A 56,971-nucleotide genomic window follows, 5' to 3' on the forward strand; every position below is an offset into this window, starting at 1 on the left:
TCATTCACAGCCCGGACCTGGAGCAGAAGATTTACGTCGGTCACGGCGTCAGCACCTCGGTGCAGGACAAGTCGATTACTTACGCGATCCGCCCGGAAAAACTGCTGGTCAGCACGACTAAACCCGATACCCGCTACAACTGGTCCGAAGGCAAAGTGCATGACATCGCCTACCTCGGCGGTCACTCGGTGTTCTACGTGGAATTGCCTGGCGGCAAGGTCGTGCAGTCGCTCATGGCCAACGCCGAACGCCGTGGCGCCCGTCCGACCTGGGACGACAAGGTCTACGTGTGGTGGGAAGACGACAGCGGCGTGGTACTGCGCTCATGAAAACACTCAATCAGCAGTTTATGCGGCTGATGCCGAGTGGTCGAAAGCTCGTCATCGGGATTCCTTTCCTGTGGCTGTGCCTGTTTTTCCTGTTGCCGTTCTTCCTGGTGATGAAGATCAGCTTCTCGGAAGCGGCGCTGGCCATTCCTCCTTACTCAGAGATCTACACCTTCGCCGAGCAGAAATTTCAGCTATTGCTCAACATCGGCAACTACTCGCTGCTGACCCAGGATGAGCTGTATATCTCGGCCTACTTCGGCTCGTTGAAGGTCGCGTTTTTAAGCACGCTGATGTGCCTGGCGCTCGGTTTCCCGATGGCCTACGCGATCACCAAGGCCAACAAGGAAACGCAAAACGTTCTGCTGTTGCTGATCATGATGCCGACCTGGACCGCGATCCTGATCCGCGTGTATGCGTGGATGGGCATTCTCAGCAACAACGGTTTGCTCAACGGCTTCCTGATGTGGACCGGGCTGACCTCGCACCCGATCGAGATCCTCAACACCAACACGGCCGTCTACATTGGGGTGGTTTACGCCTACCTGCCGTTCATGGTGTTGCCGCTGTACGCCAACCTGGTCAAGCACGATCAAAGTCTGCTGGAAGCCGCGTCGGACCTGGGGTCGAGCAACTTCAACAACTTCTGGAAAATCACCGTGCCGCTGGCCAAGAACGGGATCATCGCTGGCTGCATGCTGGTGTTCATTCCGGTGGTCGGTGAGTTCGTGATCCCGGAACTGCTGGGTGGCCCGGAGACGCTGATGATCGGTCGTGTGCTGTGGCAAGAGTTCTTCAACAACCGCGACTGGCCGGTGGCATCTGCCCTGGCGGTGGTGATGCTGTTGATCCTGATTGTGCCGATTCTGCTGTTCAACCGTAGTCAGGCCAAAGAGATGGAGGGTCGGGGATGAAACGCTTCGGATTTTCAAAGTTCATGCTGATTTTCGGCCTGTCGTTTATCTACCTGCCGATGTTGATTCTGGTGATCTACTCGTTCAACGCCTCGAAACTGGTGACGGTGTGGGGCGGCTGGTCGGTGAAGTGGTACGTCGGCCTGCTCGACAACTCCCAACTGATGGGCTCGGTGGTGCGCTCGCTGGAAATCGCCTGCTACACCGCGATTGCCGCTGTAGCGCTGGGCACGTTGGCGGCGTTTGTGCTGACTCGCGTGACACGCTTCAAGGGCCGTACGTTGTTCGGTGGATTGGTGACGGCGCCGTTGGTGATGCCGGAAGTGATCACCGGTCTGTCGCTGTTGCTGCTGTTCGTGGCCATGGCGCAGTTGATCGGCTGGCCGATGGAACGTGGCATCGTCACCATCTGGATCGCCCACACCACGTTTTGTGCCGCCTATGTAGCGGTGGTGGTTTCGGCGCGTTTGCGTGAGCTGGACCTGTCCATCGAAGAAGCGGCGATGGATTTGGGCGCGAAGCCGTTCAAGGTGTTTTTCTTGATCACCATTCCGATGATCGCGCCGTCACTGGCGGCCGGCGGCATGATGTCGTTTGCCTTGTCGCTGGATGATTTGGTGTTGGCGAGCTTCGTGTCCGGTCCGGGTTCGACGACCCTGCCGATGGAAGTGTTCTCGGCGGTACGTCTGGGTGTGAAGCCTGAGATCAACGCCGTGGCCAGCCTGATTCTGTTGGCGGTATCGATCGTGACCTTGATGGTCTGGTATTTCAGCCGCCGCGCCGAAGCCACCCGCAAACGCGCGATCCAGGAAGCCATGGACCAGACCGCCAGCGAATCCTGGCAGCAACCGAAGAAGCAAAGGGTAGAAGCGACGGCCTAGGCCGTCGCGTTTTCACAGTTTTGCGTCAACGATAAAGAGAATTGGAGTTGTACCGATGAAAATGTTTGGCAGGACTCTGCTGACACTGTCCTTATTGGGCGCGATCGCCACTGGCGCCCAGGCCAATGACAAGGTACTGCGCGTCTACAACTGGTCGGATTACATCGCCCCGGACACCGTCAAGAAGTTCGAAGACGAGACCGGCATCCGCGTGACCTACGATGTGTTCGACAGTAATGAAACCCTTGAGGCACGGCTGCTCGCTGGCAAATCCGGCTACGACATCGTCGTGCCGTCCAACAGTTTCCTGGCCAAGCAGATCAAGGCTGGCGTCTATCAGGAACTGGACAAGTCGAAGCTGCCGAACTGGAAAAACCTCAGCCCGGTCCTGCTGAAAAACGCCGCCGCCAGCGACCCGGATAACGGTCATGCCTTCCCGTACATGTGGGGCTCGATCGGCATCGGTTTTAACCCGGACAAGGTCAAGGAAGTACTCGGCGCCAACGCACCGACCAATTCCTGGGACCTGCTGTTCAAACCGGAAAACGCTGAAAAACTGAAAGCCTGCGGCATCAGCTTCCTTGATTCGCCGACCGAGATGCTCCCGGCCGCCCTGCACTATCTGGGCTATCCGGTGAACTCTCAGGACAAAGCGCAGATCGCCGAAGCTGAAGCGCTGTTCATGAAAATCCGTCCTTCGGTGGCGTACTTCCATTCGTCGAAATACATCTCGGACCTGGCCAACGGCAACATCTGCGTGGCGGTCGGTTACTCCGGCGATGTGCTGCAAGCCAAGGCTCGGGCCAAGGAAGCCGGTGACACGGTAAAGATCGACTACAGCATTCCGAAAGAAGGTGCCGGCAGTTTTTATGACATGGTCGCCATCCCACGGGACGCGACGAACGTCGAGAACGCCTACCTGTTCATGAACTTCCTGATGCGCCCGGACATCATCGCCGAGATCACCAACAACATCGGCTACAGCAACGCCAACGCGGCCGCGACGCCACTGGTGGATGAAGCGATTCGGGATGATCCGGGTTTGTATCCGTCGCAGGCTGTGATGGCGACGTTGTATGCGATTCCGGACATGCCGATCGGCGTTCAGCGGGTGATGACTCGCGGATGGACGCGGGTGAAGCTCGGCAAGTAATTCACTCAGTACTGATCGTTCCCACGCTCCGCGTGGGAATGCAGCCCGGGACGCTCTGCGTCCCCTCCAGAGCCGAACGCAGAGCGTCCGAGGAGGCATTCCCACGCAGAGCGTGGGAACGATCGGTGTCAAAGATTTCCGTTCACGCAGCGCCTTACCACCGCTGCACTCCTATCTGCAGAACGGCCTCACCTGGCTTCCTCGGTTAAGGTGAATTTGGGCGCCCTCCTCGGGCGCCTTTTTTTATGATGGAACGAGCGGCCACTCGGCCAGCGCTCGGTAGCGGCCCTTATGGGATTCGAACAAGGTGAAGTGATCGGCCCGCAGGTAAAACTCGGGCGGCGTCGCGGACTCAGGCACCGGCACTCGGTAGTCGCGCATCAAGGTCAAATGCGGACGGAATTCCTTGGGTGAATCCTCAAAGCCAAACGGCAGCATTGCCTGCTCCAGGGCATACACCAGACGAAGCAACTCCGGTGATGCCTGCTCAGGCGCGAGCACCAACACCCCTGCCCTGCGCCAGACATCCAGCCGATCAAGCGCAACCCTCAAAGGCATGCCCGGCGTTCGAACATTCGCGGCGGCCGTGCAGATATCGGCAATCTGTGCCACGCCAACCGCGCCCAAAAACATCAACGTCAGGTGAAAGTTTTCCGCCGGCACCGGGCGTCCGCTCCTGAGCCCAAGTGCGCTGCGCCACCGGGCAATGGCCCGACGTTGCTCGGGTGCGCAGTTGAGGGCAAAAAACAGTCGTTTTAACGGCTCACGGGATTCGTCGCTCATACCTGGCACCTCCTGACATCCACGTTATAGTTCATGCAAACGATTCAACTGGAGGGGCCATGCGAGAGATCATCAGCAAGGAACCATGGTGGGCCGTGCCACCGAAACCCGGTCAGGATGAGTCCGAGCTGGAATGGGGTTGGCTGGTTCATTACAACGAAGGTGAGCCGCGCTTCGAGTTCGTCAAAGAGCGGCCGACAGACAGCGAGATTCGTCATCGCAAGAGTTGCAGGAACACCCCGACGCCGGAGTGATCCTGGCGTTAGCTCAGGCTTTGACGATCATTTCGAAACCGCCAAAGATCAACCGCTGGCCATCGAACGGCATCGGGTTGACGTCCTGCTGCATGCGCGGATCGGTCATGAGTTTTTCCATGCCTGCATCGCGGGTGGCTTTGTCCGGCCAGACGATCCAGGAAAACACGACGGTTTCGTCGTCCTTGAGTTTTACCGCCATCGGAAACGAGGTCACTTTGCCGTCAGGTACGTCGTCGCCCCAGCATTCAGCGAGGCTGAGGGCACCGCTTTCCTTGAAAATGGCAGCGGCTGTTTCGGCGTGTTTCTTGAATTTTTCGCGGTTGGCAGTGGGTACGGCTGCGATGAAGCCATCAACGTAGGACATGGTCATTCTCCTGCGGGGGGTAGAGGGTCGATCTGCTGGTTAGTCGATTCCGTCGGGCCCCAATCGACAGATCCGCTGGCCGAACTGACCGACGGTACTTCAGCGCTCCCCACCAGATTGCCCTCGATCTGCGCCGCCATGTACAACGTCCCGGCCATCACGCCGGTGGTCGGGTTCTGCACCAGCTTTAGCCAGGCCTTGTCGAACGTGTTGCCCAGACTGCTGCGAATCAGTGCCTCGCTGTCCGGCCGGTCGTTGGCCTGAATGATCGCGCGAATACCCGCCACACCCACGGAAATCAAGCCCCCGGCCAATTTGCCCGCGGCAGCGGCCACTGCACTGGCCGCACCTCGCGGGACCATTTCGGCTTCCATCCGCTGGCTCGCGCGCTTGGCCACCGGCGCCATGGCGGTGTCAGTCGAATCCACGCCTCGGTCGCCACCTGCCTTGTGGATCTTGTCGATCAGCGCCGCGTAGGCCGGCAGCGTGTTCAGCGGTTGCGTGTGCACGACCTGATACAGCGAGGCATTCCGGGCGGGCGGCGGGCCCAGGGCAATCGCCGGAATTTTCTGGATACGGCCGTTGAGCTGAGCCATCGGCACGCCGTGGCGCTGGGAGATTCGCTGCAGTTCTTCCTGAAGAATGTCCACATAGAACGCCGCTGCCAGGCCGAGAATCGCGTCGGGATCGATCTCCACCGCGACCGGCGCCAGCACGCGCTGTCGATATTGTTCCAGCAGATAGGCTGCCAGGCGCTTGGCCGAGGCATCCTGCTCGCCCTTGGCGCTGAGGGTGTACCAGCTGACCTTCATCGATAGCCATTCCTGGGTCCAGTAACTGCTGAACCATGGAATGAAGTTCTCTTCGGTCAGTTGATAGACTCGCGTGCGCCAGTAATCCATGGCACCGCGCGCGTAGATTTTGGTCTGCTCGGTGGCCGATTGCGATGCCGCGACAATCTCACGATCCACCCGCTGCCAGGTGCTTTGAGAAATCACCACCGGCGCCACTTCCACCGGGGCAGGCGCAGGCGTGACGCATCCCGCCAACACCACCAACACGGCGACGATCAGCGAACGCAGGTTCAAGATCGCGGTTTCCTACAGACTTGCCCGAACGGAATGTCCGGTACTCAAAGGCCTATTAATTTGAGTATAGGTGTCGGTGTTTGTTCGCTTGGGGTTGAGGGTGTTCTTTAAGAACACCCAAAAAACCGTCCATCACTTATGTCGCCTGACGGCCGTCACGCTGAGCGTATTTTCCTGGTACGTCCTGTCCGAGGAGCGCACGTCATGATGCTGGCGACTGAGCTCGCCTATTCTAACGCCCGCCGGAATCAATACTTCTGAGCAGTTGCCCCAGGCCCTCGGCAAAACAGGTCGGCGTGCTCGGGGAGAAGCACTGAAGCAGGCGGCTGTTGTCGGCGCGCGAATGCTTGATATCACCGGAACGCGGCGCGTCGTAGTTCAACGTCAGGGGCCGCCCGAGGAGTTCACTTAACGCTGCCGCCAGATCGTTAAGACTGGTAGATCGGTTAAACCCGATGTTGACCGGTCCGATGCTCGCTTTTGACGCTTTGACCGCTTGTACCAAGACCTTTACGAGGTCCTCTATGTAGACAAAATCCCTTGTTTGCTCCCCGTCACCGTAAACCGTGATGGGGAGATTTTTTTTGGCCCTTTCGCTGAAAATACTGATGACACCGGAATAAGGCGATGAAGGGTCCTGGCGCGGTCCGTAAATATTGAAAAAACGCAGAATGACCGGTTCGAGACTGTGCTGGCGTCGATAGAAATCGAGGAAATGTTCGCTGGCCAGTTTGTCGGCGGCATACGGAGTCAGCGGATTCTTGGGCGTGTCCTCGGTAATCGCCATGCCCTCGCCATTATTGCCATAGATCGCCGCACTGGACGCGTAAACCACCCGTCTGACGCCTGTCTGACGCATGGCTTCGCAGATATTCAGCGTACCGACGAAGTTGCTTTGGTGAGTAGCGACCGGGTCTTCGACCGACGCCTGCACCGAGGCCACCGCAGCCAGATGAACCACCGCACTGCAGTCTTTCATCGCCCGCTCCACCGTCGGCGCATCGGCGACATCCCCCACTACCAAGGTCAAATGGCAGCGATCAATCGGCAGATTCGACAATTTGCCAGTAGAAAGATCGTCCAGCACCCGGACGCTATAACCATTTTCAAGCAGTGCTTCGACAAGGTGCGAACCGATGAAACCGGCACCGCCCGTCACAAGAATTCGATCTGCAGTCATGATTTATTTACTCCCCGGTGCGGTGGTGGGTGTTCGATCCATCGCAATGAAGTCCCCTAATTGCTCGATGAGTTCACGGCTGTCACTGAGCATTTGTTGCCAGTCGGTCGGAAAGCGAACATTCAACGGCAGTTGATCAATTCTCCAGCGCGGCGACAGGGGGCGATCAAACCGGGCGGCGACCTGCAAGCCCATTTCGCTGGCAGCGAACGGCCCACGCAACACCGTCGGCGTGCGACCGGCGCTGTCGACGGCCTGGACAACATGGGCCGCCAACCACTCGCCATCGGGCATGCGAACGCGCAACGGCTGACCAATCGCGGCGTAGCTGATGTTCAGCGGTTCGAGATAGATCCACAGCAGGGGCTCTTCCAGCCGCTCAAGGCGCATCAACAACGTACCGGCACCGACATTTTCGCCGGGGGTGACCAATACCTCCGCAACCCGACCGCTCTGCGCAGCCTTGACCGACAACGCGGCGAGGCGCGTTTTCAACCACTGTTGCTCGGCGTTCTGTTGAATAATCTCGCGTTCAACGCTCAACGGCGACTGACGAGCCAGTTGCTCGCGGCGCTCGAACGCCAACAGGTCCGCTTTAAATGCGTCGAGTTCGGACTGGGCGGCCAGCACTTCTCCACGAGAGACGGCGCCTGAAACAACGAGGTCTTCAAGCACCTGCACGCGTTGCTCCGTCCTGCTCACTCGGGTCCTGAGTAACTGACGCTCCCGAGTGTCCAGTTTGGTGTTGGTGGCGGGCACCGTTTTGTTCGGCATCGCGGCGAGCTGCAATAGCCGCGCACGCCATTCGGGATTGTCGAGACTGACCAACGGCTGATCGATCTGGACCTGCTCCCCGGCCATGACGAACAGCTGATCGACCCGACCGGCATCCCGTGCGCGCACCTCAAGAATCGGCAGGCGCAATTGCGCCGGCGCGTCGATCATCAGCATGCCGTAGGTCAGTTTTCCTCCCAGCCAGATCAAGGGGCTCGCGACCAGGAACAAGATCAAATACCAACGCACGCGAAACGCCATGCGCTTGCCCGGAGCGTAGAGCACACTCAAACCCTGTTCCTGAGTGGGGTTCAGTTCTTTACGACTATCGAATCGAATCTTCATGACGGCTCACCGTTTTGGAAAGTCTCGCCAGGCTTGCCAGTCAATGCCGGCAATTCCTCGTGGTTGCAGCTGTTCGCGCCAGGCACGGGTCTGGTGCTGCAACTGCTCAGTCGACGCGCCGGCCCAGGATTCCGTGGCATCCAATTGCGGCTCGGTGCTTTGCGCCAGGCGAAACTGCAGATCGGGCCAGCGTTGAGCGATCTGCTCTGCCATTCGTGCGCTGTTTTTCGGGTTACGGGTGTAGATCATCAGGCTGACCTGACGCACGCCCGCGTCGGGCAGCGCGCACGGCAGACAGGTTTTTCCGGGTTTTGCCTCGGCGAACCAGCGATGATGGCTGGAAATCTCTACCGGCCAGGGGCTCGCTGCGGAGGCCGCGCGCAAGGTGTCGAGCAAGTCCTTCAAACGCTGATCCGGGACCGGTACGCCCAGCTGCTCGACTTCCAGGTCCAGGTGCAGGCTCGCGAATGAAACCCCCTTCAGCTTCGCCAATAAATCGGTGAGCTGATGGCGTTCCTGCGGCTCGATCCAGGCCGGATCGCCGAGCAACAGGCTGACCTGCACGCCCTCGCCGGCCGCATCCTGCAGCAATTGCTCCAGCCGTTGGCGCGTCGTGACAAGGTCTTTCAACTGGGCGGCCTTGAGACCAAGGTAGATCTTGTCCATCCCGGCTTTACGCAGTTGCTCAAGCTCCGCTTTACGCTGATCGGGATCGAGCAATGCTTCGCTGTCCCAGACATAACTGGCCTGGGACCATTGGCTCGACTGCACCCCCGGCGCCTGAAGCGGCAGTGGTTGTGCGGCCATTATTGTCGTTGGCAACGACAGCGTCAGGAGCAGAAGTATCGATCGCATATCAAAACCTCGTGGCTCGTTTAAGCACCCACCACGGCGCCATGGAGGTTTCTTCATGGCCCCGACGAAATATCTCGTTGAGCATGGCCACTGCGCTCCAGCACCGCAGAAATAGCATGAACAGCGGAAAGAAAGGCACCAACAACCCCAGGATCATGTCCTTTCGAGGTCGGTCGGACACCATCAACAACAGGGCGCCGAACAACAGTGTGGTGATCATCAGGTACAGCGCGTAGATCAGTGCAAACAGAAACAACAGCGTCTTGCCCGGCAGAATAAATAACGCCAGCAAGGTGTAGCTGAAGATGATGAACGGCAGCACCAGCTGAAAAAAGAAGCCGCTGAGCAGGATCATCAGAAAGGTCGGCCAGCCCAATAAGTTCGGGTTAATGTTGTGGTTGTGCTTTCTGACGTACAGAAAAAACAGGTCGCCATCCCAGCGCAATCGCTGCATCAGAAACTGACTAAGCGTCGACGGTGCATCGGTGTGACCAATCGCTTCCGGCTCGAAGGGAATCCTCAAGTCATGTCGCTTGAAGTAACTTTTGATGCGCAACGTCAGGTCCAGATCCTCTGCGGTGTGCGTGTTCCAGCCACCGATTTTCACCAGAAAGCTGCGGCGGAATGCCCCGAAAGCCCCCGAGACGTTGTTGACCAGGTTCCATTCGGCCAGACCGATTTTCGACATGTGGATGGATAACAGGTATTCCAGCGCCTGCATCGCGGTGACCCAGGAACCCCAGACATTGCGCACACGCAGGCTACCGGCGACCGCAGGCACCGACGGGTCCTCGAAATGGCGCACGATGGAGCTGACCATGTTGTTGTCGAAGGACGTGTCACCATCAAGCGCCATCACGATGTCACCGCTGGCAAGCGACAGCCCTGCGTTCAATGACGACACCCGCCCGCCCCGCTGCCATTTGGCGATCGGGCGCAAATGACGCCTGGGGTACAACTGCGGGTCCACCTTAAAACTGCGAACGGCGCTCAGCGTCGGCTGATTCACCGTGGCCCCGTCCACCACCGGAATCATCTCGATGTGGCCGGGGTACGTCTGCTCGCACAGGCTTAGCAGTGTGGTCTGAACATCCATCCCTTCGCTGTAGCAGGTAATGATGCAAGAGACCTTGGGGCGATAGACGCTGATCTTCGGTATACGAGTGCGTCGACGCGTAAACCAGCGCAATACACCCAGCAGCACCATGATCATGAGGGGCAATTCAAAGATCAGAAACAAGGGGAAAAGCATGAAAAACAATCGGCTCAATCCATCCGGCCCCATGAGCGCGCTGAGTGCGTTGAAGAGTTGCTCCATTAAGGGGCTCATGGCGTCTCACACCAACTCACTGGCCAGACGGGCCAGTAGTAATTCGCCATCTTCCTGATCGAGAAGATCGTGGGGCGCCGTGATGCTGACGACACGCAGTGAAATGTCACTGACCTCCGGTGCTGAAAACAACTCGGCGACCCGGCTCAAGCGTTGTTTGACGCTTTCCAGGCCCTTGCCATCGGTATGTGGAAGCATGATCCACAAGTACTCTTCCGTACTTCGAGAGCAGCGGTCGGTTTCCCTGACGGTTTCCTTCAAACGATCGGCCACACTGTCGATGAAGGCATGGCCGTGGTGTTCGCCCAGGCGAGACAACGTACTGGCCAGGTTGATGAAGCGCAGCCCGATCAGTGAGAAGGCAGGCAACGGATAGCGGCGCACGACTTGCATCTGCCAGGTCAGCAGATCATAAAAATCCTTGCCGCCTAACAGAGTGAGTCGACCGAAGTGATGAACCGATTGATCGCCGAACTCCTGGCGGCAGCGGAAACGTCCGGCCTCGGCCAGGCGGAAATCTCTGACCTCGCGTACTCGCAACTTGTCAGGCGTGTGTGACAGGCCGCAGTCCAGGCAGCGAGCCTGCACTTCGGCATCGACAAAAAACGCCTGGCATGACCGACAGCGATAATTCTCCATAGGGCGGTCGTAATCACTGCCGATATGGCGCAGCCGGTTCAAGCAGTTGGGGCACAACAACACCCCGTCTTTGAGAAAGGATTCCTGTGGCCCCACGTGCCCACAGGTAAAGCAGTGCAATGAAGGCTGCCGTGAAATGTCCAGCGCCTGACATTCGGCACACACATCAATGTAATTGAGCCGGCCCGAACCACAGTCCGAACAGAGGCGAACACGATCGACCAGAACCCCCTCTTCCAGCCAGTCCTGCTGCACCATCAAACTGAGCCAGACAAACGAATTGACTTGCTCGTTATCAGCCAGGGCGTCCAGCAAAGGATAGCGATAATGCTGAGGCACCTCCGGGTCTCGCAGGGCATAGACGTGGGAGTTGTCGCGCAACCACAACCAGGAAAGCACCCGACTTTCAAAACGCTCGGGGGCGGAGCCCTGATTGAACAGCCGGTAGCGTTCTTGCCATACCCCCCAGAGGGTTTTTATTTCGCTGGATTCGACAGGGCACTCACCGTCACCCAAGGCTTCACACCAGTCATTCTGATCACGGCAACAAAAAATGAGGGTGTAGCGATAAGGGGGAATCGAGCGCAACTTTCGAAGCACCCGCCCGGAATAAGCCGCTGGCAGGTCCAGCAGCAAGACATCAAATGCGGGTGCAGCCAACAAGCTGCCCAAGTCGGCGAAGTGTTCAAGCTCAGGAAGATTCAAGCTTGGAACTTTATTACCGATTATCGCAATCCGTGGAGTTGGAGTCGGCATGTCGCACGGCCTCTGCGGACAGACAAGCGCGGTTAAAAGGAGTTACAAACACTACCACCGCGTCAGAAAAGCGCCAACATTATTGTGAAGTTATTTTTTGATAGGCCGAACGCCACTATTTTGTCATTAACTTATTCGTATTCTGTCTTTAGACACTGCGCTTCAATAAGACCGGAATCCATGACTATAAAAAGTAATAATTGTTAATATTTCAAACACTTACACGCAATTATCAATTAAACCATTACCACTACGCTCACTACTTTTTAAGTACCAGTATGGACAGCGCTGGACGCAGCCAAGACCGCTATCAAATTAATAGGTTCACTGGGTTTTTATATCAAATTCGCCAATCCATATAACAATAACAAAACAACGAAACTGAACAGTTACACGAGTGAAACATGCAGTGTTTCATTAATGAACATTCGCTCAAATCTGACAACTTTTTAATCAGCACAAACATCCCGAAGGCAGCTGCGCAACCAGCGATGCACCGGATCAGCGTCCAGCCGCGGATGCCAAAGCATGGCGACGGTGAACGCCGGCAGAGACAGTGGCAGCGCAAAGCTGTGCATGCCGGTGCGCAGGTTGGCGGTGTGCCGTTCGGGAACGCTGGCGATCAGGTCGGTGGCCCGGGCGAGTGCCAGCGCAGTGGAGAAGCCTGCGACGATTGTTGCAATCTGCCGCTCCAGCTCCAGGGGCTCAAGGGCCTCATCAATGGGCCCCTTGTCGAGCCCGCGCCGAGAGACACTGATGTGGCTGCCCGCCGCATAACGCGCAGGGGTTATCTCGCCCTGGCTGAGTGGATGTCCCCTTCGCACAACGCCAATAAAACGGTCCCGAAACAAGCCCTGCGTGCGCAACTCCGGACCAGCGGCCATCCCCACCACACCCGTTTCCAGATCGACCGTCCCGTCGCGCAGTGACGTGCTGTCTTTGTCGGGTTTGTGCATGAAGCGCAGCCGCGCGCCTGGGGCTTGCTCGGCGACGCGCGCAATCAGGTCCGCGCCAAAATTCTCGACAAAGCCTTCACTGGTGCGCAGCGTAAACGTGCGGCTCAGCTGTTTGAGATCGGGTTGCTCGGCAGGCCGAAGGACCGCTTCGGCGTCCTGCACCAGTTGACTGACCCGCTCGCGCAGTTCCAGCGCTCGCGGGGTGGGAACCAGACCTCTTCCGGCCCTGACCAACAGCGGATCGCCGGTGGTTTCACGCAATCGCGCCAGTGCCCGACTCATCGCCGACGGGCTCAGCCGCAAGCGTTTGGCGGCGCGCGCCACGCTGCCTTCGGCGAGCAGCACATCAAGGGTGATCAGCAAGTTGAAATCGGGAGTGGACATGCATCGCCCCGCGGCAGAGTGATATGGCGTTGAACGCACGACTTAAGTGCAAATGGTGCGCCTTCCGCCATGTTAGGCCGAAGCGTAGATTTCTGATAGCTCCGCTTCGGGAGTGGCCAGAAATGAGGGACAGAATGAAATCAATCAGTGCAGTCGCAGAGCAAGCGCAACAGACACCGTCCGTTCGGTGGGTGTTGGCCAGTCTTTCGCTGTCGATGCTGCTGTCCTCGCTGGGCACCAGTATCGCCAATGTCGGTTTGCCGACCTTGGCCCAGGTGTTCAACGCCTCCTTTCAGGAAGTGCAGTGGATCGTCCTCGCGTACCTTCTCGCCATCACCACCCTGATCGTCAGCGTCGGTCGGCTCGGTGACATAACGGGCCGTCGAAGGCTGCTCTTGGCCGGCATCGGCGTGTTCACGCTGGCGTCGGCGTTGTGCGGCTTTGCGCTCTCGCTTTGGATGCTGATTGGTGCCCGGGCGCTGCAGGGACTCGGTGCGGCAATCATGATGGCCCTGACCATGGCCTTTGTCGGCGAGACGGTAGCGAAGGCAAAGACCGGCAGCGCCATGGGGTTGCTCGGGACGATGTCAGCGATAGGCACCGCGATGGGGCCGTCGCTCGGTGGCCTGCTGATCGGCGGGTTCGGCTGGCGGGCGATCTTCCTCATCACCGTACCGCTGGGCTTGCTGACGTGGGTGCTCGCACATCGCTATTTGCCCGCCGATCGCCAGAAACCCAAGACCGATCGTGCCGGCTTCGACCCGCTGGGCACACTGCTGCTGGCGTTGACACTCGCCGCTTATGCGCTGGCCATGACCCTTGGGCGAGGCAGTTTCGGCCTGATCAACATCGCTTTGCTGTTGGCGGCGGGCGTCGGCGTCGGCCTCTTTGTGTTCGCCGAGGCCCGCGTCACTTCGCCGTTGATTCGACTGGCGATATTCCGTGATCCGGTGCTCAGTGGCAGCCTCGCCATGAGCCTGCTCGTTGCGACAGTAATGATGGCGACGCTCGTGGTCGGGCCCTTCTATCTCGTGCAGGGACTCGGCCTCGATGCCGTTCTGGTGGGGCTGGTCTTGTCGGTCGGGCCGTTTGTCGCGGCACTGACGGGTGTGCCCGCAGGCCGTATTGCCGACCGCTTTGGCGCCCGACGCATGACCCTCGTCGGGCTCGCGGCCATGGCGACCGGCTGCTTCACGCTATCGGTGCTGCCGGAGACATTCGGCATCGGTGGCTACCTCTTACCCATGGTCGTGATCACTCTCGGCTATGCGCTGTTCCAGACAGCCAACAACACGGCGGTCATGGCGGATGTTCAGCCAGACCAACGGGGCGTCATTTCCGGCATGCTCAACCTGTCGCGCAATCTGGGGCTGATCACGGGTGCGTCCGCCTTGGGCGCGGTGTTCGCGCTCGCATCGGCCGCTGTCGACATTGCAACAGCGCAACCCGAAGCGGTTGCCAGCGGTATGCGAATCACCTTCGCCGTGGCGCTGGTGTTGGTCGCTGTCGCACTGGCCATCGCGCTGGGAAGCCGCGCGTTGGCAACGCGTCATAACCGCCGGTAACCCGACACGGCGATTATTTTTCCAGTACGACCAGTGGCGTGTCTTTCTTCACAATGTACGTCGCCAGCTCCGACGCTTTGTTCGCGCCGATATTCTTCGCGACGTGCGCAGTACCGGCGGGGATGTACAAGGAATCGCCAGCCTTGAGCGTTATCGGTGGCCGCCCCTCGAGCTGATATTCAAACGTGCCCTCAATGACGTAGGCCACTTCCACCCCCGGATGAGAATGCTTAGGGGATACCACACCCGGCTCGAAATCAACGCGAACCTGAATCACTTCACGCCCGGCGACGTCGAGATCCTGGCGCAGCAGATCGGTGCGGTGAAGACCCGCCTGCCAGCTTTTTACCGGAGGCGCCTCTTGAGCTTGAGCGAGGCCCGCGAAGGCAGTGAGTGCCGCGGCAACGGCGACGCCGAGCATGCCAGCGGAGATACGGTGATTGAGACGGGACATGGCATTTCTCCAATGAGTGCGCGGAAAGTTGCGCGCAGGTTGCCGCGGATGCGGTGGCTCTATTCAGAGGCCGCCGTGTATCGCGCATGTGTCGCCAATGCCCTGGATTTGTATGCGAAGTTAGCTGCAGCCGCGCTGGATACGTTCCGATACAAACGAATCCTGCGCACACGAAAAAGCCCGCACAAGGCGGGCTTGGAAATCGAGTAGGTGGCCGGTGCTGGTCTCCGGCTTACAAGGTTTATCAGGACTCCCACAGAACAGTTTTGTGCTGTCCTGCTTCACACGGCATAAGGGCTGGATCTCAGCGCGGAGATCTTTCTAACCGTGTACCCTTCGGAACGCGCCCCACGTTTCCTCGCCATCCGCTTGCGCATCAGTCTGCGTCTTCACCTACAACTTCAAGAGTAGTACAAAGTCCGAAGCGCAAGGTGGGCTTTTTTAGAACGATTTTGCCCTGAGGGAAGCGTGGCAGGATTGAAAGATGCTATCGCCAGTGACGCACCTCTGTGGGTCAAATGCCGAGCGCCAGCCGTTTACAGATCGGTGATTTCCTTATGGCGTGGCACCAGCGTCTTCATCACGCTCCACGCCACCAGATAGGCCACCGCACAGATGGCAAACATGATCATGTAGCCGGTATGAATATCGCCAATCAGTTTGTAATGGTCGATCACCCAACCGCCGGTCTTGGTCATCACTACGCCGCCCAAGCCGCCTGCCAAACCACCAATACCGACCACCGAAGCGATGGTTTTTTGCGGAAACATGTCGGACACGGTATTGAAGATATTGCACGACCACGCCTGGTGCGCGGATGCGCCCACGCCGATCAGCAGCACCGGTACCCAGAAACTGAGGTAACCCAATGGCTGCGCCAGTAACACCAGCAGCGGGAAGAAGGCGATCACCAGCATGGCTTTCATACGGCCGTCATACGGCGCGTCGCCGCGTGCCATGAAATAGCTGGGGAACCAGCCGCCGCCGATGCTGCCCACCATGGTCATGCTGTACAACACGGCCAGCGGCAACACGATGGCCTGGCCCTTCATGCCGTATTGCGCTGACAGATAGGTCGGCAGCCAGAACAGGAAGAACCACCACACGCCGTCGGTCATGAATTTGCCAAAGGCAAAGGCCCAGGTCTGGCGGTAGGTCAGCAACTTGAACCACGATACTTTTTTGGCAGCGGCACCCGAGTCTGTGCGGGTGAGCGCCTGCGCGCCCTGATCACTGCGGATGTAGGCCAGTTCCTGCGCCGACAGGCGTTTTTGCTCCTCCGGCTTTTCGTACAGCGCAATCCATACGCCCAGCCAAACGAAGCCCAACATACCGACCACGATGAAAGCCGCTTCCCAGCCCCACAGGCCGGCGATCAGCGGTACGCAGATCGGCGCCAGGATCGCGCCCACATTGGCACCGGAGTTGAAAATACCGGTGGCAAAGGAACGTTCCTTCTTCGGAAAATATTCGGCGGTGGCCTTGATTGCGATCGGAAAGTTACCCGCTTCGCCTATCGCCAGCACGGCGCGCGACAGCATGAAGCCTGCGATCGAGACCGGGATGACGGCAATGCCGAGCGCGCTGGATATGGCGCCGATCCCCTCACCCATCGGCACCGCAAAGGCGTGCATTATTGCGCCGGTCGACCAGATGCCGATGGCCAACACAAAGGCGGTCTTGGTGCCGATCCTGTCGACCACACGGCCGGCGAACAGCATGGAAATCGCGTACACAAACTGAAAAACAGAAGCGATGTTGGCGTAATCGGTATTGCTCCAGCCAAATTGCGTCGATAGATCCGGCGCCAACAAACTCAGTACCTGGCGGTCCAGGTAATTGACGGTGGTGGCAAAAAACAGCAACGCACAGATAGTCCAGCGGTACTTGCCGACGGCCTGGCCGATGCGTTGCGGGTTGATGGGCTCGTTCAGATTCATAGCATCACTTTATTATTGGATTAGGCTCGAAAATGGGCAATCAATGCTCAGCGACCGGAGTTGGACGTATAGCAAGTGCTATCAGGCGTTTGGCGAAACAGCCTTATGTAACGCGCAAGACTGCGGGGATGGGCAAGCAGTCAAGGTCGAGCCATAAGAAGGGGCATTCAGGGAGGCGTGCAGGCGAGTTGAATTCATGATGGGGCCGATACTCTTTTTTATTTTTAGGGTTTAATCGTCGACAATTGTCTGTCGTCGTACAACTGTACCTTTTATATCGAGTTAACTCCTAGGCTGTCAATCTGAAAAATAGCCGTTCGTCTCAACAATGACCGCCTGTTAAGGGCATTAAGCGCAGGGTATGGACGATTGGTGATTGGGCATTGTTATACGACAACGCCTTTCACAAGCTCATGACGAGAGACATCGATAGCGGTCATCTCGTCAGGGTTTCGCAGGGCCGCTTATTCAGCCGATTGGGTGCGAGAGGCCGCTCGTGTCGAGGTGTGGAGCGCGACGGCGGCGAGAATGAGCGCCTTCAAGGCTTTCTCATCAAGCGTGTCGCCCTCATGCAAATCAATGGCACGTCGGGTGTTGCCGTCGAGACTGGCGTTGAAGAGCCCTGAAGGGTCTTCCAGCGAGGCGCCCTTGGCAAACGTCAGCTTCACGACCTGCTTGTACGTCTCACCGGTGCAGATGATGCCGGCGTGCGACCACACTGGAACCCCCCGCCACTTCCATTCCTCGACCACGTCGGGGTCAGCCGGCTGGATGAGCGTTCGGACCCGAGCGAGCGTCTCGCCCCGCCAATCTCCCAGCGCCTTGATTCTCGCGTCTATCCGCTGAGAGGCCGAATCTCCCCCCTCTTCTTCCTTTGCACCGACCTGCTCTTTCTTCATGGTGGGTGTCGTCTTCTTCATGAGGGTGTCCAAAACCGGGCTCTACAGCGTTTTTTGACTGTTGCCGAGGGTCTTTGCCTTTTCGATCCCCCAGTCAAAGGCAGCCTCCATGTCCAGCAGATGCGGTTTTGGATCGTGATCCTCAAAAATAGCCGTGCCGTCCGGCCGGTACACACCGATGAACATTTCCAGCGAGCCGTCCCTCAATATCTCGGCTTTGACCTCTATCTTGCATCCGTTCGACAGCGTTTCCTTGTGGACCATATGACGTTCAGTCATTGCTGCATTCCTCTCGTTTAAGTCCGAGTAGCGCATTTACCTATGGGCCATGTTAGCTCAGTGCGGCCCACTAAAAGGCCTGCCAGGACAGCGGCGTAATGCCACCTATACTAGAAGCCACCGTCCCCACGGGGTCTGCACGCCTAACAATAAAAAGCAGAGGTGGAACATGGTCTGGCAGCAAATCTACGATCCGTTCGGCAACCCGATACTTTCAACCCTCATGGCAGCAGTGCCGGTCGTGGTAATGCTGGCAGCCCTTGCGTTTTTCCATATCAAGGCGCATCTGGCGGCATTGATGGCCCTGGCCTCGGCGCTGGTGATCGCGATTTTCGCTTTCGGCATGCCGGCGAACATGGCCGGCTCGGCCGCCCTTTACGGCGCCGCCAACGGCTTGCTGCCCATTGGCTGGATTGTGCTCAACATCATATTCCTGCATCGGCTGACGACCGAGAACGGCTCGTTCAAGGTGCTGCAGGATTCCCTGGCGCGCATCACCGACGATCGACGCCTGCAATTGTTGCTGATTGCTTTCTGCTTCGGTGCTTTCTTCGAAGGCGCCGCTGGTTTCGGCACGCCAGTGGCGGTGACCGGGGCGATTCTGATCGGGCTGGGCTTCTCGCCTCTGGCCGCGTCTGGCCTGGCATTGATCGCCAACACCGCGCCTGTGGCGTTCGGCGCGCTGGGTACGCCGATCATCACCTTGGCCAAGGTGACCGGGCTGGATGAAATGGAACTGTCGATGATGGTCGGCCGGCAATTGCCGTTCTTCTCGGTGATCGTGCCGTTCTGGTTGATCTGGGCCTTCGCCGGATGGCGCAAGATGCTGGAAATCTGGCCGGCGATTCTGGTGGCGGGGGTCAGTTTTGCCGTACCGCAATTCGTGGTGTCCAACTACCACGGGCCGATGCTGGTGGACGTGATCGCCGCGCTGATTTCCATGGCCTGCCTGACCGGTTTCCTCAGGGTCTGGAAGCCGGCCACCGTGCATACCTCCGCCGCGCTGTCCGGGCGCGTCGACAACTCCAAAATAGCCGAAGAGCATGACGAAAAACCCGTCGCCAGCGCGACCTTTGCCAGCGATGCCAAACCTGCGGTGATGCGCGCGTGGATGCCGTGGATCATCCTCACGGTGTTCGTTTTCGCCTGGGGCACCCAGGGCTTCAAAAACATGTTCGATACCCGCCCGGCGATTGATCCGGCCACTAACTCGGCCAAGCTTGATCCTCAAGGCAAACCGATGCGCGAAGCGAACCCGATCTTCGCCCCGGTGTTGACGTTCACGACTATTCACCAGCAGATCGAGAAGGTCCCGCCCGTGGTGCCCACACCAAAAACCGAGGAAGCGGTCTACAAGTTCACCTGGCTCACCAGCACCGGTAGCGGCATCCTGCTGGCGGCGATTCTCGGCGGGCTGCTGATGGGCTATTCCATCCCGCAACTTATCCACCAGTACCTGCGAACGATCTGGGTCGTGCGTTACTCGCTGATCACCATCGTCGCGATGCTCGCCCTGGGTTTCCTCACCCGCTATTCAGGCCTGGACGCCACCATGGGCCTGGCCTTCGCCGCAACGGGCATCTTCTACCCCATGTTCGGCACCCTGCTCGGCTGGCTCGGCGTGGCCTTGACCGGCTCGGATACGGCGTCAAACGTGCTGTTCGGCGGCTTGCAACGGGTGACCGCCGAGCAGTTGGGGATTAGCCCGGTGCTGATGGCCGCGGCCAACAGTTCTGGCGGGGTCATGGGCAAGATGGTCGATGCCCAGTCGATCGTGGTGGCGTCCACCGCCACGCGCTGGTACGGCCATGAAGGGGAAATCCTGCGCTATGTGTTTTTCCACTCGATCATCCTGGCCATTCTGGTCGGTGGCCTGGTGACGTTGCAGGCGTATGTGGCGCCGTTCAGCAGTATGGTTGTGGGCGGGCATTGATTGACGCAAACCTGTCAGCCATGCCCGGGTCATCGCCGGGGCATGGCGGCAATGTTTCACTGTGTGGTGAGGGAGGCCCCGCCCCGTCTTCGACGCCGCGCTGTCGCGCAGCAAACTGGTTCGACCCGCCAACAACACATAGACAGTAGAACGCCCCAAGCCAATGATGCAAGTCAGTGGTAACCGGACACAGACCTCCAATAAAAACAACTGAGGGTCGTCAACCGACTATGAACATTCTCTACGATGAACGCGTCGACGGCGTCCTGCCTGATGTCGACAGAGCTGCCTTGCTGCAGGCGCTGCACACGCAGTGGCCGGATCTGGAAGTCCTGCACCAACAGGAAGAGCTCAAACCGTACGAATGCGACGGACTTTCTGCTTACCGCACCACACCCATGCTGGTGGTACTGCCGCGCCACATCGATGAGGTACAAGGCGTGCTTCGGCTCTGCCATGAGCGGCATGTCGCGGTGGTCGCCCGCGGTGCCGGCACCGGTTTGTCCGGGGGCGCATTGCCGCTGGAAAAAGGCGTGCTGCTGGTGATGGCGCGCTTCAATAATATTCTGCACATCGACCCCGCAGCCCGCACGGCTCGGGTTCAGCCGGGGGTACGCAACCTGGCGATTTCCCAGGCAGCAGCGCCGTTTGGCTTGTACTACGCGCCGGACCCCTCCTCCCAGATCGCCTGCTCTATTGGCGGCAACGTGGCCGAAAATGCTGGTGGCGTGCATTGCCTGAAGTACGGGCTGACCGTGCACAACCTGCTCAAGGTTGACATCCTGACTGTCGACGGCGAACACCTGAGCCTGGGTTCGCAGGCGCTCGACTCTCCGGGCTTCGATCTGCTGGCATTGTTCACGGGTTCCGAAGGCATGCTCGGTGTCATCACCGAGGTCACGGTCAAACTGCTGCCCAAGCCCCAGACCGCCAAAGTGCTGCTGGCGGCGTTCGATTCCGTCGAGAAGGCCGGTCGCGCGGTGGGTGACATTATTGCCGCCGGCATCATCCCCGGCGGCCTGGAAATGATGGACAACCTGGCCATTCGCGCCGCCGAAGACTTCATCCACGCCGGCTATCCGGTCGACGCCGAAGCCATCCTACTGTGCGAACTCGATGGCGTTGAAGCCGACGTTCATGATGACTGCGATCGCGTGCGCCAAGTGCTGGAACAGGCCGGCGCCACCGAAGTGCGCCAGGCCCGCGATGAAGCCGAACGCGTGCGTTTCTGGGCCGGACGCAAGAATGCCTTTCCGGCGGTGGGCCGCCTCTCACCGGATTATTACTGCATGGACGGGACAATTCCGCGCCGCGAGCTGCCCGGAGTGCTGCAGGCGATTGCCGCGTTGTCCGCCGAATACGACCTGCGGGTGGCCAACGTTTTCCACGCCGGTGACGGCAACATGCACCCCCTGATTCTGTTCGATGCCAATCAACCGGGCGAACTTGATCGCGCCGAAGCTCTGGGCGGCAAGATCCTCGAATTGTGCGTGAAGGTCGGCGGCAGCATTACCGGTGAGCACGGCGTGGGCCGGGAGAAGATCAATCAGATGTGTGCGCAGTTCAATAGCGATGAGCTGACCCTGTTCCATGCCGTCAAAGCCGCCTTCGATCCAAGTGGTTTGCTCAACCCTGGCAAGAACATTCCGACGCTGCACCGCTGCGCCGAGTTTGGCGCCATGCACGTTCATTTGGGACAGATGCCCTTCCCTGAACTGGAGCGTTTCTGATGCGCAGTGAACACGATCTCGACGACAGCGGCGCGCTGCTCGAGCAGGTCAACCAGGCGCTGCAAAACGCCACGCCGTTGCGCATTCAAGGTTCCAACAGCAAGGCGTTTCTTGGGCGCATCGTGGCGGGCGAAGTCCTCGACACGCGTAGCCACCGAGGCATCGTCAGCTACGACCCGACCGAACTGGTGATCACCGCCCGCTGCGGCACGCCGTTGACAGAGCTTGCTGAGGTGTTGGATGCAGCGCAGCAGATGCTGCCTTGCGAACCGCCCTCCTTCGGCGACGGCGCCACGGTCGGCGGCATGATCGCCAGCGGGTTGTCGGGACCAAGGCGTCCCTGGTCGGGGTCCGTCAGGGACTTCGTCCTTGGGACACGCGTCATCACTGGTCATGGCAAGCATTTACGCTTCGGTGGCGAAGTCATGAAAAACGTTGCCGGCTACGACCTGTCGCGCTTGATGGCCGGCAGCTACGGCTCGCTTGGCGTGGTGACCGAAGTCTCGCTCAAGGTCCTGCCCAAGCCGCGTCAAGCCTTAAGCATCAGCCTGGAAATGGACAGTGATCGCGCCTTGCTTCGCCTCGCAGAATGGGGGCAACAACCGCTGCCGATCAGCGCCGCGTGCCACGATGGGCAGTGCCTGCACCTGCGACTTGAGGGTGGCGAAGGCTCGGTGGCTGCAGCTCATGAGCGACTGGGCGGCGAGTTGCTGAACTCCTCGTATTGGGTTGATCTCAACGAGCATCGATTGAGCTTCTTCGATGAGGACCAGGCACTTTGGCGCCTGTCCGTTCCTCACAACACGCCTCGACTTTCCCTGCCTGGCCGTCAGCTGATCGATTGGGGCGGTGCACAGCGCTGGCTCAAAACCGACGCAGACGCAACGTTCATTCGCTCGATCGTGGAAGAAGTCGGCGGGCATGTGACCTGCTACAGCCATGGCCTGATCGACAGCCCGTTTCAACCGTTGCCTGCCGCACTGATGCGCTACCACCGGAACTTGAAGCAACAACTCGATCCCCAGGGAATCTTCAACCCCGGACGCCTGTACGCGGAGCTTTGACCCATGCAGACCACCTTGAGCGAACGCGCACGCCAACTGCCCCGTGCCGAAGAAGCCGAAAGCATCCTGCGCACCTGTGTGCACTGCGGTTTCTGCAATGCCACCTGCCCGACCTATCAATTGCTGGGCGATGAGTTGGATGGACCGCGGGGCCGCATTTATCTGATCAAGCAGGTCCTGGAGGGCAACGAAGTCACGCAGAAGACCCAACAGCATCTGGATCGCTGCCTGTCTTGCCGTAATTGCGAAACCACCTGCCCTTCCGGTGTCGACTACCACAACTTGCTGGACATCGGCCGGGCCGTGGTCGATGCGGCGGTGCCGCGCCCACTCGGCCAGCGGTTGTTGCGCGAGGGATTGCGCAGCGTCGTACCCCATCCTGCGCTGTTCAAAGGACTGGTCAGCAGCGGCCAGGTGTTCCGGGCGTTGTTGCCCAACACCTTGAAAATAAAGTTACCCCGCCGTGTCTATCCAGCCAAGCCGCGCCCGACCACTCGCCACGCCCGGCAGGTGCTGATGCTCGAAGGCTGTGTGCAACCGAGTCTGTCGCCCAATACCAACGCGGCCGCCGCCCGAGTCCTGGATCGACTGGGGATCAGCGTCACCGCGACCCATGAAGCCGGATGCTGTGGTGCCGTGGATTATCACCTCGACGCTCAGGCGGCCGGCCTTGATCGCGCCCGCCGCAATATCGATGCGTGGTGGCCGAGCATTGAAAAAGGTGCCGAGGCCATCGTGCAAACCGCCAGCGGTTGCGGCGCTTTCATCAAAGACTACGGTCACCTGCTCAGCACCGATCCGGCCTATGCCGAAAAGGCTAGAACGGTCAGCGCGCTCGCCAAGGATCTGATTGAAGTGCTGCGCGACGAACCGCTGGAACAGCTCGGCATCCATAGCGACCAGCGCCTGGCGTTCCATTGCCCCTGCACGTTGCAGCACGCACAGAAACTGGGTGGCGCGGTTGAGGCGATTCTGACGAGTCTGGGCTTCAACCTCACGTCGGTCCCCGACGGGCACCTGTGCTGCGGCTCGGCGGGCACCTATTCGCTGACCCAACCCGAACTGTCCCGGCAACTGCGCGACAACAAGCTCAATGCGCTGGAAAGCGGACATCCCGAAGTCATTGTCACGGCCAATATTGGCTGTCAGTCCCACCTCGATGGTGCGGGCCGAACCCCTGTCAGGCACTGGATCGAACTGGTCGAAGCCGCCTTGCCATAACCGAGCACTGGAGAATTGCCATGAAAAGCAAAGCCGTACTGAGCCAGACCGAAGTCAGCCAAATCCTCGCGGCTGCACGCACCGAAGCGCAGAACAACCAATGGGCGGTAACCATCGTGATTGTCGATGACGGCGGCCACCCCCTGGCCCTCGAACGCCTCGACGGTTGCGCTCCGATTGGCGCCTACATCGCCACCGAAAAGGCCCGCACCTCGGCCCTCGGTCGGCGCGAATCCAAAGGCTATGAAGAGATGGTCAATGGCGGCCGCCACGCCTTTTTGTCGGCGCCATTACTGACCTCGCTGGAAGGTGGCGTGCCCATCATGGTCGACGGCCAGGTGATCGGCGCGGTCGGTGTATCCGGTGTCAAAGCCGAGCAGGACGCACAAGTTGCCAAAGCCGGCGCGCAATGCCTGAGCTGATCCGAGCTGAGCTGAGCTGAGCGCTGAAACAGTCGGGCCGTGTGATAAACGGCCCGACGTTCGTTCTCGATCACTGCCCTTCAGCAAGTTCCGTCTTCGGTGTCCGCAAAGCGCGCCAGGCAATTAAAATCGCCATGAGTGCCAAGCCGAACGTCACCCACGAAACCAAATTAATTCCACCCTCGAATGCACTCCCCGCCTGCGTCATCAGCGCACGTGCTTGATCTCCCGACAACTGCACCGCCACATAATTAGCACCGGATAGCGTCTCACTCGCCAGCATCGTCTGCACCTCGCTCAAAAAACCCGGAAGCTGCAATGCACCGCGATAGTAGGCAGTGACGAGACCACCGAGCACTGTCGTCCCCAAAACCACACCCACTTCATAGGCTGTCTCACTAATGGCCGACGCCGCGCCCGCCTTTTCGGGCGGTGCGGCGGACAAAATCACGTCGTTGGATACCGTCGCGATCGCGCCCACGCCAATGTTCAGCAAGGCAAAAGCCACCACCAGAACGAACAGGCTGCTGCCGATGCTGGCGACCAACAAAAACGCCGCCCCAACAAACGCCATCAGAATCGGCACCAGCACATGCACCTGTACTCGACGTGCCACAGGCACGACTGCCATTCCCACTACGATCGCCATGATCTGACCAGGTACTAACGCCAAGCTAGCCCTCAAGGGCGACATCTGAAGGACGATCTGTAAGAACTGAGTGGTGAAGAATACAAAGCCGACGAGGAACGCGAGGCTCATCAGATTGATCAGCACTGAGCCGCTGAAGGTGCCACTTCGGAACAGACTCAGATCCATCAGCGGCACAGGCAGACGTAACTGCCGACGCACAAACATCCACCCAGCAACCATGCCGATTACAAATGCTGTCAGTGCCAACCCGTCAACACCATTACTGGCGCTGTGTTTAATGCCGTAAACGATGGCACTGAGGGCAACCATCGATTCCAAGATACTGAGCGGATCCAATGGTCCTGAACAGTCTTGCTCGGACTCGGGCAACAACACCGGTCCCAATACCAATAACGGCACCAATACGGGTATTGCCAACAGGAAAATCGCCTCCCAGCTGAAAAATTCCAGCAAAACCCCACCGACCAAAGGACCGAGTGCCGATCCTACCGTCAGCGTTGTTGCCCAGATCGCGACAGCGACTCTCCGTTCTTCTCGATCCACAAATACCGAACGTATCAATGCCAACGTTGAGGGCATCAGCATCGCACCGAAAATCCCCATGCAAGCTCGCCCGGCAATCAGTTGTGTAGCCGTATCGGAGTAGGCGGTCAGCACCGACACAATGACAAAACCCAAAGACCCAGCCAGTAACAACTTACGATGACCGATTCGATCGCCCAGACTGCCCATCGACACCAGCAATCCCGCCAATACCAGCGAATAGGCATCGATCATCCATAACTGCTGACTAGCGCTCGGACGCAGGGCCTCGGCAATCTTGGGTAACGCGAATCCAAGCACCGTATTGTCCACGGTCACCAGTAGTACTGGCAGCATCAGCACGCTTAGGGCTGACCATCGTTTTGATTTTGCTCTGTGTTGTGCTGCCTTACTTACTAATGCCATCAGCCAAGCTCCTTATCACCCTCAAAAAATTCACAGGAGATTTTGCAATGCGCTGTGAAACGAACCCAGCACACTTCCATGTCGAGGACTCGGTTAGTTCAGTAATGAAAAAACGTGCTGACAATCGACAGCCCCCGAGTTCAAACGACTACCCAAAGCATTTGAAACGCCCTGTAAGTCGCGTCTGAACTCGTCATAATCTTGACTAGAGACATTATTCATCAAGCGTTCCATCCCTTCCGCCAGCGCGGCGCGCTGGTGGTTAGCCTGATCATTTTCTAGCTGTATATCCCAGTAGACTTCAGGCGGATTGACCAGAACCCGGGACAGCAACGCCATCATTGTCCGCATCGGAGGTGGCATCACCTCAAGAGCGCTTTCCAGATCAAGTGAAGACCTTGCCAACGCCAAGCCGAACCCGAGAATTGCGGCATGGGGCAACGCCTGACAGAGCGCCATGAGTTCATCGTGAGCCACGGGCGTCATTCGCTTTATCTTCATCCCCGCCTCCATCAAGTGTTGCTCGATGAAAGCCGAAGGCGAGTCGCCATCTTCAAGACAAATTGCGACGGTGCGTCCCTGAACGGAGAGCTTGGGTGAAAACATTGGGTTGACGCCGACGAAAGGCTGCTGGGACGAAGCATTTTTCAATGCTCTGTAAAATGGCTCCTGAACAGAACAAGTCGGTATGAATACAACATCGTTCGAAACGGAGCCAACAACCCAAGGTATTGCCCGGATAGCCACGCTTTCGGGCAACGCAAAGACCACTGCCACCGCTCCTTGGAAGATGTGCCCGGTATTGCTGAACGGACTTGTGACATCGACTTCATAGAAGCCACATTCCTGTTCGGAAGGCCTGCGATCCACCACCCGGACATCGTATCCATATTGCATAAGAATGCGGCTGATCAATGAGCCAACCAAACCCGCTCCCCCCAACACGACAACCGTGTCGCTCATCATGATTCGCTCCCTACGACAAAACTGTAATAAGGCACGCTAGCCTTGACCAAAGTTTCTTCAAGCTCTTGCTGTGGATCGGAGTGCGCAACAATCGCGCCACCAATTCCAAATTTCGCCTCGTTACCCTGGAGCACTGCCGTTCGGATGACAATACTCAGCTCCGCTCCACCACTGAAAGATAACCAGCCTAATGCGCCTGAGTAGACACCACGGGCGGAAGCCTCCAATACGTCAATAATTTCCATCGTGCGTTTCTTCGGAGCTCCCGTCATTGAGCCACCGGGGAAACAGGCTCGAATAGCTTCGATCGTTGAAATATCCGAGCGAAGGTGCCCACGAATCGTTGAGACAAGTTGGTGAACCGAAGAAAAGCTTTCCACTGAGAAAATCTCAGGGACATGAACGCTCCCTGGACGGCACACTTGATTCAAATCATGGCGCACCAAATCGACAATCATTAGGTTCTCGGCCCTGTCCTTTGCCGAGTTACGTAGCTCATCGCGCAATATTTGGTCCTCGGCGAATTGTTTACTACGCGGTCTGGTTCCCTTGATCGGTCTGGACTCGATCAATCCGCTGTCATCGATTCTGAGAAAGGTTTCGGGCGAAGCGCTTAATACTGAAAATCCTGCAAACGAGAGGTAAGCACCGTAGGGTACGGGGCTAGCCTGGCGCATTCGCCAATAAGCACTCAAAGGCGCACCGCTGTACGCCATTTTTGCCCTATTGGTCAGGCAGATCTCGTACGACTCCCCATCGGTGATGTACTTGAGAGATTGATTGATCTTACTGATGTAATCATCTGGCCCGTCCTCAAGCGAGAGCTTCAGCTGATCTACGGCACCTGGAATAAACGAACTGCAATGACCAGCGGACTCATCATTACGATGGAGAAAATCAGGTAAGGACGGCCAAACCACAGCATCGCCAGTCGCAGTCATCACGCATTCATAGGCCTTGTCTTCATGATGATCAAAGACAAAGAAATGCGGCGCAAACATGAATGAAGCATCCGGATAAACCGAACGGTAAATTTTTCGTCCACCCGCCAGTGCTTTCAATTCGTAACCGAGGTAGCCAACAAACCCACCCTTGAAAACAAACGGCAAGTACTGAGGGGTTGCCACATGCACAGCTTCGAAGATTTGGGCAATCAGTGTAAAAAAGTCTCCTTTGATGTTTTTTTTGCCCTTGGGGCCCTCAAGTTTCATGCACTCATCGTTGACATTGTATTCAAGCCTTATCGCTCCTTGCGCCTCCCCACTACCCATGATCGAGTAGCGGGCATTAGGTCTTTCTGACTTCTCGCTGTCTAGCCAAAAAGAAGAACGATCGTCTGCATAGAGCGTCGAGAATACTGCTAGTGGATCCGTGCATTCGGAAAACTCGCGGTAGGCAAGCTGCATATTCAGCATCCCCCCTACTGCGACGTAGGCATCTTTTGATGACGTACATTCCGTGTCGGACTCTAAGTGAGCTCTAGCACTGACGTTATGTTCCAGCGCCATGCGTACGAAGTTGCTCAATAGCGCATGGCCATATTCTGACTCGATGGATTCGGGGTGGAACTGGACACCCCAAACTGGTCTGGCGATGTGTTCGATTGCCATGACCACACCTTCAGACGTCCAGGCCGTACATTGGAGCTCTGCTGGTAGGCTTGTACACATTAACGAATGGTATCTGACCACTTCGAACTGCTCCGGTAAGTCTCGAAAGAGCCCTTTACCTGAATGAGTAATCCGACTGCGGTAGCCATGCACAGGGTTGGGAGCGTACCCCACCGTCCCCCCAAGAAATTGAGCGATTCCTTGGTGGCCTAGACAAATACCAAGCAACGGGACAGGCGAACGGAGGATGACGTCACCGCACACACCGAAATCCCCCTCCTGACTGGGGTGCCCTGGACCGGGCGACAGCACTACAGCGTCATATTTTTCGATGCCCAATTCATTGTACGGAAGTGTATTTTTGACTACATCCGCGCAAATGCCTGTCACCTCATACAAATACTGAGCGATGTTCTGGGTGAAGGAATCAAAGTTATCAATCAGCAATATTTTCATGAGGGTCGCCCCGGGGCCAGACACTGATTGATCAGGACGTCTTCCTGAGTACACGTCTCTTCTATAATCAGTTTGAATATCGACTCGGCATATTCCGGCCTCAATCCTACCGCCTCCGACCTAATCTTAATCATATCGAGCACGTAGGAAACTCGTCCGGGTTGCATCATCGCAATACCATGGATGGCTTTGAGCTGGGCAATGTCCATGCACACTTTCATTCGCTCAGAAAGCAGGTCGACAACTTGCAAATTTATCGAGTCAAGCCGCTCGCGCTGCGGCTGCAAAATGTTAGACGTGCCTGTCTGTGATAACTGTCCCTGTCGTTTCATCTTTTGCACCTCCGTTAGCCAATTTCTGGAAGAGAGTCGCCAGTCAGGCGTGATCCCGCTCATTGATAGCAGGCGTCCATAACCCCTTGCTCGTCATAGCCCCTAGAGCAGCCCCCAATAACCTGATGTCTTTGCCACTGTGGTCTGCTGAAATTGCAAAACGCAGCATCGCTTTGCCTTTGGCAATGATTGGGTAAAACACCGGAAAGAGCAGCATGCCTTGGTCACGCAGGATTCTCGCAGCCTGCAAGCCGGCCTCCTCTGTTTCAAAGAAGGCTCCTCTGACAGGTGACTGGATACCTGCGTTGAGCAACTGGTTGTCGGTGAGGGAATCTAAAAGGGCGACATTTTCCCAAAGTCGCCGTTGCAAAATATCGATCTCTTCACTGAGATGGATTTTCGCCGAGGCAACGTTCGCCGCCAACATGGGCACCATAATGGAATGACCAAATATCAGCGGATTCGCCAGGGTTCGGATAACTTCAACATCCCGTGGATCTGAAACCACGACAAAACCACCCGCGCCACCAAAGGCTTTGGAGAGAGACCCTGCCAGAATAATATTTGCAGGTAATGAGTGATCAACTGTTGAAAAGGCATATCCCGCACCATGTCGTCCGACGATCGAAATACCATGAGCATCGTCTACGTATAAGTATCCCTGTGCCGACTCTAGCTGCCGAGAGAGCTCAGCGATGGGTACAAGACCACTCATCGAACCAATTCCATCGATCAAGAGCACTGGAGTTTCACCTTTGTCGGTGCAGTCTTTCAGCGCTGTGGTCATTGATTCTTGACTGGTGGACTCAACTCTAGAAACAGGTCCGAACTGGTCCAAAATCCCCCTAAGTACCTGCATCGAAGCATGGGCGGTTTTGTCCATCAGCCAATGGATTCGTCTTTTGACCGGATACCCACCCAACGAACCACTCCCCAGCAACGGTAAAACACCTAAATGGACACTGCTGGTAGAGGTAAACACCGCAACGCCGCTACCTCTGTAAATCTGAGAAAGCAACTCTTCCAGTTGAGGCAGGTAACGTGGGCGCATTGCACTTCGAGAAGACGACAGGTGCAATCCGGAAGTTTCCATAGCCTGGTGTGCGGCATCGATCAATGCCGAGTGGGTTTCCAAGCCCAAGTACGAACAGGAAACAAACTCTATGAATGTGCCTCCGTCCTGCAAGGTAATGTGCTTACCCGCACGACTCGCAACGGTAAAACCTGTCAGCCCTTCCTCGTAAGCCTTCGCCAGTGCACCAGTGGTGTTGCCGCGACGAATGCTCATCCAGTCTTGTCTAGTTTGCACATCCATAGCTAAACTCCTTTCTAAAAATCACTGGGATTTGCATCCGATGGTCATTACTGAGCTGCCCGAGGCGTCGGACGCTTCCTTATCGATTACAGTTTGTGTATTTGTCAGCTGACTCTGCTTGAACAGTTCGCGCACCGCTTTGGCCTGCTCCTCGCCATGCTCAATGACTAGCCAACCTTCACGACTTAGTAACTGGTTCGCGAGCGAGATGATGTGCCGTATCAGTTCAAGACCATCGGTCCCGGAATAGACCGACACCCGTGGATGGTGATCGCTCCACTCAGGCAACAACTCTTGGAACTGTGGGACGTACAGAGGATTAGCGACAATCAAACCAACCTGATCTGTGAATCGCGTAAATGCCTGTTTGTCGCGAATGTCAGCCTGCAAGTGATTGACCTGCCCCCCCTTGCAGGCCAGTCGGTCGATATTGCGCTTGAGGTACTGCACCGCTATCTCATCAAACTCCACGCATGTCACTTTCAGATCCGGTCTACGTCGTGCGATCGCCAAGCCAATCGCGCCGCTTCCTGCACACAAATCGAGGACACTAGCACCCGGTCGCAGCACAGCACAGGTCTCCAGCCACTTGTGAATGATTTTGCTGTGAGGGCGGGGGATAAACACGCCGCTACCGACCACCAGCGGCATTTCGTCAAACTCCACCATGCCAACAATATGACCGAGAGGAATTCGGTTACAGCGCTCTTTAACCGCTAACATAAATTCATTGAGCGCACGACTTTTATCCACCCGTTCGATATAGCGATCTATAAGACAACTCAAATCTTCTTCCAAGTCCCAGACACCAGACGCTTGCAACATGGCCCGCGCTTGACTAATAGCAAGGTACTCACGATCCGTAAGACTCATGACCACTCCTTGTAATACTGCGCAAGTCTTTTCAAAATTGACTCATACAGATAGGAGAATGCGACCAACTCCGGCGGAGGCGTAAATGACGAGTGCAAATCATTTATAAGTTGTTCGTAATTGCGCGATAGCCCTTCATCCAGCAAAGGAAACCAGTAAGGTTTTATATCCCAACGATACTCATATCCTGTGGCAAACATCTGCTGTACCGTTTCCCTGACCGTATTTTCGCGGGCAAACCCGGATAACGGAGCACGTACAGGTTTGAAAGGGCTGAGATCTAGATCGGGAGTATCTATATCGGTAAGGCAATTAGCTATATACCGCGCCAACAATGGTGACTGGTGCAGGCCGTCTCGGTAGGTGCCTGTTGCAAGCCAAAGACCTTCGATGCCGCACTCGCCAATCAATGGAAAACCATCTGCCGGAATTGGCCTGTTGCCAACCTGTATGGAAATGATTTCAGCGCTATGAAGGTCCAGGTTCAGTTGATCAACAGCACAGTCAAGCAAAAACTGAACATCCGATATGAGAGCCTGTTGTTTAGGCCGCTCCGAAATTATATTAGTAGCTCCCAGATACAAGACTCCGTCCCCACGAGGGACACAGTGCAAGCCGCACGCAAAAGCACGATTTGGCGTCCGTATGACAGAACTCGGCAACTCAACCCCTTCTGGCATTTTCACGAGAATTGAAACGCCATATCCACTGAACAACGGTGGAATTTTCTTTACGAGCTCGTCGATATCACTAAGCAGGTCTAAAGATTGAACGCCTGCCGCAATCACAACTTTTCTTGCCCAAAGAACCTCTCCACTGCATAACTCAATGCCGGTGACTACCTCACCCTCAACCAACACGCGTTGGGCGTTCTCATTTTTCAGAGTGCCACCCTCTGAGACAAATGCAGCATCCAGTTTCTCCAGCAAAAGATGAGAATTCACGGAATGCTCGTTGGGTATGTACAACCCACGCAGAGGGCGAACCAGATGGTTGGGCTTCAGCCACTCCATTTTGCGCGGATCAACTATTTCAAACGGCTCACCATACTCACGAAGGGTTCTCTCGATGGTGTCGAAGTTAACGCTGTCCACCTCATCCATGCCGGCGGTGTTGAGCAGCACATGGGTCCCAATCGCGGTAAACAACGAACTAGAATCACCTGAAGAAATTGCCAAGCGCTCCGCCCAACTTGACCACAGGTGTTGAGCTTGTCGATCCATGTCTAATTTCAATCGACCAAAATCACTTGCCAGCAGGCCGCTTGTTACCTCCCCGAAACATCCATTCATCGCTCCGGCAGCCCTTGACGCAGCATTTGTACGATCAGTCTCACCGACTCGACAGACATTTAAACCTCGCGTGGACAACTCATACGCGATTGATCCACCAACTGCTCCTGCTCCTACAACAACGACGTCGAACTCCATGTTTTGACCTCAGACGATTGCCCGCAATGTAAGACAATAAATTTTTCTCGTTGGAAACAGGAACATTTCTATAATTTCGTTACATTACGATTCAACCGACTATTTGTTTCATATTGTATCTTCGAAATAATTCTACACATATTGCAGCGGAGCTAAAAATCTGGACCTCTGCGCTTAAACCAAAGACTGTCCAGTTAACTTTTAAAAAACAGCAGCCTATGAAAACTTAGTTAAATTTACATAATTAGTAAAAACAAAAACTCAAAAAAAATCGACCATCACAGATTGCGTGAAAACTTAGCTACCCCCCTGACGATTCGAGCTTGGCCGTAGGTGAACTGATGGCGATTGATAGCGGTAAGTTCCAGGCAGCCGCGTCCTACCCCCAAAAGCAAGCGCCCCAAACAATCTCGGGCGTTTGCTTGAGTCACCTCTCCACGTTTTCACCCAGTCTTCGAGGCCTCTTTTTTTTGAGCGGCTACGCTCGATAGGTATCGCTCACGCTGTCCAGCCGACAGAGCAATCGGCCCAAGAGGAAGCGCACAGATGACCCGTCTCACTGCGAAAGATTTTGCCCCGGAATTGCTCGAACTGTACGACTACTACGCCCACGGCAAGATCAACTGGCGTGAATTTCTGGATCGAGCGGCGTTGTTAACCTTGGGTGGTTTGACCGCCAGCGCGCGCATCACCGGCGCCTTGATTCTGGCCACATCTTTGGCGTCTGGTCGCCAGGAGTTTCTTAAAAGTTATATCCCAGGTGTGTTGGCGTCCGATAAAAAGATCGTAGCTTCACCCAGAAAACGATAACAACGTTTTTAAAGTTCTAGCGCAGCAGGTATGGAGTGTCGACCCTCCACCGTCCGCACAGTACTCAACCATTTGAACAGCCAGTTCCCATGACTTGATACTGCAGGACATGCCGTTGACCCTGAGAGTCTTCATACGTCATGTGTGCAAGGACTGGCCCGCACTGGTCGGGAATATCGGTCACTGTGATGACTTTTTTGATATCCAGTTTCGTATCGTAAGTGTACGTTTCAACAGGCAGCTTGCTGTCCGCGGCAGTTGAATGACTCTCGCCTGCAAATGCCGGCGCACCTAAAACGCCAAGTGCAAGAAACATCACAAGTTTTGAAATTTTCATCATGTTCACTTATCGTCAAAAGTCAACCTCGTGAGCGAATGGATACTTACCTATTTGCTCACGAGGTAGAGACGATACTAGGTGTTTACCCCTCCCTCAAACAGCAGTCCACTGGACAAACACTGTTGGCAGATTTTGCATGAATGGACCGCTGGCGAAATGCCTCATCAAGAACAATTATTGAATGCGAACATCTATCAATACAGCGCACATTGGTAACCAGACGAAGTAACGATTCAAAGCGTTATAACCCTATGTAACACCCGAACAGGAATAATTCACCGTCGGTCGTTAAAAGCTCATGCCAGAAAACTTGCGAAAACTTCGTGATCTAGTCTGAGTGCAAGTTCGGCTGGAGAATGATTAATGCCCTTGGCTGAAGAACGCAAACCCGAGCGACGCAAGGAGACCCGGCTGTTTCTCTTTCTTGTTGTCTGCCTCTTTCCGCTGCTGTCGGTTGCTATCGTCGGCGGTTACGGCTTTATCGTCTGGTTTTTTCAGATGTTGTACGGCCCACCTGGACCCCCTAACTAATAGCCTTTCTAAAAGCCTATTGGAGCCAGCACATGGACGAAGCCCTGCATATTGCCAGTCTTGTAGTACTTGCCAGGCCTGAATTGTTCGACGCCGTTAAAGCCAACCTGCGTTTGCTGGACGGCCTGGAGCTGCATCAGGAAAGTGCTGCCGGAAAACTGGTGGTGGTCCTTGAGGCCGTGCACGAAAGCCAGATTCTTCAACGCATCGAACAGATCAACAACCTGCCGGGCGTACTCAACGCCGCGTTGATCTATCACGAACTCCTCGAACCCGAAGGAGATATCGAATGAGCATGTCGCGCCGAGCATTCGTCAAGGCCCAGGCCGCCGCTATCGCAGCCGCCGCTGCCGGGCTGCCGATTGTTACCTCCGCCAGTAATCTGGTGACCGAAGCGGACATGGTCACCCTGGACTGGAACAAAGCGCCCTGCCGTTTCTGCGGCACCGGTTGCAGCGTGATGGTTGCCACTCGGGATAACCGTGTGGTCGCCACCCACGGCGACGTCAAGGCAGAGGTCAACCGTGGACTGAACTGCGTGAAGGGCTATTTCCTTTCCAAAATCATGTATGGCGTAGATCGCCTGACCCAACCGCTTTTGCGCATGAAGAATGGCCAATACGACAAGCAGGGCGAATTCCAGCCGATCAGCTGGGAGAAGGCCTTCGACATCATGGAGTCGAAATTCAAGGAAGCCTTGAAGAGTAAAGGTCCCGAGTCGGTTGGCATGTTCGGTTCCGGGCAATGGACCGTGTGGGAAGGCTACGCCGCCAACAAGCTGATGAAGGCAGGCTTTCGCAGCAATAACATCGACCCCAACGCCCGCCATTGTATGGCCTCGGCGGTGATGGGTTTTATGCGCACTTTTGGCATGGATGAGCCTATGGGTTGCTACGACGACATCGAAGCCACCGATGCCTTCGTGCTCTGGGGCTCGAACATGGCCGAGATGCACCCGGTGCTCTGGAGCCGGGTCACCGACCGGCGCCTGAGCCAGCCTCACGTGAAAGTTGCAGTACTGTCCACCTTCGAACACCGCAGTTTCGAATTGGCCGATATCCCCATGGTGTTCACGCCGCAAACTGATCTGCTGATCCTTAACTACATCGCCAACCACATCATTGAAAGCGGCGCGGTGAACCAGGATTTCATCAGCAAGCACACACGGTTTGCCAAAGGCACTGACGATATCGGGTACGGCCTGCGCCCTGACGATCCACGGGAAATGAAGGCGAAAAATGCCGGCAAGGCCAATACCTGGACGGATATTTCCTTCGAACAATACGCAGCGTTCGTCAAACCTTACACGCTGGAGCGAACCGCCAAAGAGACGGGGGTCTCGGCTGAACGACTCAAGGCCCTGGCCGAGTTGTATGCAGACCCCAAGCGCAAGGTTGTGTCGTTCTGGACCATGGGTTTCAACCAGCACACTCGCGGCGTCTGGGCCAACAACCTGATTTACAACATCCATCTGCTCACCGGCAAAATCAGCGAGCCGGGCAACAGCCCTTTCTCGCTGACCGGCCAGCCATCGGCCTGTGGTACCGCACGTGAAGTCGGGACGTTCTCCCACCGGTTGCCTGCCGATCTGGTGGTGACCAACCCCAAGCACCGCGCCATCGCCGAAAAAATCTGGAAACTTCCAGCCGGCACTATTCAGGAGAAGCCCGGTTTTCACGCGGTGGAACAAAGCCGCATGCTCAAAGACGGCGTGCTCAACGTTTATTGGACCCAGGCCAGCAATAATATGCACGCCGGGCCGAACATCATGCAGGAAGTCCTGCCGGGCTGGCGCAACCCGGATAATTTCGTGATTGTCTCCGATGTCTACCCCACCGTTTCCGCGCAAGCCGCCGACCTGATCCTGCCCAGCGCCATGTGGGTGGAAAAGGAAGGTGCCTTCGGCAACGCCGAGCGGCGTACGCAATTCTGGCACCAGTTAGTGAGCGCGCCAGGGGACGGCAAATCGGACCTGTGGCAGTTGGTGGAATTTTCCAAGCGCTTCACCACCGATGAAACCTGGCCCGCCGAGTTACTGGCCAAGGCTCCTGAGTACAAGGGCAAAACCCTGTTTGAAGTGCTTTTCAAGAATGGCCAGGTAGACCAGTTCCCGGTCGAGCAAATGGAAGCCGGATACAAAAACGATGAAGCCAAGGTCTTTGGCTTTTACCTGCAAAAAGGCCTCTTCGAGGAGTACGCCCAGTTCGGTCGCGGCCACGGGCATGACCTCGCCGCGTTCGACCGCTACCACAGCGAACGGGGTCTGCGCTGGCCGGTGGTCGACGGCAAGGAAACCCGCTGGCGTTACCGCGAGGGGCTGGACCCCTACGTGGAGAAAGGCAGCGAGGTGCAGTTCTACGGCTACCCCGACAAGAAGGCGATCATCTTCGCCCTCCCCTACGAGCCGCCAGCCGAAGCCCCGGATGCCGATTACCCGTTCTGGCTGAGCACCGGACGCGTCCTGGAACACTGGCACACGGGCACCATGACCCAACGCGTCGAAGAACTGTACAAAGCGGTGCCGGACGCGCTGGTCTACATGCACCCCGACGATGCCAAGGCCTTGAAGGCCCGGCGTGGTAGTGAAGTGAAGTTGATCAGTCGACGCGGTGAGATCCGTGCGCGCATCGAGACCCGCGGGCGTAACAAACCTCCGCAAGGACTGGTTTTCGTGCCGTTTTTCGATGCCAACAAGCTGATCAACAAGGTCACGCTCGACGCCACCGATCCGATCTCCAAGCAAACCGACTACAAAAAATGCGCGATACGAATCGAGTTGATCAGCGTGGCCTGAGGAGAACCGTCATGCCTTTTCGAATCCTGCCATTGCTCCTGCTCGCTGGGATTGGTGTGGTGATCGCTGCAGAAGTCGACTACCCCCTCGATGCGTCAGGGCCGGATGGGCGCCGGCCCGGTGGCACCTTGACCCAGAGCATGCCGGCCCCGCCCATTGCCAACGAAGAAAACAAAGACCTGAAGCGCGAACGCAACTACCCGGACCAGCCGCCCACCATCCCCCATACCATCCTCGGTTATCAGATCGACAAGAACGGCAACAAGTGCCTGTCCTGTCACAGCCGGGCCAACAGCGCACGGACCCAGGCGACGATGATCAGCATCACCCACTACATGGACCGCGACGGTCAGGCACTCGCGGCGGTATCACCGCGTCGTTACTTCTGTAACCAATGCCACGTGCCGCAAACAGATGTGCTGCCTCTGGTGGAAAACAGCTTCGAGACCATCGACAAAATACTTCAAAACGATGCCAACGCCGCGCAGAAACCCTGAGGAGGCAACATGAAAGCACTGTTCGCCCTGCTTAGGGACTACTGGGGCATCCTGTGTCGTCCGAGCATCTATTACAGCCTGGGCTTTCTGACGCTGGGCGGCTTTGTCGCCGGGATCATTTTCTGGGGCGGATTCAACACCGCGCTCGAGCTGAGCAACACTGAGAAGTTCTGCATTTCCTGCCACGAAATGCGTGACAACGTCTTCGTCGAACTCAAGGACACGATTCACTACACCAACCGTTCCGGCGTGCGCGCCAGTTGCCCTGATTGCCACGTCCCCCATGAATGGACCCATAAAATCGCGCGCAAGATGCAGGCGTCGAAGGAGGTCTGGGGCAATATTTTCGGAACCATCGATACACGTGACAAATTTCTCACGCTGCGGCGCGAGCTCGCCGAACATGAATGGGCAAGGCTCAAGGCCAACGACTCTCGCGAATGCCGCAACTGCCACAACTTCGAGTTCATGGACTTTACCCGGCAGAGCAAGCGCGCCGCGGCCATGCACTCGACGTCACTGGCCAAGGGTGAAGCCACTTGCATCGACTGCCACAAGGGCATTGCGCACAAGTTACCCGATATGAGTGGCGTGAAAGGCTGGTAGGCGTTCTGCGTTTCAGCGAACTCGTTCACGTCTCAATCACATCATCCGTCCAACTGATGGCCGCAACGACGGTGGGGAAACCGATCGTGCTGGTAAGTGAGATCAGCGTGTGACGGATCTGTTCTGGTGTAGCGCCCGCCTCCAGTGCCCGTCGGGTATGACTGTGCACCGCGCCCTCAGAGCGAATGGCCGCCGCGGCACCGAGCTGGATCAGCTGGACAACGATCTCCTCCAGTGGGCCGGTGTGACGCACCGCCGTACCCAGGGCTTCCACTGCGGCCAAGTAATCCGGGTACTGCTGTTCGAGACGTTGGTAGGTGTTGTGCTCTCTCTTCTTTGCCATCTTTGTGTCCTCGCGTGGGAGGTGCGAACAGAATCATCAGCCTTCGATTTCCGAAACTTGCACTCTGCGGCAGTAGGCTACGCTTACATCAGCTCATTGCTCACGATGCTCGCGTCTGCAGGTTTTGGTTTGTTCTGGAGAGCGTCTGCAACAGCTATTTCAGACAGGCCCAAACAATTCACGCAGGACTGACGTGATGACCGAGCCCTTCCTCAGCTTAGCCGAACTCAAACGTGCCGCCGCCTCCGGCGAGATCGATACCGTGCTGGTGTGCATGGTCGATATGCAGGGGCGACTGGTCGGCAAGCGATTCCAGGTCGAGTTTTTTATCGACAGCGGCCATGAAGAAACCCACTGCTGCAATTACCTGCTGGCCGACGACATCGACATGGAGCCGGTGCCAGGTTACGCCGCGGCCAGCTGGAGCAAAGGCTATGGCGACTTTGTGCTCAAGCCCGACATGGCCACGTTGCGACGGGTGCCCTGGCTTGAATGCACGGCGCTGGTGCTCTGCGATGTGCTCGATCATCACCATCGACGCGACCTGCCACACAGCCCGCGGGCGATCCTGAAAAAGCAGGTCGAGCGACTGCGCGAGCGCGGTTACACCGGCATGTTCGCCTCGGAACTGGAGTTCTATCTGTTCGACGAGAGCTACGAGGCCATCCACGAGCGTAACTACCACAAGCCGAAGACGGCCGGTCACTACATCGAGGATTACAACATCCTGCAGACCACCCGGGAGGAACCGGTGCTGCGGGCGATTCGCAAGCATCTGCAGGCCTGCGGTATTCCCGTGGAAAATTCCAAGGGTGAGTGGGGCCCGGGCCAGGAAGAAATCAACATCCGTTATGCCGATGCCCTGACCATGGCCGACCACCACGTCATCATCAAGCACGCCTGCAAAGAGATCGCGCAACTGCAGGGCAAGGCGATCACGTTCATGGCCAAGTGGCGCTATGACGCCGCCGGTTCCAGCAGCCACATCCACAATTCGCTGTGGGACAAGAGCGCCAAAAAGCCGCTGTTCTTCGACGCCAAGGCGGAGTTTGGCATGTCGAAACTGATGCGCTCCTGGGTGGCCGGGCAGCTCAAATATGCCAACGACATCACCTGTTTTCTCGCGCCCTACATCAATTCGTACAAGCGCTTTCAGGCCGGCACCTTTGCACCGACCCGGGCGGTGTGGAGTCGGGACAATCGCACTGCAGGCTTTCGTTTGTGCGCAGAAGGCAGCAAAGCCATCCGCATCGAATGTCGCATCGGCGGTGCCGACCTCAACCCTTATCTGGCCTTCGCCGCCTTGATCGCTGCGGGACTGGCCGGTATCGACGAGAAGCTCACCCTCGCGCCGCCCTTCGAGGGTGATGCCTACGTCGACGAGCATTTGCCTGAAGTCTCGAAGACGCTACGCGAAGCCAGCGCCTCGCTCCAGGCCTCGACCATGTTGCGCGAGGCGTTCGGTGATGAAGTGGTCGACCACTACGTGCACACCGCCGAATGGGAGCAGAAAGAGTACGACCGGCGGATAACCGACTGGGAACTGCAGCGCGGCTTCGAGCGCTATTGAGACCACCATGACCTCGACCATTCAACTCATCTCACCGGTCGATGGCCGGGTCTACGCCGAACGCCGCTGCGCCGATGCTGCGCAGATTGACCAGGCGCTGGCGGCTGCAGAAGCTGCCCAGGCGCAATGGAAACGTCGGCCGCTGAGCGAACGCGCCGCCTTTTGCAGCGCCGCGGTGGACGCGATGTTGGCAATGAAGGCTGACATCGTGCCGGAACTGGCCTGGCAGATGGGCCGCCCGGTGCGTTTTGGCGCTGGCGAACTGCGCGGGTTCGAAGAGCGTGCCCGCCATATGATCGCCATTGCGCCTGAAGCGTTGGCAGCGCTTGAACCCACGCCTGTCGCCGGTTTTCGACGCTGTATCAAACGCGAGCCGTTGGGTACGGTGTTGGTCGTCGCACCCTGGAACTACCCCTACCTGACGGCGGTGAATACGATCATCCCGGCGCTGATGGCCGGCAACAGCGTCATCCTCAAACACGCGTCGCAAACGCTGCTGGTGGGTGAACGGTTCGCCGAGGTGTTTCGTCGTGCCAATCTGCCCGAAGGATTGTTCCAAAACCTGCTGCTAAGTCATCTCCATACCGCGATGATCATTGCCTCAGGACGCGTGCAGCAGGTGAACTTCACCGGCTCGGTCGAAGCCGGCAAGACCATTGAACACGCTGCTGTCGGAGGTTTCCTCGGCGTGGGCCTGGAACTCGGCGGCAAAGACCCGGCCTACGTCCGCGCAGACGCCAACCTCGAACACGCGGTGGAAAACCTGGTGGACGGCAGCTTCTTCAACTCTGGGCAAAGTTGTTGCGCGGTCGAGCGCATTTATGTCGATGAAAAAATCTACCCCGCCTTTGTCGAACGCTTCGTCGCGCTGACTCGCCACTACGTGCTGGGCAACCCGCTGGACGAAGCCACCACGCTCGGTCCGCTGGTGACACCGAGCGCTGCTGAGTTCGTGCGTAGTCAGATCGCCGAAGCACTGACACAGGGCGCTCGGGCGCTGATCGATCCAAAGGATTTTCCTGCCGACGTGCCGGGCAGCGCCTACCTCGCGCCGCAGGTATTAGTGGATGTCACCCATCAAATGTCAGTGATGCGTGAGGAAAGCTTCGGCCCGGTGGTCGGCATCATGTCGGTCGCCAGCGACGACGAAGCCATCGCCCTGATGAACGACAGTGAGTTCGGGCTCAGCGCTTCCATCTGGACGCAAGACCTTGCCGCCGCCGAACACCTGGGCAACGAGATCGACACCGGCACCGTGTTCATGAACCGCTGCGATTACCTCGACCCGGCCCTGGCCTGGACTGGGGTGAAGAACAGCGGGCGCGGCGTCACGCTGTCGCGCCTGGGCTATGACAACCTGACCCGAGCGAAATCCTTCCATTTGCGCCACGAGATCTGAGCCATGAGCCTGACCGCGAACTGGAACTACCCCACCAGCATCCGCTTCGGTGTCGGCCGCATTGCCGAGCTTGCCGAGATCTGCCGCAGTCAAGGTATCCAACGACCGTTGCTGGTCACCGACAGTGGCCTGGCGCGTGCACCGATCACCACGTCAGCGCTGGATGCCTTGCGCGCCGCCGGCCTTGGCGTCGCGCTGTTCTGCGACCTTAAACCCAACCCCGTCGAAGCCAATCTGGCGGGCGGGCTCGAGGCCTGGCGCGCCGGCAAACACGATGGCGTGGTCGCCTTCGGCGGTGGCAGCGGCCTGGACATGGGCAAGCTCATCGCCTTCATGAGCGGCCAGACCCGCCCGGTCTGGGATTTCGAAGACATCGGCGACTATTGGACACGCGCCGACGAAAGCAGCATCGCCCCGATCATTGCGGTGCCGACCACGGCGGGTACCGGCTCCGAGGTGGGGCGTGCAGCGGTGATCATCGATGAGCGTACGCACACCAAGCGCATCATCTTCCACCCGAAAATGATGCCGCGCGTGGTCATCAGCGACCCGGCCCTCACCGTTGGCATGCCGGCAAAGGTCACCGCTGGCACCGGCATGGATGCTTTTGCGCATTGCCTGGAATCGTATTGTTCCCCGGGTTTTCATCCCATGGCCGAAGGCATTGCGGTGGAAGGCATGCGCCTGGTTGCCAATGCCCTGGTGCGAGCCGTACACACACCCTCGGACCTGGAGGCGCGAGCGGAAATGCTCGCGGCGGCCGCGATGGGCGCTACCGCCTTTCAGAAAGGTCTGGGCGGGATGCACGCCCTCTCACATCCGGTGGGTGCCCTGTACGACACCCATCACGGCATGACCAATGCCGTGTTCATGCCCTATGTCCTGAAGTTCAATCGCCCGGCCATCGAGGAGCGCATCACCCGCCTCGCGGCTTATTTGCGTCTGCCCTCGCCCGGCTTCGACAGTTTTCTGGCCTTCGTCCTCAAGTTGCGCAAGGACATCGGCGTGCCCCACACGCTGTTTGAGCTGGGGGTGGATGATCGGCAGGCCGACCTGATCGCGGACATGGCGATTGTCGACCCTTGCGCCGGCGGCAACCCGCTGCCATTGACCCGAAATGGCGCGGCAGAAATTTTCGCAGCGGCTTACCACGGCCGTCTGTAGGAGCAGCCTAAGGCGGCTCAGTTCGGCCTGTACCAAAACCTGACAAGGGGCACACAACATGAAGCCAGCAAGCCAGCCCGGCACAAGCGCGCCGCAAGACGATGACGTCAAGGTGCTGCACAGCATGGGCTATGCCCAGCAGCTGTCGCGACGGATGGGCGTTTTCTCCAACTTTGCCATTTCCTTTTCGATCATCTGCATTCTCTCGGGTGGTATCAATTCACTCGCCCAGGGCACCTCGGGTGCGGGCGGTGCGTCAATCGGCATCGGCTGGCCGATCGGTTGCCTGATCTCCGGGGTCTTCGCCATGGCCATGGCGCAGATTTCCTCAGCCTACCCTACCGCTGGCGGGCTCTATCACTGGGGCTCGATACTCGGTAACCGCTTTACCGGCTGGCTGACCGCGTGGTTCAACCTGCTGGGGCTGGTCACCGTGCTCGGTGCAATTAACGTCGGTACCTATTACTTCTTTTTCGGCGCCTTCGGACCGGCTCTGGGGATGGAAGACACCACCACGACCCGGGTGATTTTTCTGGCGATTCTGACCGGCCTCCAGGCCTTGTGTAACCACCTGGGTATCGGCCTGACGGCGAAGCTCACCGACTTCTCGGGGTATCTGATCTTCGCCACGGCGCTCGCACTGACCATCGTCTGCCTGATATCGGCGCCCAGTTATGAGTTCGCCCGGTTATGGACCTTCAGCAACTACTCCGGCGAGGCGGGCGGCAGCGTATGGCCACAGGTGTCGAACGGCTGGATTTTCATGCTCGGCCTGCTCTTGCCGATTTATACCATCACGGGTTATGACGCCTCCGCGCATACTTCGGAAGAGACCCGAAATGCGGCCATGTCAGTGCCACGCGGCATGGTCATGTCGGTGGTCTGGTCGTTGCTGTTTGGCTGGGTCATGCTCAGTTCGTTTGTGCTGATGCTGCCGAACATGGATGAGGCGGCCAAGCATGGTTGGAGCGTGTTTTTCTGGGCCATGGACACTCAGGTGAACCCGACGGTAAAAACGGCGCTGTACGTGGCCATTTTCATCTCGCAGTTTCTCTGCGGGCTGGCGACCGTGACCTCGGTCTCACGCATGATCTTCGCGTTCTCCCGTGACGGCGGCCTGCCCTTCTCCAAAGCACTGGCCTCGGTATCGCCTACCCTTCGCAGCCCGGTGGCGGCGATCTGGACCGGAGCCACCCTCGCGGTGTTGTTCGTCTGGGGATCGTCGGTGATATCGGTCGGTGAGACGCCGGTCTATACCATCGTGGTGTCCTGCACGGTGATCTTCCTGTTCTTCTCCTTCGTCATCCCCATCGTGCTGGGCCTGTTTACCTACGGGACTTCGAAGTGGCCCACCATGGGGCCGTGGAACATGGGACGCTTCTGGTACTCCGTGTTTGCCATCCTCTCGATCCTCTCGATGGTGATTATTTTCGTTATCGGCATTCAGCCGCCGAACGATTGGGCGTTGTATATCACCATTGGGTTTCTGGTTTTGACGGCTATTGTCTGGTTCGGCTTTGAAGCCCGACGCTTCCAGGGTCCGCCGATTGGCGACATGATCGTCAAGCGGCAGGCTGAAATTGCGGCGGCTGAAGCGGCGTTGAATAAACAGGCGGGAAGCTGATTGCTACAGCCTTGAACAGCAAACTGTGGCGAGGGGACTTGCCCCCAATCGCCACAGCGGACTGCAATTACGCAGGTGGGTCGATTTGATCCAGCACTCGTTTCGCCGTGATCTCTGCCAGCATGATGCTGTTTGAAATGCCCAGCAGGGCATTGCGCGCCCCACCGTCTAGATGATCCACCAAGTAATGGACCATGACGTCGACCGAGGACAGCGTCTCGCACAAATAAACCACCAGGGTTTCGGTGGTGGCCTCTGGGTCGACGAAAAACAGGGTGCTGGGTGCGCGCGAGGTGGCTTTGATGTCGGCAATCGACGGGAAGTGGAAATCGAGCGCCCGCTCGGCGGCATCGTGACCTTCCGCACTGGATGAAGTTTTTTGAACAACCCGGTCAGGTTGCCTTTATCGCGGCAGTAGGCCAAAAACCAGTGGGGTTCATCACTGCCGGCCTGTCATCCAGCAGCGGCTCGCTGATGCAGCCCCTCGATTCGGTGCGGATTGGGTCAGTGTGCGTAGACGAGCAGTTCTGGGGCAACGGTATCGGGCGCGAGCTTATACGACGGGTTCGAGACTGGGCCATCGAAAATGGCGCCAACGACCTGAAGCTCACCGTGTGGGCATTCAATGCACGGGCGGCGTCTGTATACAGAACTGGGATTCGAGACCCGTGCCTACCGTGCCCTATTTCTCAGACATGCTCTTCCACGCGCTCAACCCTGTGCGTTTCTTCGCGCCATTGCATCGCGTCCGCGCAACAGAAGGCGTGTCGCCCATTGATTTCCAGCGCAGAGGTGAAGAAGAACTGCCCCGCCGTTAGCTCGCCGACCGCATAAATCTGCCGTGCCAAGCCCGTCCGGCCCTGAATGCGGTAGGTATCCGGGTCGACGCAGATGCCACCCATCGGATGACAGGTGGCCGTGCCGTTCTTGATCAGCGAGCCCAGCAAGGTCGACTCAATGAGGTTCGCATCTCGAGGAAAGCCAGTTGCGTAGATCACCCGATCATAGACATGCTCCCAGCCAGCCCCGCGAATGCTCAGTCCCGGCACATCAACTGGCTCGGGCGCGGCGAACGCACCGGGGACGAACTCCAACTGGCCGCTTCGCAGGTAACCGAGGATCTTGCGCGCGTTTTCCGCCGGGATGGAGACGCGGTAAGCCATGAAGAAGCTGAAATACTCGCTCATGAACCTGGCTTGTGCAGTGTCGTCCAGCGCTTGCCAAAGGTGTTCGATAAAGCCGTTGGTTGCATAGAGGATGGCCTGCCAGATACGCGGAGCTTGCGAGACATTGATCTCGTTCTCGATGAAGCTGATGACGTCGGCCGGCGGTGCTGGCAGTGGGATCACGGCACTTGTCGAGGCCGGGTCGTGGGCGGCCAGTTCCTTGCGAAACAGTGCGACCAGATCACTGATCTGCAACGGCCCGGTTTGCGCGACCAGCGCGCGAACGCCCTCGCGGGTCAGGTGCTTGAGCTCGACGCGCTCCTGGGTTCCGCGAACCACGGGGAAATAGCCGCTGCGCGAATGCATGCGAATCAACTCGCGATGCCCGCCTTCAATCAGCGCGACCACCGTGTCGATGGCGCTCAACCGCGCACCGATTATGGCCACCCGTTCGTCCGGGGAAATTGTCTTCAGCAGGCGCGCAACCGGATAGGGTGTCGCCAGGACGCGCTCGTCGTGCTTGTCGGGATCAATTTTCGTGGCCAACGGCCCGCAGAACAGCAAGACCTTATGCGCGGCGATACTCAGTCCGCATCGCGTCCATACGGTCTCCATTCCGTCAATCAGATTGATAGCGCAGACCTCGGCATTCATCAGCACCAATTGGCAGCCGAGCGAGGCGCCACGCAATACGATCTTCTTGATCTGGTCCTGCAGGTAAACGCCGAACAAGGCCCGCGGAGCAAAGCTCTCCGGGGTCGGACGAAACTCGGGAAAGGTATGCCGCCACGCCCCTGGATGGTCCTCCAGCCAGCGCTGGAAATGACCAGGGAGATGCGGATAGGGCGTAATGAAACCGGTCTTGGTATTGAGAATGTTGCTCTGCAGATCAGCCTCATAAGCCGCACCGCGCCCGAAGTCTTCGCGTTTTTCGAAGAGGTAAATGGTCCCGGCCGGTGCGTTGTATGCAGCGACGCGATCCAGGTGACGTTGCAGGAATGCGATAGCCGTCGCGCCGCAGCCGACGATTGCAAAGGCATTTTTCATCAAAGTACTTCCTTATATAAAACCGCTTCCCTTACGTGTGCTTCAGCCCGGCAGCAGACGTGAAGTGACCAGCCACTCCCCGCTCCAGAAGAACGCAGAGCAGCTCGCGGTTAGCCGAATCAGGTCACTTCAGCGTCGCCAAACCTCGCCCATGCCAGACCGGTAATCACGAAATGGCGGACAGGAACTCTCTCAAGCGCGCGGCCCCGGACCTGACCTGCTCGGCATCGCCGGAGTACGACAATCGCGCATGACCCGGTGTGCCAAAAAAGCTGCCGGGAATCAGCGCAACGCCGTATTCCTCCAGCAGCAAGGCGCAAAATGCCTCGTCATCGGCGATCAATCTGCCATGCAGGGATTTGCCCAGGGTCTGGCTGATATCCATGAACAGATAAAACGCCCCCGCTGGTTGGCAGAACCTCAGGTCTGGCGCCCCCTGCAAGTCGGTGAGCAATGCCTGGCGCTGGCTGTGCAAGCGGTCTCTTGCTGCGTAGGAGAACGCCTGGTCACCGCTGAAGGCCGCCGCTGCCGCTGCCGCCGGGATCGGTGGGATGTTCGAGATCGAGTTAGAATTGAGCGTGGTGACTGCCGCGGCAATCCGTTCACTGGCCGCCAACAGGCCGACCCGCCAGCCCGGCATCCCATAGAGCTTGGATACGCTGTCGATCTTGATGATGCGGTCGCTCAGATCCGGTGCGACCGAAAGCAGACTGGGGCAGCGATCCATGTCGTAGACGAATCGCTGATAGACGTCATCCGAAATGATCCAGACATCCTTTTTACGCAGCACCTCGGCCAACGCCGCGAGTTCCCCGGCGGAATACACGGCGCCGGTAGGGTTGCCCGGCGAGTTCAGCATGACCACCCGCACCTTGTCGGATAAGGCATCATCAAGGGCTTGCGCCGTCATCTTGAAATCGGTTTGCGCCGAGCAGGTGACGTTGACCACGCCCGCTCCGACCAGATCGGCAATGTCGAAATAGGTTGGCCAGCAAGGGGTGGACACGAGGACATCGTCGCCGGGGCGGATGATCGCGCGTAGCACGCTGAACAACAGGTGCTTGGCGCCGAGGCCGGCCACCAGATTCTGCTCGCGATAGTGGGTGAACCCCTGTCCGTGCAGGTAACCCAGATACGCGGCCAGCAGCGCTTCATCTCCGCGGCTCGAGCCATACCCGCCGGTGTGTTCGCAGGCAGCCTTGACGGCCGCCTCGACGATATGCGGCGCCGGAAGAAAACCCGGCACACCGACACCGAGATCGATCACTGGATGCCGCATTTCCCTGACCTTCTGAACGACACCCAGGATCGGGCAAAACCGTGCAAATTCGAGATCTGGCGAAAGAGTAGGCATAAAAGTCTCTCCGTTACGCTGAGTCAGGCTGCGCGTTCGGTCACGCGGCCCCGGGCCATGAGCGCGGCCATGTGGGTTGCGGTCGCAGTGATGATGTCGAGGTTGCCGGCGCTTGGATCGAGAAAGTCCCCTGCCCCTTCAACGCGCACCATGGTGAACAAGCGTCCCTCGCTGTAATGCAGATCGACGATCACCTGATACCCAGGCACGGCAGACTGCACCTGGGTCACGGCACGTTCCACTTCACGGCGGGTGGCGGCCAGATCAACCGTCTCGATCAGCGCCGAAATCGCGGTCTGCATAAAGACGTTCGGCTTGGCCGGATTGATGTTGAGGATCGCCTTGACGTCTTTGCAGCCGGTGAAATGGCTCAACGCATTCTCGGTGGTAGTGATGTAGTTGCTCAGGTTTCGCCGAGTGGCCGGGCCGGCGCTTTCGGCGCTGATCGAGGACACCACTTCGATGTAGCGCACGCTCGGATTAGCCCGGGCGATCGCGGCCGCAAGCGGGATAGAAGCCTGGCCACCACAGGTGATCATGTTGATATTGCTCGCCTCGATCAGCTCCGCGCCGTTGAGGGACGGCACGCACAATGCGCCCAGAGAGGCCGGGGTCAGGTTGATGATCGCTTTCCCGGCCTCGATCAGGCGCGGTGCGTGGGCTTCATGGTCGGCCGCCGAGGTGGCATCGAACACCAGATCAAATTCGTTGATCCGGGCAAACAGGCCGTCGATGCCGTCCGCGGTGGTGGCGACCCCGCGCTCGCGGGCGAACGCAAGGCCGGATGAGTGCAAGGAGCGACCGGCAACCAGCGTGCAATCCAGATCCGGATGGACGAGCACCTTGCACAGGATGTCGCAGCCGATATTGCCACTGCCGATGATGGCGGTTTTCAAAGTCATTTTTTCAGTTCCAGAGTCAGGCGACGACGGGTTGAGAAAGGCGGCTGGCCACCGAGATGATCAGGTCTTCCTGGCCGGCCACGGCGTTGCATCGCGCAAGCTCTTCATAGATTTTTCGCGGCTCGACGCGAAATTCCGCCGCCGCGCGCGCGACGTGCTTCTCGAACCCGCTGCAAACGCCGTAGAGGCCTCTGATCAGATTGGCAGTCTTCACCACCGTGGGAGTCCTGACCGGCGCGAAGTCCTCGAGGCTCTCGACGGCGCGGCAAAGGTCAAAGACCTTCACCCCGGTCTCGAACTTGTAGCGCTCGAGCACCGCGCACAGCACCTCCAGCTGGGTATTGCCGGCACCCGCGCCGAATCCGCGCATGCAGCCGTCAATGATGGTCGCCCCGGCCTGGGCGGCAGCCAACGAGTTGGCGACCGCCAGTCCAAGATTGTTGTGACCATGGAAACCCACGGGAATGGCGAGCTCCCTGACCAGTAGGCCGATCTTTTCGCGGGCGCTGTCCGGGTCAAAGTGCCCCGCCGAATCCATCAGAACCAGGGCATTGGCGCCATAGCGCTGCTGCTTCAATGCTTCTTCGAGCAGCGTCTCGGGACTGGCCATGTGGGTCATCATCAGCACGCCCTGGACGTACGCGCCCTTGGCCCGCGCATGTTCGATGTAGCTCTCGGTCAGGCTGGCCTCGGTGCAATGGGACGCGATGCGCAGCACGTCGACGCCGATCTGCAGTGCGGTATCGATGTCGCTCAGCCTGGCAAACCCAGGAATCATGTGGATGCCGAGTCTGGAATGCGTCAGGTTGGCTCGCGCTGTTTCGAGCATCTCGCTGTCTTTGTAGCGCGCAAGTCCGAGTTGCAGGGAGGACGCACCCAGGCCATTTCCGTGGCCGACTTCTACAACGCTGAGGCCGCAGCCATCGACAGCCTGGCAGTAGGAGGCAATATCCTCCAGGCTCAGCGAATGGGAGACAGCATGATTTCCGTCGCGCAGCGTTGGGTCGTGAATAGCAATACTCATCGAGATCAATCCTTGTCATTCGAAGTTTTTTGCAGCAATTACTGTTCAGGCTGCGGGTTTTCCTGCAGCAGCCGTTTGGGCAGGAACGCCGGCGAAATATGGATGATCGACATCCGCACCACGTGATTGAGCATCACGAAGGCAGGATCGAGCTTGAGTAGCAAAGCCGCTGCGGTCATCACCTCAACACCACCAGGAACCCACGACATGAACAGCGAAAGGAACGGCTTGCCGGTCAGCTTGCTGAACGCGAAGGCAACCAGCAGTGTCGTGCAGAACGTCAGGGCAGTAACCACCAGACCGGCGCGGATGTAGCGCACGAAATCCTTGAGCGTGATGTCCTTGAGGCGAATGCCGATCAGACCGCCGAGCAGGATCAGCGCAACGATCGCCAGTGGATCGGGAACATGCAGATGGACTTGAGGAAAACCGACGTTGACCGCGGCGGAGCAAATCAGCCCGGTCAACATGTAAGGCGCGGGAACATCGAAGCGCTCCAGCAGATAACCGGCGACCACAGCCGCGATCGCCGGAGGGATCACGCCAAGGTAATCATCAAACGAGCCCAGCACCGGCGCCGCGCTTTCGGCGTGCCCACCGGCAATGATCGTCACCACCAGCAACAGCGCGAGCAAACGCACAATGTGCACGAACGCGATGCGCCCGGAGGCCGGGCCCTCCTCTCCCGAGACCGTCATCACCGCCGCCATTGCGCCGGGAATGGACCCGAGCAGGCTTTCTAAATGCCCCCAGCGCTCCATGCGCCGCAGCCAGTTATAGCCGACGAAAATTTGCGTGGTCATGCAGATGAGCAGACCGACCAGAATGCTGAAATCCGTCAGCTCGTGCATCATCGAGGCGGTGACGATGGAGCCGACACTGACCCCTAGCAGCAACTGCACGGTAGCCACGAACGGATACGGCATGCGCATGCGCACACCCATTTTGCTGAGCGCCGTGACCAGGCAGATCGCGCCGATCAGCTCACCAAGCGCAAGCCCGGTCATGTAACCGAGCCATGCGCCCAGGGCCGCCACGGGAATCGGGATAAGGCTTTCGAACACAGTCTTCATTGGATATCCACTTTTCTGCGGGCGTGACGATTCCGTCCAGCTCAGGAAGGTCAGCTCAATTAATGTCGAAAGGTTGTGCGATAAGGTCTATGTCGCGGCGGCGATTTCGCTGCCCGACCAGTCGCAACTCTCGTGGAACCAGGCTTCGACCTGATGCAGCTTGTCGCGCAACTCGGCCTCATCCTGGCCTGCCACGATGGCGTTGAGGATTTCCGAGTGGGTGAATTCCATGCCGCCATAGGAGGTCATCTTCCTGGCGGAAATTCGGTACTCCAGGACACCGTTGAGCGGGCAGGTTTGCGGAACGTCGCGCAGCAGACCGACCCGCGGCGGGATGCTGATATGCCCGACCATCCGCAGCGGCGCGGCCATTGGCTCAGGGCGGTAGAACGGATCATGCAGCGCGCGCAGGAAGCTCATCCGCGGATCAATGCCCCAGGCGTGGGTCAGCTCCTGGTTGAAGAACACCCCGCCCAACCGCGAGGCGATTTCGCAGAGGACGATCTCGTCATTTCCATCCACGAAAAGTTCAAGATGAAACAGCATGGTCGGATCGGATGGCAGCACATCTTCGACCAGCGAACGCGCATAGCGAACCAGCCTGTCGCGCATCGGGTTGTCGGCGTCGAGCATGTGCAGGTCATGTGATTTGCCGCCGAGGAAATCCAGCGCCGAGGTCATGACCCGAACCGGTGAAACCAGGATCGGACGGCCATCGATGTACAGACCATTGACGATGTAATGGCTGCCACGCACATAGCTCTCGATCATCAGGTTGTGGAACGTGCTTGAAGTGCGCCCGGCCAGCCATTCCCGCAGCCGCTGCGAGTCGTCGAGTACCTCCACGCCGTTCGAGCCGCGGCCATCGCGAGGCTTGATGACCACCGGGAAACCGAAGCGCTCGCTGAAGCGAACCGCTTGCGTGGCATTGCTGATCGATGCCATTTCGGCGATGGCAAACCCGCAGTCCCTCGCGCGTTGCTTCATCAGGAACTTGTCCCGGTAAAACAAGGCGCGATCCTCGGCACCCAGCGTAATCCCGAGCCGATCATTGATGCGCGCCACCCGCAGCACATCGATCTCGGCCAGCGCCACACACAGCGGCGCATGGAGCTCCCGTGCAAGCTCATAGACATCGATCTCGACCAGCGCGCTGTCGTTAAAGTTGTCGAAGAGCTGGAAGCGAACGGTATGGCCCAGATGGGCCGCAATCTCTTGAGATCGCGAGGCGCAGCTCAACAGCATGCCTCCCTGGCCAAGCGCGGCAGACCAGCTCGCGGCAGAGTGCTGGAGAAGAATTTTCGGCGGGCAAAAAACAATGAGCTGCATACGGCTTTCCTTGCAATCTTCCATAGTTTGTAAATCTCCACCCCAGGCACATCAAATCCACGCCGGATCCGGAGCTTCAGTATCTTGATAAAAACCTGAAGTACAGGCCAATACCGATTCCGTCGTTATTGATACTTTCCCAAGCGCTGTTCAGGTCGTTGTCTGTCAGTCCAGGTATTGGCCGCACTCACGCATCACTGCAGCCTTGCGCTGCAGGTATTGGCCGAAGATTTCCTGGGCGGCGGACTTGACCACCTCGATGCCCATGACATCGACGAACTCCTCGACCCCTGCAACCGCGTGGGCGAAGTGATTGCTTTCGGTGCCGCCGGTGTGCACGGTGACCCAGGCAACAGTGGCCCGTACCTTCGCGGGCGGCACGCCCATGTCGCGTTCGAACCATAGCTTGAACAGCGGATGAATGAACTCCACTTCACCGTGGGTGTAGACCTCGTGAACCAGGGTGACCAACAGCCCCTGCAACAGGTCGCGGTCACGCAGGCGTCGCGCGTCCGTCCAGTCCTTGAAGGCCTGCGCCGACGGCAGGCAGTTGTCTTTCAGCGGCCACTGATCGTCACCGCAGATCGGCGTTGCCATGTTGTAAAAAAGCTCGGAATGCAGCGTGTTGCTCAGTGCGCCGAGGTCCTCGTCGGTGATCCGTTGCAGACTGCCGCAGACCCGGTAGAGCCGTTGCGCCGCTTCGCCCCACTGCTCGGAGCGCGCCAGCAGCGTGATGCGGTTGGCCAGGCCGGACACACTGGCGGCCGAGTTGTTGGTTTTCGACCAACTGCCAAAGAACTTGCGCAACTGCGGCGCAGCATGGCGGCGCGAGGTGAGCGTCTGGAACGTACTTTCGATGTCCAGCAGTTCCGATTCCTGGCTTCGAAACGCATCCACCAATGCTTGCTTCAGAACCCCGGCCGGCATCAGCTCCAGCACCGGCGCTATCACGTTCAACAACTGGCTTTTCAGCGTCAGCAGGTTACTCACGGCCATCTCACTTTTTTCCTTGTTGGATGATGATTTCAGGCGAATTCACGGGCGCGGGAGCGGCGATGACGGCAATGGGGAATACTTCCAACCACCCCGCACGATCAGCAGCGGCAGCAACTGGAAAACCGCGATCAACGCGATACAGCCAGGCCAGCCCCATTGCTCCCACAGCACGCCAGGCACAAAGGCGCCGAAGCTGCCGCCCAGGTAGTAGCAGGTCAGATACACGCCCACGGCGCCGGCCTTGTTTTGCCGGGCATGGGCGGTGATAAAGGCATTGGCCGCGGACTGGGCGAGGAATACGCCGGTGCAACTGAATGCCAGACCGACAACGATCAGCCACAACGATGGCCACAGGGTCAGCACCGAGCCGCTGACGCCCAGCCATACCGCCACCCTCACCAATTCACTGCGAGGCCGGGCCTTGCTCATGCGCCCGGCGATCGGCACCACCACCAGTGCCAGCAGGAACACCGCATAAATCGAACCGAGCGCAGCGGTGCCCAGCGCAAACGGCGCCCGACTCAGGTGTATTCCGACATAGGTAAACGTCGCGACCTGAGCGAACAGCACGCAGAAACCCACGGCGTAGGTGGCCAGCAACGGCCTGCTTAGCAATTCGCTGCGCATTGCCTGGCGATCGGCAGGCGTTTGTACGGGTGACCGAAGGTTGCGCGGCAACAGCAGGAAAATCCCCAGACCGATGATCAGGTTCAAGCCGGCCAGCACTGCCAGCGCCAGACGCCAATCATCGAACGCGGTCACCAGGCCGGTCAAAAAGCGTCCGCTAAAGCCGCCCAGAACCGTGCCGGCGATATACAGGCTGGTCATTTCCGTCACGTCACCGCCGCTCCAGCGCACGCCGATGTAGGCAACGCTGGTGGCAAACACCACCGGAATCAGCGTGCCTTGCACCGCTCGCCAGAGCAGAAGCTCGCTGAAACTGCCCGAGCAGGCCACCATCAGCGCAGGCAGTGCCAGCAATATCGCGGCCACGGCGACGACCCGGTGCTGCTCGCCCCGCGCAGTCAACCGGCCGACAAAGGGGGCGGTGATTGCCACGGCCAGGGTGGTGACGGTGATGCTCCAGCTCGCTTGCCTGGCGGAAATGTGAAACGCCGCGGCCAACTCGTTGAGCAGACCTTGAGTGGCATAAAGGTTGATAAAAGCGGCGCACCCAGCCAGAAACAAGGCAACTCGAGGACAACTCACGCAATGATTCCCAAGATTGATTGTAATTTTTTTAAACAACTTTATAAGATAGGCCGTCGAAAGGATCCAATACCTATTTCTGACCGATTGATACCTCAAGGATGACGATGATTGACCTCCGCCGCTTGCGCTACTTCCTGATCGTCAGCGACGAGTTGCACTTTGGCCGTGCCGCGGCACGCCTGCACATCGCCCAGCCGCCACTGACGCGGCAGATTTCGGCACTGGAAGCGGAACTGAGCTTTCGCCTGTTCGATCGCAGCACCCGCAACGTCACGCTCACCTCCGAGGGCCGGTATTTTCTGCCCTACGCCCGGGCGGTGCTGGAGCAAGTCGATCTGACGGCGAGCATTACCAGCAAGCTCGCGGCGGGTTCCGCTGGCCATCTGGCGGTGGGCTACGCCAGTTCGATTGCGCTGTCGGACATCTTCAGTCAGACCATTCAGGCCTTCTGCTCGGCGTATCCGGATGTGCAACTGACCGTGGAAGAAGGCGCGTCCAGCACCCAATCGTCGCAGCTCATCGAGGGACGTCTGGATATCGGCATGAGTCGTATGCAGCCGCCCGCCGAAGATGCCGAGATTCAAGCCATCTGCCTGGACAACGAGCCGCTGGTCGCGGCCATTGCCAGTGACAGCCCGCTCGCCCGGCAAGAACAGGTGACACTCGCCGAGCTGAGCGCCTACCCGTTGATCGCCTTCCCGACCGACTACGGTTCCGGATTGAACGAGATCATCAAGGCGCTATATCGGCGCCAGGCGCTGACCCCCCTGCCCGCACCGAAGGGCAAGCAGATCACCTCGATCATCGCCCTGGTCGCCGCAGGCCGTGGCGTCGCCGTAGTGCCCCAGTGCACCCAGACCTTGGTCAAGCGCGGCGTGACCTATCGGCCCTTGGCCGAACCCGGGGCCACCGCACCCTTGCTGGTATTGACGCGCAAACGCGAGCGCAGCCCGCTGGTCAAGGCATTTGTCGAAATCATCGAGCAGACCCTGCGAGCCAAGTGAATGATTTGAGTGGTGGATGCACGGCCGGACACACAATCACCGCCACTGGAAATCTGCGCTCACCGGACAAAATTGCCATCCCTCTTGCTCTCCTCTTTCGCGTTTTTCTTATCAGAGTCAACACGCCACAATACGTCCAACAACTCCCGTCAGATCACCCGTGCAGACGTTCACCATGGGACGGTGGGCAGGCGAACTGGAAGACGTCTACACGCAAAAACTGATCACCGGCGCCAAATTCGTGGATGTCGTCGCCTGCAACCTGTCCGGCCCCCTTAACTACACCGACACCGGCGAACAAGGTTCGGCGCTCGTCGGCCCGCTCGACAGCCTCCTGACGTCGGCCCTGGTCAGCGCCGCCTACGGCATGCACATAGTCACCGTGGGCTGCCAGTACAATGCGCGCGAAAATGCGCTGCCCTTCCTGCAGGAAACCGACCTGTCAGCAGTGGGTTACGCGATTGCCTCTCAATCATCGCTCAATACGGCGGTGCTACGGCACCAGATCTGTGGAAAAACCTGATCGTCGATGGCGCGTTCCCAAAGGTAGAACGACCAGATTTTGTAGCTCTGCTCATGTCTCTGGGCGAGAACGAGCTAATTGTCCAAGAGCGCTCGGGATTGCTGCTACCGGGTAGCGGCCATTCCCCCACGCCAAGGGCTGCTTCGGGTTGTGGGTTGAGCCAATCTGTTGCGTCGAAGAGTGGAATTCACAGCCGATGCCTGCCTGTTCTGCCCGGCAGTGATGGGTCGAATGCAGTCCTTCCTTTACCGACAGCTTTTGATACGGTCACTCGACAAATGCTTTAAGGCGCATCTCTAGATGGGTTTCGGTAAGCACGCATTTCTATCTGTTTTTAGGATTTACGTTAGGCGGGCATAAGCGTTAGCAGCCTTATTGATAGCAACAAGCCATGATGCGCAAGAAGTTGCGCAACTGTTTCGGTGAAAAGCCCTCCCGCAACGCTGGACGCCAGGTTTCTCAAGCCCTCCAGCCAAGTGCGCAAGCGATCTCTACCGAAATGCTCCGCGAGGTTTAAGAATCCACAACCAACTGATTTATATAGCCTTAACCGTTTCTGGCACGGACCTTGATAACAGTCAGGCACCCA

General features: G+C 58.0%; 52 protein-coding genes and 3 pseudogenes (1 of these 55 running past the window's edge). 24 read left to right on the forward strand and 31 right to left on the reverse strand.

From position 1 onward, the window contains the following. The 4 genes in view from potA to QK293_RS04370 are tightly spaced (at most 55 nt apart) and all read left to right on the forward strand, a layout consistent with a single transcriptional unit that may run on beyond the window. Positions 1-329 carry the end of a polyamine ABC transporter ATP-binding protein gene (gene potA / locus QK293_RS04355; protein ID WP_282375836.1) on the forward strand. Its footprint begins 814 nt before the window's first position, so the window shows 329 of its 1,143 coding nt (coding positions 815-1,143); the start codon falls outside the window, past its left edge; the stop codon is at positions 327-329. A gap of 29 nt (positions 330-358) precedes the next feature. Then, positions 359-1,240, forward strand: coding sequence for an ABC transporter permease subunit (locus QK293_RS04360; protein WP_282376079.1), 882 nt, complete (start codon positions 359-361; stop codon positions 1,238-1,240). Then, entirely contained in the window at positions 1,237-2,121 is an 885-nt protein-coding gene (locus QK293_RS04365) for an ABC transporter permease subunit (protein ID WP_282375838.1), read from the forward strand. The genes QK293_RS04360 and QK293_RS04365 overlap by 4 nt, the downstream gene beginning before the upstream one ends. A gap of 55 nt (positions 2,122-2,176) precedes the next feature. After that, complete coding sequence (locus QK293_RS04370) at positions 2,177-3,274, forward strand: polyamine ABC transporter substrate-binding protein (protein ID WP_282375839.1); 1,098 nt, start codon at positions 2,177-2,179, stop codon at positions 3,272-3,274. Positions 3,275-3,517: 243 nt separating this feature from the next. Here the strand turns inward: QK293_RS04370 and thpR are convergent, their stop codons facing one another. Then, on the reverse strand, positions 3,518-4,057 hold the full coding sequence (gene thpR / locus QK293_RS04375) for an RNA 2',3'-cyclic phosphodiesterase (RefSeq protein ID WP_282375840.1): 540 nt from the start codon (positions 4,055-4,057) through the stop codon (positions 3,518-3,520). A gap of 59 nt (positions 4,058-4,116) precedes the next feature. On the opposite strand from thpR, the gene QK293_RS04380 reads away from it, so the two are divergent. Further along, positions 4,117-4,311 carry a hypothetical protein gene (locus QK293_RS04380; RefSeq protein WP_282375842.1) on the forward strand — a complete coding sequence of 65 codons (195 nt, stop codon included), beginning with the start codon at positions 4,117-4,119 and terminating at the stop codon, positions 4,309-4,311. A 13-nt stretch (positions 4,312-4,324) separates the two neighbouring features. Here the strand turns inward: QK293_RS04380 and QK293_RS04385 are convergent, their stop codons facing one another. The 8 genes from QK293_RS04385 to QK293_RS04420 all read right to left on the reverse strand — a co-directional run bounded on the left by QK293_RS04385 (position 4,325) and on the right by QK293_RS04420 (position 12,985). Beyond that, complete coding sequence (locus QK293_RS04385) at positions 4,325-4,678, reverse strand: DUF1428 domain-containing protein (protein WP_282375844.1); 354 nt, start codon at positions 4,676-4,678, stop codon at positions 4,325-4,327. 2 nt (positions 4,679-4,680) lie between these two features. After that, the gene (locus tag QK293_RS04390) at positions 4,681-5,766 is read right to left on the reverse strand and encodes a hypothetical protein (RefSeq protein ID WP_282375846.1); all 1,086 of its coding nucleotides are present in this window, start codon (positions 5,764-5,766) and stop codon (positions 4,681-4,683) included. A gap of 232 nt (positions 5,767-5,998) precedes the next feature. After that, on the reverse strand, positions 5,999-6,946 hold the full coding sequence (locus QK293_RS04395; protein WP_282375848.1) for an NAD-dependent epimerase/dehydratase family protein: 948 nt from the start codon (positions 6,944-6,946) through the stop codon (positions 5,999-6,001). A 3-nt stretch (positions 6,947-6,949) separates the two neighbouring features. After that, a complete protein-coding gene (locus QK293_RS04400; RefSeq protein ID WP_282375850.1) occupies positions 6,950-8,065 on the reverse strand; it encodes an efflux RND transporter periplasmic adaptor subunit in 1,116 nt (371 codons plus the stop codon). Between the two features lie 6 nt (positions 8,066-8,071). Next, the gene (locus QK293_RS04405) at positions 8,072-8,920 is read right to left on the reverse strand and encodes a hypothetical protein (RefSeq protein ID WP_282375851.1); all 849 of its coding nucleotides are present in this window, start codon (positions 8,918-8,920) and stop codon (positions 8,072-8,074) included. A gap of 1 nt (position 8,921) precedes the next feature. After that, entirely contained in the window at positions 8,922-10,250 is a 1,329-nt protein-coding gene (locus QK293_RS04410) for a glycosyltransferase (protein WP_282375852.1), read from the reverse strand. Between the two features lie 6 nt (positions 10,251-10,256). After that, positions 10,257-11,645 (reverse strand): diguanylate cyclase, encoded by a 1,389-nt coding sequence (locus QK293_RS04415; RefSeq protein WP_282375854.1) that lies wholly within the window; start codon positions 11,643-11,645, stop codon positions 10,257-10,259. A gap of 449 nt (positions 11,646-12,094) precedes the next feature. Further along, positions 12,095-12,985 carry a LysR family transcriptional regulator gene (locus tag QK293_RS04420; protein WP_282375855.1) on the reverse strand — a complete coding sequence of 297 codons (891 nt, stop codon included), beginning with the start codon at positions 12,983-12,985 and terminating at the stop codon, positions 12,095-12,097. 134 nt (positions 12,986-13,119) lie between these two features. Between QK293_RS04420 and QK293_RS04425 the strand changes: the two genes are divergently transcribed. Further along, positions 13,120-14,550 carry an MFS transporter gene (locus tag QK293_RS04425; RefSeq protein WP_282375857.1) on the forward strand — a complete coding sequence of 477 codons (1,431 nt, stop codon included), beginning with the start codon at positions 13,120-13,122 and terminating at the stop codon, positions 14,548-14,550. 13 nt (positions 14,551-14,563) lie between these two features. On the opposite strand, the gene QK293_RS04430 is transcribed toward QK293_RS04425, so the two are convergent. The 4 genes from QK293_RS04430 to QK293_RS04445 all read right to left on the reverse strand — a co-directional run bounded on the left by QK293_RS04430 (position 14,564) and on the right by QK293_RS04445 (position 18,122). Then, positions 14,564-15,004 carry a cupin domain-containing protein gene (locus QK293_RS04430; protein WP_282375859.1) on the reverse strand — a complete coding sequence of 147 codons (441 nt, stop codon included), beginning with the start codon at positions 15,002-15,004 and terminating at the stop codon, positions 14,564-14,566. Between the two features lie 536 nt (positions 15,005-15,540). After that, positions 15,541-16,944 (reverse strand): MFS transporter, encoded by a 1,404-nt coding sequence (locus QK293_RS04435; protein ID WP_282375861.1) that lies wholly within the window; start codon positions 16,942-16,944, stop codon positions 15,541-15,543. 464 nt (positions 16,945-17,408) lie between these two features. After that, positions 17,409-17,843: a DUF1801 domain-containing protein gene (locus tag QK293_RS04440; RefSeq protein ID WP_282376081.1), complete on the reverse strand. Its 435-nt coding sequence runs from the start codon at positions 17,841-17,843 to the stop codon at positions 17,409-17,411. A gap of 42 nt (positions 17,844-17,885) precedes the next feature. Continuing rightward, complete coding sequence (locus QK293_RS04445; RefSeq protein WP_282375862.1) at positions 17,886-18,122, reverse strand: hypothetical protein; 237 nt, start codon at positions 18,120-18,122, stop codon at positions 17,886-17,888. A gap of 169 nt (positions 18,123-18,291) precedes the next feature. Here QK293_RS04445 and QK293_RS04450 point away from each other — a divergent pair, with 169 nt between their 5' ends. The 5 genes from QK293_RS04450 (at position 18,292) to QK293_RS04470 (ending at position 24,492) form a co-directional block, all read left to right on the forward strand. Beyond that, on the forward strand, positions 18,292-20,055 hold the full coding sequence (locus QK293_RS04450) for an L-lactate permease (RefSeq protein ID WP_282375863.1): 1,764 nt from the start codon (positions 18,292-18,294) through the stop codon (positions 20,053-20,055). Positions 20,056-20,285: 230 nt separating this feature from the next. Next, positions 20,286-21,785: a glycolate oxidase subunit GlcD gene (gene glcD, locus QK293_RS04455; protein WP_282375864.1), complete on the forward strand. Its 1,500-nt coding sequence runs from the start codon at positions 20,286-20,288 to the stop codon at positions 21,783-21,785. Continuing rightward, positions 21,785-22,849 (forward strand): glycolate oxidase subunit GlcE, encoded by a 1,065-nt coding sequence (gene glcE / locus QK293_RS04460; protein WP_282375865.1) that lies wholly within the window; start codon positions 21,785-21,787, stop codon positions 22,847-22,849. The genes glcD and glcE overlap by 1 nt, the downstream gene beginning before the upstream one ends. Positions 22,850-22,852: 3 nt before the next feature. Beyond that, entirely contained in the window at positions 22,853-24,070 is a 1,218-nt protein-coding gene (glcF, locus tag QK293_RS04465; protein ID WP_282375866.1) for a glycolate oxidase subunit GlcF, read from the forward strand. Between the two features lie 20 nt (positions 24,071-24,090). Continuing rightward, positions 24,091-24,492 carry a heme-binding protein gene (locus QK293_RS04470; protein WP_282375867.1) on the forward strand — a complete coding sequence of 134 codons (402 nt, stop codon included), beginning with the start codon at positions 24,091-24,093 and terminating at the stop codon, positions 24,490-24,492. A 70-nt stretch (positions 24,493-24,562) separates the two neighbouring features. Here the strand turns inward: QK293_RS04470 and QK293_RS04475 are convergent, their stop codons facing one another. The 7 genes from QK293_RS04475 to QK293_RS04505 form a co-directional block, all read right to left on the reverse strand. Next, positions 24,563-26,092 (reverse strand): MFS transporter, encoded by a 1,530-nt coding sequence (locus tag QK293_RS04475; protein WP_282375868.1) that lies wholly within the window; start codon positions 26,090-26,092, stop codon positions 24,563-24,565. A 93-nt stretch (positions 26,093-26,185) separates the two neighbouring features. Further along, positions 26,186-27,058, reverse strand: coding sequence for a prephenate dehydrogenase dimerization domain-containing protein (locus QK293_RS04480; RefSeq protein ID WP_282375869.1), 873 nt, complete (start codon positions 27,056-27,058; stop codon positions 26,186-26,188). Continuing rightward, complete coding sequence (gene pabB / locus QK293_RS04485; protein WP_282375870.1) at positions 27,055-29,124, reverse strand: aminodeoxychorismate synthase component I; 2,070 nt, start codon at positions 29,122-29,124, stop codon at positions 27,055-27,057. Before pabB ends, QK293_RS04480 begins: the two co-directional genes overlap by 4 nt. After that, positions 29,121-29,519 carry a chorismate mutase gene (locus QK293_RS04490; protein ID WP_348775344.1) on the reverse strand — a complete coding sequence of 133 codons (399 nt, stop codon included), beginning with the start codon at positions 29,517-29,519 and terminating at the stop codon, positions 29,121-29,123. Before QK293_RS04490 ends, pabB begins: the two co-directional genes overlap by 4 nt. Continuing rightward, positions 29,500-30,771: an aminotransferase class I/II-fold pyridoxal phosphate-dependent enzyme gene (locus tag QK293_RS04495; RefSeq protein WP_282375872.1), complete on the reverse strand. Its 1,272-nt coding sequence runs from the start codon at positions 30,769-30,771 to the stop codon at positions 29,500-29,502. Before QK293_RS04495 ends, QK293_RS04490 begins: the two co-directional genes overlap by 20 nt. Before the next feature lie 21 nt (positions 30,772-30,792). Next, complete coding sequence (locus tag QK293_RS04500) at positions 30,793-31,644, reverse strand: HemK/PrmC family methyltransferase (RefSeq protein ID WP_282375873.1); 852 nt, start codon at positions 31,642-31,644, stop codon at positions 30,793-30,795. Then, positions 31,641-33,074, reverse strand: a complete 1,434-nt coding sequence (locus QK293_RS04505) for an FAD-dependent oxidoreductase (RefSeq protein ID WP_282375874.1) — start codon at positions 33,072-33,074, stop codon at positions 31,641-31,643. The genes QK293_RS04500 and QK293_RS04505 overlap by 4 nt, the downstream gene beginning before the upstream one ends. 546 nt (positions 33,075-33,620) lie before the next feature. On the opposite strand from QK293_RS04505, the pseudogene QK293_RS04510 reads away from it, so the two are divergent. Then, positions 33,621-33,764, forward strand: a pseudogene (locus QK293_RS04510) (dienelactone hydrolase family protein); the annotation flags it as partial. Between the two features lie 184 nt (positions 33,765-33,948). Here QK293_RS04510 and QK293_RS04515 read toward each other — a convergent pair. After that, on the reverse strand, positions 33,949-34,221 hold the full coding sequence (locus tag QK293_RS04515; protein WP_282376083.1) for a DUF2790 domain-containing protein: 273 nt from the start codon (positions 34,219-34,221) through the stop codon (positions 33,949-33,951). A gap of 366 nt (positions 34,222-34,587) precedes the next feature. Between QK293_RS04515 and napE the strand changes: the two genes are divergently transcribed. Genes napE through QK293_RS04540 form a run of 5 tightly spaced genes read left to right on the forward strand, consistent with a single transcriptional unit; the run spans position 34,588 to position 38,652 of the window. Further along, positions 34,588-34,755 carry a periplasmic nitrate reductase, NapE protein gene (gene napE, locus QK293_RS04520; protein ID WP_008032067.1) on the forward strand — a complete coding sequence of 56 codons (168 nt, stop codon included), beginning with the start codon at positions 34,588-34,590 and terminating at the stop codon, positions 34,753-34,755. 32 nt (positions 34,756-34,787) lie between these two features. After that, entirely contained in the window at positions 34,788-35,048 is a 261-nt protein-coding gene (locus tag QK293_RS04525) for a chaperone NapD (RefSeq protein ID WP_033059994.1), read from the forward strand. Beyond that, the gene (gene napA, locus QK293_RS04530) at positions 35,045-37,549 is read left to right on the forward strand and encodes a nitrate reductase catalytic subunit NapA (protein ID WP_282375876.1); all 2,505 of its coding nucleotides are present in this window, start codon (positions 35,045-35,047) and stop codon (positions 37,547-37,549) included. The genes QK293_RS04525 and napA overlap by 4 nt, the downstream gene beginning before the upstream one ends. Positions 37,550-37,560: 11 nt before the next feature. After that, positions 37,561-38,046 (forward strand): nitrate reductase cytochrome c-type subunit, encoded by a 486-nt coding sequence (locus tag QK293_RS04535; protein WP_282375877.1) that lies wholly within the window; start codon positions 37,561-37,563, stop codon positions 38,044-38,046. Between the two features lie 9 nt (positions 38,047-38,055). Then, positions 38,056-38,652, forward strand: a complete 597-nt coding sequence (locus QK293_RS04540; protein ID WP_282375878.1) for a cytochrome c3 family protein — start codon at positions 38,056-38,058, stop codon at positions 38,650-38,652. Between the two features lie 25 nt (positions 38,653-38,677). Here QK293_RS04540 and QK293_RS04545 read toward each other — a convergent pair whose 3' ends face one another. Continuing rightward, positions 38,678-38,995, reverse strand: coding sequence for a carboxymuconolactone decarboxylase family protein (locus tag QK293_RS04545; RefSeq protein WP_282375879.1), 318 nt, complete (start codon positions 38,993-38,995; stop codon positions 38,678-38,680). Between the two features lie 196 nt (positions 38,996-39,191). Here QK293_RS04545 and QK293_RS04550 point away from each other — a divergent pair, with 196 nt between their 5' ends. Genes QK293_RS04550 through QK293_RS04565 form a run of 4 tightly spaced genes read left to right on the forward strand, consistent with a single transcriptional unit; the run spans position 39,192 to position 44,752 of the window. Further along, positions 39,192-40,565 carry a glutamine synthetase family protein gene (locus QK293_RS04550; protein WP_282375880.1) on the forward strand — a complete coding sequence of 458 codons (1,374 nt, stop codon included), beginning with the start codon at positions 39,192-39,194 and terminating at the stop codon, positions 40,563-40,565. 7 nt (positions 40,566-40,572) lie between these two features. Next, on the forward strand, positions 40,573-41,964 hold the full coding sequence (locus tag QK293_RS04555; RefSeq protein WP_282375882.1) for an aldehyde dehydrogenase family protein: 1,392 nt from the start codon (positions 40,573-40,575) through the stop codon (positions 41,962-41,964). A gap of 3 nt (positions 41,965-41,967) precedes the next feature. Then, the gene (locus QK293_RS04560; RefSeq protein WP_282375883.1) at positions 41,968-43,128 is read left to right on the forward strand and encodes an iron-containing alcohol dehydrogenase; all 1,161 of its coding nucleotides are present in this window, start codon (positions 41,968-41,970) and stop codon (positions 43,126-43,128) included. A 58-nt stretch (positions 43,129-43,186) separates the two neighbouring features. Then, positions 43,187-44,752: an amino acid permease gene (locus QK293_RS04565; RefSeq protein WP_282375884.1), complete on the forward strand. Its 1,566-nt coding sequence runs from the start codon at positions 43,187-43,189 to the stop codon at positions 44,750-44,752. Positions 44,753-44,819: 67 nt separating this feature from the next. Here the strand turns inward: QK293_RS04565 and QK293_RS04570 are convergent. Then, positions 44,820-45,119 (reverse strand): annotated as a pseudogene (locus tag QK293_RS04570) (hypothetical protein); the annotation flags it as partial. Here QK293_RS04570 and QK293_RS04575 point away from each other — a divergent pair. Beyond that, a pseudogene (locus QK293_RS04575) lies at positions 45,104-45,530 on the forward strand (GNAT family N-acetyltransferase); the annotation flags it as partial. The pseudogenes QK293_RS04570 and QK293_RS04575 overlap by 16 nt on opposite strands. Here the strand turns inward: QK293_RS04575 and QK293_RS04580 are convergent. The 8 genes from QK293_RS04580 to QK293_RS04615 form a co-directional block, all read right to left on the reverse strand. Further along, on the reverse strand, positions 45,442-46,965 hold the full coding sequence (locus QK293_RS04580; RefSeq protein WP_282376084.1) for an FAD/NAD(P)-binding protein: 1,524 nt from the start codon (positions 46,963-46,965) through the stop codon (positions 45,442-45,444). The pseudogene QK293_RS04575 and the gene QK293_RS04580 sit on opposite strands and share 89 nt — an antisense overlap. A gap of 166 nt (positions 46,966-47,131) precedes the next feature. After that, complete coding sequence (locus QK293_RS04585; RefSeq protein ID WP_282375885.1) at positions 47,132-48,319, reverse strand: aminotransferase class I/II-fold pyridoxal phosphate-dependent enzyme; 1,188 nt, start codon at positions 48,317-48,319, stop codon at positions 47,132-47,134. A gap of 23 nt (positions 48,320-48,342) precedes the next feature. Further along, a complete protein-coding gene (locus QK293_RS04590; protein WP_282375886.1) occupies positions 48,343-49,221 on the reverse strand; it encodes an acetaldehyde dehydrogenase (acetylating) in 879 nt (292 codons plus the stop codon). A 16-nt stretch (positions 49,222-49,237) separates the two neighbouring features. Next, positions 49,238-50,245 carry a 4-hydroxy-2-oxovalerate aldolase gene (dmpG, locus tag QK293_RS04595; protein ID WP_282375887.1) on the reverse strand — a complete coding sequence of 336 codons (1,008 nt, stop codon included), beginning with the start codon at positions 50,243-50,245 and terminating at the stop codon, positions 49,238-49,240. A 38-nt stretch (positions 50,246-50,283) separates the two neighbouring features. Then, positions 50,284-51,318 carry an AbrB family transcriptional regulator gene (locus QK293_RS04600; protein WP_282375888.1) on the reverse strand — a complete coding sequence of 345 codons (1,035 nt, stop codon included), beginning with the start codon at positions 51,316-51,318 and terminating at the stop codon, positions 50,284-50,286. A gap of 87 nt (positions 51,319-51,405) precedes the next feature. Next, the gene (locus QK293_RS04605) at positions 51,406-52,647 is read right to left on the reverse strand and encodes a biotin carboxylase (RefSeq protein WP_282375889.1); all 1,242 of its coding nucleotides are present in this window, start codon (positions 52,645-52,647) and stop codon (positions 51,406-51,408) included. 165 nt (positions 52,648-52,812) lie between these two features. Next, a complete protein-coding gene (locus tag QK293_RS04610) occupies positions 52,813-53,637 on the reverse strand; it encodes a hypothetical protein (RefSeq protein WP_282376085.1) in 825 nt (274 codons plus the stop codon). Between the two features lie 45 nt (positions 53,638-53,682). Further along, positions 53,683-54,852, reverse strand: coding sequence for an MFS transporter (locus QK293_RS04615; protein ID WP_282375891.1), 1,170 nt, complete (start codon positions 54,850-54,852; stop codon positions 53,683-53,685). A 107-nt stretch (positions 54,853-54,959) separates the two neighbouring features. Here QK293_RS04615 and QK293_RS04620 point away from each other — a divergent pair, with 107 nt between their 5' ends. Both QK293_RS04620 and QK293_RS04625 read left to right on the forward strand, forming a co-directional pair. Further along, positions 54,960-55,859, forward strand: coding sequence for a LysR family transcriptional regulator (locus QK293_RS04620; protein WP_282375892.1), 900 nt, complete (start codon positions 54,960-54,962; stop codon positions 55,857-55,859). 160 nt (positions 55,860-56,019) lie between these two features. After that, complete coding sequence (locus QK293_RS04625; protein WP_348775345.1) at positions 56,020-56,382, forward strand: OprD family outer membrane porin; 363 nt, start codon at positions 56,020-56,022, stop codon at positions 56,380-56,382. Positions 56,383-56,971: the final 589 nt, after the last annotated feature.

Origin of the sequence: Pseudomonas sp. AL03 (assembly GCF_029960815.1) — a bacterium.
In the GTDB taxonomy this organism is placed as follows: Bacteria; Pseudomonadota; Gammaproteobacteria; order Pseudomonadales; family Pseudomonadaceae; genus Aquipseudomonas.

Excerpts from the sequence above, each read along its gene's own strand:
- QK293_RS04475 (WP_282375868.1), bottom strand. The coding sequence starts at position 26,092 with ATGGCATTAGTAAGTAAGGCAGCACAACACAGAGCAAAATCAAAACGA.
- QK293_RS04470 (WP_282375867.1), top strand. The coding sequence starts at position 24,091 with ATGAAAAGCAAAGCCGTACTGAGCCAGACCGAAGTCAGCCAAATCCTC.
- QK293_RS04490 (WP_348775344.1), bottom strand. The coding sequence starts at position 29,519 with ATGAGCGGGATCACGCCTGACTGGCGACTCTCTTCCAGAAATTGGCTA.
- QK293_RS04585 (WP_282375885.1), bottom strand. The coding sequence starts at position 48,319 with ATGCCTACTCTTTCGCCAGATCTCGAATTTGCACGGTTTTGCCCGATC.
- QK293_RS04515 (WP_282376083.1), bottom strand. The coding sequence starts at position 34,221 with ATGAAAATTTCAAAACTTGTGATGTTTCTTGCACTTGGCGTTTTAGGT.
- QK293_RS04360 (WP_282376079.1), top strand. The coding sequence starts at position 359 with ATGCCGAGTGGTCGAAAGCTCGTCATCGGGATTCCTTTCCTGTGGCTG.
- QK293_RS04605 (WP_282375889.1), bottom strand. The coding sequence starts at position 52,647 with ATGCAGCTCATTGTTTTTTGCCCGCCGAAAATTCTTCTCCAGCACTCT.
- glcD (WP_282375864.1), top strand. The coding sequence starts at position 20,286 with ATGAACATTCTCTACGATGAACGCGTCGACGGCGTCCTGCCTGATGTC.
- QK293_RS04560 (WP_282375883.1), top strand. The coding sequence starts at position 41,968 with ATGAGCCTGACCGCGAACTGGAACTACCCCACCAGCATCCGCTTCGGT.
- QK293_RS04425 (WP_282375857.1), top strand. The coding sequence starts at position 13,120 with ATGAAATCAATCAGTGCAGTCGCAGAGCAAGCGCAACAGACACCGTCC.
- QK293_RS04500 (WP_282375873.1), bottom strand. The coding sequence starts at position 31,644 with ATGAGTCTTACGGATCGTGAGTACCTTGCTATTAGTCAAGCGCGGGCC.
- QK293_RS04395 (WP_282375848.1), bottom strand. The coding sequence starts at position 6,946 with ATGACTGCAGATCGAATTCTTGTGACGGGCGGTGCCGGTTTCATCGGT.
- QK293_RS04565 (WP_282375884.1), top strand. The coding sequence starts at position 43,187 with ATGAAGCCAGCAAGCCAGCCCGGCACAAGCGCGCCGCAAGACGATGAC.
- QK293_RS04590 (WP_282375886.1), bottom strand. The coding sequence starts at position 49,221 with ATGACTTTGAAAACCGCCATCATCGGCAGTGGCAATATCGGCTGCGAC.
- QK293_RS04555 (WP_282375882.1), top strand. The coding sequence starts at position 40,573 with ATGACCTCGACCATTCAACTCATCTCACCGGTCGATGGCCGGGTCTAC.
- QK293_RS04535 (WP_282375877.1), top strand. The coding sequence starts at position 37,561 with ATGCCTTTTCGAATCCTGCCATTGCTCCTGCTCGCTGGGATTGGTGTG.
- QK293_RS04435 (WP_282375861.1), bottom strand. The coding sequence starts at position 16,944 with ATGAATCTGAACGAGCCCATCAACCCGCAACGCATCGGCCAGGCCGTC.
- QK293_RS04480 (WP_282375869.1), bottom strand. The coding sequence starts at position 27,058 with ATGATGAGCGACACGGTTGTCGTGTTGGGGGGAGCGGGTTTGGTTGGC.
- QK293_RS04405 (WP_282375851.1), bottom strand. The coding sequence starts at position 8,920 with ATGCGATCGATACTTCTGCTCCTGACGCTGTCGTTGCCAACGACAATA.
- thpR (WP_282375840.1), bottom strand. The coding sequence starts at position 4,057 with ATGAGCGACGAATCCCGTGAGCCGTTAAAACGACTGTTTTTTGCCCTC.
- QK293_RS04365 (WP_282375838.1), top strand. The coding sequence starts at position 1,237 with ATGAAACGCTTCGGATTTTCAAAGTTCATGCTGATTTTCGGCCTGTCG.
- QK293_RS04620 (WP_282375892.1), top strand. The coding sequence starts at position 54,960 with ATGATTGACCTCCGCCGCTTGCGCTACTTCCTGATCGTCAGCGACGAG.
- QK293_RS04420 (WP_282375855.1), bottom strand. The coding sequence starts at position 12,985 with ATGTCCACTCCCGATTTCAACTTGCTGATCACCCTTGATGTGCTGCTC.
- glcF (WP_282375866.1), top strand. The coding sequence starts at position 22,853 with ATGCAGACCACCTTGAGCGAACGCGCACGCCAACTGCCCCGTGCCGAA.
- QK293_RS04410 (WP_282375852.1), bottom strand. The coding sequence starts at position 10,250 with ATGAGCCCCTTAATGGAGCAACTCTTCAACGCACTCAGCGCGCTCATG.
- QK293_RS04580 (WP_282376084.1), bottom strand. The coding sequence starts at position 46,965 with ATGAAAAATGCCTTTGCAATCGTCGGCTGCGGCGCGACGGCTATCGCA.
- QK293_RS04440 (WP_282376081.1), bottom strand. The coding sequence starts at position 17,843 with ATGAAGAAAGAGCAGGTCGGTGCAAAGGAAGAAGAGGGGGGAGATTCG.
- QK293_RS04445 (WP_282375862.1), bottom strand. The coding sequence starts at position 18,122 with ATGACTGAACGTCATATGGTCCACAAGGAAACGCTGTCGAACGGATGC.
- QK293_RS04385 (WP_282375844.1), bottom strand. The coding sequence starts at position 4,678 with ATGTCCTACGTTGATGGCTTCATCGCAGCCGTACCCACTGCCAACCGC.
- QK293_RS04430 (WP_282375859.1), bottom strand. The coding sequence starts at position 15,004 with ATGTCCCGTCTCAATCACCGTATCTCCGCTGGCATGCTCGGCGTCGCC.
- QK293_RS04600 (WP_282375888.1), bottom strand. The coding sequence starts at position 51,318 with ATGAAGACTGTGTTCGAAAGCCTTATCCCGATTCCCGTGGCGGCCCTG.
- QK293_RS04450 (WP_282375863.1), top strand. The coding sequence starts at position 18,292 with ATGGTCTGGCAGCAAATCTACGATCCGTTCGGCAACCCGATACTTTCA.
- QK293_RS04495 (WP_282375872.1), bottom strand. The coding sequence starts at position 30,771 with ATGGATGTGCAAACTAGACAAGACTGGATGAGCATTCGTCGCGGCAAC.
- QK293_RS04400 (WP_282375850.1), bottom strand. The coding sequence starts at position 8,065 with ATGAAGATTCGATTCGATAGTCGTAAAGAACTGAACCCCACTCAGGAA.
- QK293_RS04550 (WP_282375880.1), top strand. The coding sequence starts at position 39,192 with ATGACCGAGCCCTTCCTCAGCTTAGCCGAACTCAAACGTGCCGCCGCC.
- QK293_RS04415 (WP_282375854.1), bottom strand. The coding sequence starts at position 11,645 with ATGCCGACTCCAACTCCACGGATTGCGATAATCGGTAATAAAGTTCCA.
- napA (WP_282375876.1), top strand. The coding sequence starts at position 35,045 with ATGAGCATGTCGCGCCGAGCATTCGTCAAGGCCCAGGCCGCCGCTATC.
- napE (WP_008032067.1), top strand. The coding sequence starts at position 34,588 with ATGCCCTTGGCTGAAGAACGCAAACCCGAGCGACGCAAGGAGACCCGG.
- pabB (WP_282375870.1), bottom strand. The coding sequence starts at position 29,124 with ATGAAAATATTGCTGATTGATAACTTTGATTCCTTCACCCAGAACATC.
- QK293_RS04545 (WP_282375879.1), bottom strand. The coding sequence starts at position 38,995 with ATGGCAAAGAAGAGAGAGCACAACACCTACCAACGTCTCGAACAGCAG.
- glcE (WP_282375865.1), top strand. The coding sequence starts at position 21,785 with ATGCGCAGTGAACACGATCTCGACGACAGCGGCGCGCTGCTCGAGCAG.
- QK293_RS04505 (WP_282375874.1), bottom strand. The coding sequence starts at position 33,074 with ATGGAGTTCGACGTCGTTGTTGTAGGAGCAGGAGCAGTTGGTGGATCA.
- dmpG (WP_282375887.1), bottom strand. The coding sequence starts at position 50,245 with ATGAGTATTGCTATTCACGACCCAACGCTGCGCGACGGAAATCATGCT.
- QK293_RS04540 (WP_282375878.1), top strand. The coding sequence starts at position 38,056 with ATGAAAGCACTGTTCGCCCTGCTTAGGGACTACTGGGGCATCCTGTGT.
- QK293_RS04370 (WP_282375839.1), top strand. The coding sequence starts at position 2,177 with ATGAAAATGTTTGGCAGGACTCTGCTGACACTGTCCTTATTGGGCGCG.
- QK293_RS04525 (WP_033059994.1), top strand. The coding sequence starts at position 34,788 with ATGGACGAAGCCCTGCATATTGCCAGTCTTGTAGTACTTGCCAGGCCT.
- QK293_RS04380 (WP_282375842.1), top strand. The coding sequence starts at position 4,117 with ATGCGAGAGATCATCAGCAAGGAACCATGGTGGGCCGTGCCACCGAAA.